This is a genomic window from Amycolatopsis sp. CA-128772 (assembly GCF_002904295.1).
Taxonomy (GTDB): domain Bacteria; phylum Actinomycetota; class Actinomycetes; order Mycobacteriales; family Pseudonocardiaceae; genus Amycolatopsis.
Genome location: NZ_PPHG01000094.1, coordinates 1 through 56,570 on the forward strand (window position 1 = coordinate 1; position 56,570 = coordinate 56,570).

55 protein-coding genes and 1 tRNA gene (1 of these 56 running past the window's edge) are annotated in these 56,570 nt (G+C 71.2%); 36 read left to right on the plus strand and 20 right to left on the minus strand.

The annotated features are described in order from the left end of the window. Positions 1 to 271: 271 nt before the first annotated feature. Positions 272 to 703 (minus strand): TIGR03618 family F420-dependent PPOX class oxidoreductase, encoded by a 432-nt coding sequence (locus C2L59_RS42010; RefSeq protein WP_103355165.1) that lies wholly within the window; start codon positions 701 to 703, stop codon positions 272 to 274. Positions 704 to 713: 10 nt separating this feature from the next. Beyond that, positions 714 to 1,568 (minus strand): N-acetylmuramoyl-L-alanine amidase, encoded by an 855-nt coding sequence (locus tag C2L59_RS42015; RefSeq protein WP_199199643.1) that lies wholly within the window; start codon positions 1,566 to 1,568, stop codon positions 714 to 716. A gap of 78 nt (positions 1,569 to 1,646) precedes the next feature. Here C2L59_RS42015 and C2L59_RS42020 point away from each other — a divergent pair, with 78 nt between their 5' ends. Genes C2L59_RS42020 through C2L59_RS42030 form a run of 3 tightly spaced genes read left to right on the plus strand, consistent with a single transcriptional unit; the run spans position 1,647 to position 3,071 of the window. Further along, positions 1,647 to 2,006: a YbaB/EbfC family nucleoid-associated protein gene (locus tag C2L59_RS42020; protein ID WP_013230627.1), complete on the plus strand. Its 360-nt coding sequence runs from the start codon at positions 1,647 to 1,649 to the stop codon at positions 2,004 to 2,006. A 5-nt stretch (positions 2,007 to 2,011) separates the two neighbouring features. Next, positions 2,012 to 2,608, plus strand: a complete 597-nt coding sequence (recR, locus tag C2L59_RS42025; RefSeq protein WP_103355166.1) for a recombination mediator RecR — start codon at positions 2,012 to 2,014, stop codon at positions 2,606 to 2,608. Further along, the gene (locus C2L59_RS42030; RefSeq protein ID WP_103355167.1) at positions 2,598 to 3,071 is read left to right on the plus strand and encodes a hypothetical protein; all 474 of its coding nucleotides are present in this window, start codon (positions 2,598 to 2,600) and stop codon (positions 3,069 to 3,071) included. The genes recR and C2L59_RS42030 overlap by 11 nt, the downstream gene beginning before the upstream one ends. On the opposite strand, the gene C2L59_RS42035 is transcribed toward C2L59_RS42030, so the two are convergent. After that, on the minus strand, positions 3,028 to 3,585 hold the full coding sequence (locus C2L59_RS42035) for a glucosaminidase domain-containing protein (protein ID WP_103355168.1): 558 nt from the start codon (positions 3,583 to 3,585) through the stop codon (positions 3,028 to 3,030). The genes C2L59_RS42030 and C2L59_RS42035 overlap by 44 nt on opposite strands. Before the next feature lie 58 nt (positions 3,586 to 3,643). Then, positions 3,644 to 4,741, minus strand: a complete 1,098-nt coding sequence (locus tag C2L59_RS42040; protein WP_103355169.1) for a UDP-N-acetylglucosamine 2-epimerase — start codon at positions 4,739 to 4,741, stop codon at positions 3,644 to 3,646. Between the two features lie 84 nt (positions 4,742 to 4,825). On the opposite strand from C2L59_RS42040, the gene C2L59_RS42045 reads away from it, so the two are divergent. The 11 genes from C2L59_RS42045 (at position 4,826) to C2L59_RS42100 (ending at position 17,093) form a co-directional block, all read left to right on the plus strand. Next, on the plus strand, positions 4,826 to 5,857 hold the full coding sequence (locus tag C2L59_RS42045; protein ID WP_103355170.1) for a glycosyltransferase family 2 protein: 1,032 nt from the start codon (positions 4,826 to 4,828) through the stop codon (positions 5,855 to 5,857). 8 nt (positions 5,858 to 5,865) lie between these two features. Continuing rightward, positions 5,866 to 7,161 carry a lipopolysaccharide biosynthesis protein gene (locus C2L59_RS42050; RefSeq protein ID WP_103355171.1) on the plus strand — a complete coding sequence of 432 codons (1,296 nt, stop codon included), beginning with the start codon at positions 5,866 to 5,868 and terminating at the stop codon, positions 7,159 to 7,161. A gap of 61 nt (positions 7,162 to 7,222) precedes the next feature. Beyond that, on the plus strand, positions 7,223 to 9,202 hold the full coding sequence (locus C2L59_RS42055; RefSeq protein WP_103355172.1) for a DUF6541 family protein: 1,980 nt from the start codon (positions 7,223 to 7,225) through the stop codon (positions 9,200 to 9,202). Positions 9,203 to 9,225: 23 nt separating this feature from the next. Beyond that, entirely contained in the window at positions 9,226 to 9,972 is a 747-nt protein-coding gene (locus C2L59_RS42060; RefSeq protein ID WP_255410358.1) for a glycosyltransferase family 2 protein, read from the plus strand. Between the two features lie 13 nt (positions 9,973 to 9,985). Then, the gene (locus C2L59_RS42065; protein WP_103355173.1) at positions 9,986 to 10,420 is read left to right on the plus strand and encodes a DUF2304 domain-containing protein; all 435 of its coding nucleotides are present in this window, start codon (positions 9,986 to 9,988) and stop codon (positions 10,418 to 10,420) included. 52 nt (positions 10,421 to 10,472) lie between these two features. Further along, on the plus strand, positions 10,473 to 10,961 hold the full coding sequence (locus tag C2L59_RS42070) for a uridine kinase (RefSeq protein WP_233223995.1): 489 nt from the start codon (positions 10,473 to 10,475) through the stop codon (positions 10,959 to 10,961). Positions 10,962 to 11,288: 327 nt separating this feature from the next. After that, a complete protein-coding gene (locus C2L59_RS42080) occupies positions 11,289 to 12,968 on the plus strand; it encodes an ABC transporter substrate-binding protein (RefSeq protein ID WP_233223996.1) in 1,680 nt (559 codons plus the stop codon). A gap of 86 nt (positions 12,969 to 13,054) precedes the next feature. Further along, a complete protein-coding gene (locus C2L59_RS42085; protein ID WP_103355176.1) occupies positions 13,055 to 14,056 on the plus strand; it encodes an ABC transporter permease in 1,002 nt (333 codons plus the stop codon). Continuing rightward, entirely contained in the window at positions 14,053 to 14,982 is a 930-nt protein-coding gene (locus C2L59_RS42090; protein WP_103355177.1) for an ABC transporter permease, read from the plus strand. The genes C2L59_RS42085 and C2L59_RS42090 overlap by 4 nt, the downstream gene beginning before the upstream one ends. 6 nt (positions 14,983 to 14,988) lie before the next feature. Then, complete coding sequence (locus tag C2L59_RS42095) at positions 14,989 to 15,984, plus strand: ABC transporter ATP-binding protein (RefSeq protein WP_103355178.1); 996 nt, start codon at positions 14,989 to 14,991, stop codon at positions 15,982 to 15,984. Continuing rightward, complete coding sequence (locus tag C2L59_RS42100; protein WP_103355179.1) at positions 15,981 to 17,093, plus strand: ABC transporter ATP-binding protein; 1,113 nt, start codon at positions 15,981 to 15,983, stop codon at positions 17,091 to 17,093. The genes C2L59_RS42095 and C2L59_RS42100 overlap by 4 nt, the downstream gene beginning before the upstream one ends. A gap of 66 nt (positions 17,094 to 17,159) precedes the next feature. On the opposite strand, the gene C2L59_RS42105 is transcribed toward C2L59_RS42100, so the two are convergent. Next, on the minus strand, positions 17,160 to 18,359 hold the full coding sequence (locus C2L59_RS42105) for an RNA polymerase sigma factor (RefSeq protein WP_103355180.1): 1,200 nt from the start codon (positions 18,357 to 18,359) through the stop codon (positions 17,160 to 17,162). Then, positions 18,356 to 18,709, minus strand: a complete 354-nt coding sequence (locus C2L59_RS42110) for a YciI family protein (RefSeq protein WP_103355181.1) — start codon at positions 18,707 to 18,709, stop codon at positions 18,356 to 18,358. Before C2L59_RS42110 ends, C2L59_RS42105 begins: the two co-directional genes overlap by 4 nt. A 72-nt stretch (positions 18,710 to 18,781) precedes the next feature. Between C2L59_RS42110 and C2L59_RS42115 the strand changes: the two genes are divergently transcribed. Together C2L59_RS42115 and C2L59_RS42120 are read left to right on the plus strand one after the other, a co-directional pair. After that, positions 18,782 to 19,213, plus strand: coding sequence for an SgcJ/EcaC family oxidoreductase (locus C2L59_RS42115; protein ID WP_103355182.1), 432 nt, complete (start codon positions 18,782 to 18,784; stop codon positions 19,211 to 19,213). 191 nt (positions 19,214 to 19,404) lie between these two features. Beyond that, positions 19,405 to 20,052 (plus strand): DedA family protein, encoded by a 648-nt coding sequence (locus C2L59_RS42120; protein ID WP_103355183.1) that lies wholly within the window; start codon positions 19,405 to 19,407, stop codon positions 20,050 to 20,052. Here C2L59_RS42120 and C2L59_RS42125 read toward each other — a convergent pair. Then, positions 20,049 to 20,939: an EamA family transporter gene (locus C2L59_RS42125; protein ID WP_103355184.1), complete on the minus strand. Its 891-nt coding sequence runs from the start codon at positions 20,937 to 20,939 to the stop codon at positions 20,049 to 20,051. The genes C2L59_RS42120 and C2L59_RS42125 overlap by 4 nt on opposite strands. Positions 20,940 to 21,025: 86 nt before the next feature. On the opposite strand from C2L59_RS42125, the gene C2L59_RS42130 reads away from it, so the two are divergent. Further along, a complete protein-coding gene (locus tag C2L59_RS42130; RefSeq protein WP_103355185.1) occupies positions 21,026 to 21,931 on the plus strand; it encodes a LysR family transcriptional regulator in 906 nt (301 codons plus the stop codon). Here C2L59_RS42130 and C2L59_RS42135 read toward each other — a convergent pair. Further along, positions 21,921 to 22,523: a TetR/AcrR family transcriptional regulator gene (locus C2L59_RS42135; protein ID WP_103355186.1), complete on the minus strand. Its 603-nt coding sequence runs from the start codon at positions 22,521 to 22,523 to the stop codon at positions 21,921 to 21,923. The genes C2L59_RS42130 and C2L59_RS42135 overlap by 11 nt on opposite strands. A gap of 59 nt (positions 22,524 to 22,582) precedes the next feature. Between C2L59_RS42135 and C2L59_RS42140 the strand changes: the two genes are divergently transcribed. Both C2L59_RS42140 and C2L59_RS42145 read left to right on the plus strand, forming a co-directional pair. Then, positions 22,583 to 23,185 carry a peroxiredoxin-like family protein gene (locus tag C2L59_RS42140; RefSeq protein ID WP_103355187.1) on the plus strand — a complete coding sequence of 201 codons (603 nt, stop codon included), beginning with the start codon at positions 22,583 to 22,585 and terminating at the stop codon, positions 23,183 to 23,185. A gap of 181 nt (positions 23,186 to 23,366) precedes the next feature. Further along, positions 23,367 to 24,269, plus strand: coding sequence for an SDR family oxidoreductase (locus C2L59_RS42145; RefSeq protein ID WP_103355188.1), 903 nt, complete (start codon positions 23,367 to 23,369; stop codon positions 24,267 to 24,269). Here the strand turns inward: C2L59_RS42145 and C2L59_RS42150 are convergent. Together C2L59_RS42150 and leuA are read right to left on the minus strand one after the other, a co-directional pair. Next, on the minus strand, positions 24,260 to 25,237 hold the full coding sequence (locus C2L59_RS42150) for a YafY family protein (protein ID WP_103355189.1): 978 nt from the start codon (positions 25,235 to 25,237) through the stop codon (positions 24,260 to 24,262). The genes C2L59_RS42145 and C2L59_RS42150 overlap by 10 nt on opposite strands. 3 nt (positions 25,238 to 25,240) lie before the next feature. Beyond that, positions 25,241 to 27,001, minus strand: coding sequence for a 2-isopropylmalate synthase (gene leuA, locus C2L59_RS42155; protein WP_199199645.1), 1,761 nt, complete (start codon positions 26,999 to 27,001; stop codon positions 25,241 to 25,243). A 239-nt stretch (positions 27,002 to 27,240) separates the two neighbouring features. Between leuA and C2L59_RS42160 the strand changes: the two genes are divergently transcribed. Next, entirely contained in the window at positions 27,241 to 27,609 is a 369-nt protein-coding gene (locus tag C2L59_RS42160) for a hypothetical protein (protein WP_103355191.1), read from the plus strand. Here the strand turns inward: C2L59_RS42160 and C2L59_RS42165 are convergent. Further along, the gene (locus tag C2L59_RS42165; protein WP_233223998.1) at positions 27,604 to 28,194 is read right to left on the minus strand and encodes a nitroreductase family protein; all 591 of its coding nucleotides are present in this window, start codon (positions 28,192 to 28,194) and stop codon (positions 27,604 to 27,606) included. The genes C2L59_RS42160 and C2L59_RS42165 overlap by 6 nt on opposite strands. 228 nt (positions 28,195 to 28,422) lie before the next feature. On the opposite strand from C2L59_RS42165, the gene C2L59_RS42170 reads away from it, so the two are divergent. Continuing rightward, entirely contained in the window at positions 28,423 to 29,688 is a 1,266-nt protein-coding gene (locus tag C2L59_RS42170) for an aspartate kinase (protein WP_103355193.1), read from the plus strand. Then, on the plus strand, positions 29,688 to 30,722 hold the full coding sequence (locus C2L59_RS42175; RefSeq protein ID WP_103355194.1) for an aspartate-semialdehyde dehydrogenase: 1,035 nt from the start codon (positions 29,688 to 29,690) through the stop codon (positions 30,720 to 30,722). The genes C2L59_RS42170 and C2L59_RS42175 overlap by 1 nt, the downstream gene beginning before the upstream one ends. A gap of 51 nt (positions 30,723 to 30,773) precedes the next feature. Here C2L59_RS42175 and C2L59_RS42180 read toward each other — a convergent pair whose 3' ends face one another. Next, positions 30,774 to 31,874, minus strand: a complete 1,101-nt coding sequence (locus C2L59_RS42180; protein WP_103355195.1) for a DUF4034 domain-containing protein — start codon at positions 31,872 to 31,874, stop codon at positions 30,774 to 30,776. Between the two features lie 9 nt (positions 31,875 to 31,883). Further along, a complete protein-coding gene (locus tag C2L59_RS42185) occupies positions 31,884 to 33,368 on the minus strand; it encodes a M48 family metallopeptidase (protein WP_103355196.1) in 1,485 nt (494 codons plus the stop codon). Positions 33,369 to 33,530: 162 nt separating this feature from the next. Between C2L59_RS42185 and C2L59_RS42190 the strand changes: the two genes are divergently transcribed. Further along, on the plus strand, positions 33,531 to 34,721 hold the full coding sequence (locus C2L59_RS42190) for an RtcB family protein (protein WP_103355197.1): 1,191 nt from the start codon (positions 33,531 to 33,533) through the stop codon (positions 34,719 to 34,721). A gap of 16 nt (positions 34,722 to 34,737) precedes the next feature. Next, complete coding sequence (locus C2L59_RS42195) at positions 34,738 to 35,130, plus strand: hypothetical protein (protein WP_103355198.1); 393 nt, start codon at positions 34,738 to 34,740, stop codon at positions 35,128 to 35,130. Between the two features lie 233 nt (positions 35,131 to 35,363). On the opposite strand, the gene C2L59_RS42205 is transcribed toward C2L59_RS42195, so the two are convergent. Further along, on the minus strand, positions 35,364 to 36,506 hold the full coding sequence (locus tag C2L59_RS42205) for an MFS transporter (protein ID WP_103355264.1): 1,143 nt from the start codon (positions 36,504 to 36,506) through the stop codon (positions 35,364 to 35,366). Between the two features lie 182 nt (positions 36,507 to 36,688). Between C2L59_RS42205 and C2L59_RS42210 the strand changes: the two genes are divergently transcribed. Together C2L59_RS42210 and C2L59_RS42215 are read left to right on the plus strand one after the other, a co-directional pair. Next, positions 36,689 to 38,215, plus strand: a complete 1,527-nt coding sequence (locus tag C2L59_RS42210; RefSeq protein ID WP_233223999.1) for a DHA2 family efflux MFS transporter permease subunit — start codon at positions 36,689 to 36,691, stop codon at positions 38,213 to 38,215. A gap of 61 nt (positions 38,216 to 38,276) precedes the next feature. Continuing rightward, positions 38,277 to 38,795 (plus strand): TetR family transcriptional regulator, encoded by a 519-nt coding sequence (locus C2L59_RS42215; protein WP_103355265.1) that lies wholly within the window; start codon positions 38,277 to 38,279, stop codon positions 38,793 to 38,795. Between the two features lie 204 nt (positions 38,796 to 38,999). Here C2L59_RS42215 and C2L59_RS42220 read toward each other — a convergent pair whose 3' ends face one another. Further along, positions 39,000 to 40,106: an alpha/beta hydrolase gene (locus C2L59_RS42220; RefSeq protein ID WP_103355201.1), complete on the minus strand. Its 1,107-nt coding sequence runs from the start codon at positions 40,104 to 40,106 to the stop codon at positions 39,000 to 39,002. A 151-nt stretch (positions 40,107 to 40,257) separates the two neighbouring features. Here C2L59_RS42220 and C2L59_RS42225 point away from each other — a divergent pair, with 151 nt between their 5' ends. The 6 genes from C2L59_RS42225 (at position 40,258) to C2L59_RS42250 (ending at position 44,204) form a co-directional block, all read left to right on the plus strand. Then, positions 40,258 to 40,806 carry an NADPH-dependent FMN reductase gene (locus tag C2L59_RS42225; RefSeq protein WP_103355202.1) on the plus strand — a complete coding sequence of 183 codons (549 nt, stop codon included), beginning with the start codon at positions 40,258 to 40,260 and terminating at the stop codon, positions 40,804 to 40,806. Between the two features lie 182 nt (positions 40,807 to 40,988). Then, positions 40,989 to 41,351 (plus strand): organic hydroperoxide resistance protein, encoded by a 363-nt coding sequence (locus C2L59_RS42230; protein ID WP_370444829.1) that lies wholly within the window; start codon positions 40,989 to 40,991, stop codon positions 41,349 to 41,351. 40 nt (positions 41,352 to 41,391) lie between these two features. Then, a complete protein-coding gene (locus tag C2L59_RS42235) occupies positions 41,392 to 41,868 on the plus strand; it encodes a Dps family protein (RefSeq protein WP_103355203.1) in 477 nt (158 codons plus the stop codon). 77 nt (positions 41,869 to 41,945) lie between these two features. Next, the gene (locus C2L59_RS42240; RefSeq protein ID WP_103355266.1) at positions 41,946 to 43,334 is read left to right on the plus strand and encodes a glutamate decarboxylase; all 1,389 of its coding nucleotides are present in this window, start codon (positions 41,946 to 41,948) and stop codon (positions 43,332 to 43,334) included. A gap of 47 nt (positions 43,335 to 43,381) precedes the next feature. Continuing rightward, the gene (locus C2L59_RS42245; protein WP_103355204.1) at positions 43,382 to 44,008 is read left to right on the plus strand and encodes a TIGR03085 family metal-binding protein; all 627 of its coding nucleotides are present in this window, start codon (positions 43,382 to 43,384) and stop codon (positions 44,006 to 44,008) included. A 10-nt stretch (positions 44,009 to 44,018) separates the two neighbouring features. Next, positions 44,019 to 44,204: a tautomerase family protein gene (locus C2L59_RS42250; protein ID WP_103355205.1), complete on the plus strand. Its 186-nt coding sequence runs from the start codon at positions 44,019 to 44,021 to the stop codon at positions 44,202 to 44,204. Positions 44,205 to 44,269: 65 nt separating this feature from the next. Here C2L59_RS42250 and C2L59_RS42255 read toward each other — a convergent pair whose 3' ends face one another. Then, complete coding sequence (locus tag C2L59_RS42255) at positions 44,270 to 46,120, minus strand: prolyl oligopeptidase family serine peptidase (protein ID WP_103355206.1); 1,851 nt, start codon at positions 46,118 to 46,120, stop codon at positions 44,270 to 44,272. Between the two features lie 39 nt (positions 46,121 to 46,159). Between C2L59_RS42255 and C2L59_RS42260 the strand changes: the two genes are divergently transcribed. Then, a complete protein-coding gene (locus tag C2L59_RS42260) occupies positions 46,160 to 46,933 on the plus strand; it encodes a methyltransferase domain-containing protein (RefSeq protein ID WP_103355207.1) in 774 nt (257 codons plus the stop codon). A 140-nt stretch (positions 46,934 to 47,073) separates the two neighbouring features. Here C2L59_RS42260 and C2L59_RS42265 read toward each other — a convergent pair. Then, positions 47,074 to 47,147: transfer RNA gene (locus C2L59_RS42265), tRNA-Pro, on the minus strand. 29 nt (positions 47,148 to 47,176) lie between these two features. After that, positions 47,177 to 48,157 carry a metallophosphoesterase gene (locus tag C2L59_RS42270; protein ID WP_199199649.1) on the minus strand — a complete coding sequence of 327 codons (981 nt, stop codon included), beginning with the start codon at positions 48,155 to 48,157 and terminating at the stop codon, positions 47,177 to 47,179. 119 nt (positions 48,158 to 48,276) lie between these two features. Here C2L59_RS42270 and C2L59_RS42275 point away from each other — a divergent pair, with 119 nt between their 5' ends. From C2L59_RS42275 to C2L59_RS42285, 3 genes are all read left to right on the plus strand, one after another. Next, positions 48,277 to 50,052, plus strand: a complete 1,776-nt coding sequence (locus tag C2L59_RS42275; RefSeq protein WP_103355208.1) for a serine/threonine-protein kinase — start codon at positions 48,277 to 48,279, stop codon at positions 50,050 to 50,052. 204 nt (positions 50,053 to 50,256) lie between these two features. After that, the gene (locus C2L59_RS42280) at positions 50,257 to 54,189 is read left to right on the plus strand and encodes a hypothetical protein (protein ID WP_103355209.1); all 3,933 of its coding nucleotides are present in this window, start codon (positions 50,257 to 50,259) and stop codon (positions 54,187 to 54,189) included. Positions 54,190 to 54,196: 7 nt separating this feature from the next. Then, entirely contained in the window at positions 54,197 to 54,607 is a 411-nt protein-coding gene (locus C2L59_RS42285; protein WP_103355210.1) for a hypothetical protein, read from the plus strand. A 3-nt stretch (positions 54,608 to 54,610) separates the two neighbouring features. On the opposite strand, the gene C2L59_RS42290 is transcribed toward C2L59_RS42285, so the two are convergent. Both C2L59_RS42290 and C2L59_RS42295 read right to left on the minus strand, forming a co-directional pair. After that, a complete protein-coding gene (locus tag C2L59_RS42290; RefSeq protein WP_103355211.1) occupies positions 54,611 to 55,060 on the minus strand; it encodes a hypothetical protein in 450 nt (149 codons plus the stop codon). A gap of 9 nt (positions 55,061 to 55,069) precedes the next feature. Beyond that, on the minus strand, positions 55,070 to 56,570 hold the 3' end of the coding sequence (locus C2L59_RS42295; protein ID WP_103355212.1) for a hypothetical protein. 2,381 nt of this gene lie beyond the right edge of the window; 1,501 of the gene's 3,882 nt are visible here — the last part of the coding sequence; its start codon lies off the right edge, out of view; its stop codon occupies positions 55,070 to 55,072.

Sequence of the window (56,570 nt, forward strand, 5' to 3'; positions counted from 1 at the left end):
CTCCGAGCACCTCGGCGCCCGCCCCCTCGACTGACCCAGACGGCCGGCTCGCGTACCCAGCCGGTCGGTCGGCGTACCCAGACAGTCGGCTCGCGTACCCAGCCGGTCGGCTCGCTGAGCCGCTCCCCGGCAGGCGACCCGACCCTTCCGGTGCGCGAGCCGGCCGTCCAGGTGCGCGAGCCGGCCGTCCAGGTGCGCGAGCCGGCCGTCCAGGTGCGCGAGCCGACCCGCTAGGTACCCGAGTCGACCGTCGGGGTGTGCGAGGCGACGGTCAGGAGACCCAGGGGCCGTTGCCGGTCACCCGGTCGGCTGTCACCCGGACAATCACCGCCGTCGGTGAGCCCTGGTTGCCCAGCTCGTACCTTTCCGCCTCCAGGTAGCGCCGCGCCTGGCGGTCCATCAACGCCGTGAACTCCTGCGCGATGTCCGGCCCCTCCACCCGGGCGGTGCCGCGGACCAGCAGGTACTGCGGCAGGCCGCGGGCGTCGTGGCCGTCGTGGTCCTCGATCAGGACCGTCACGCGCGGGTCGTTGCGGATGTTGCGGACCTTGGGGCGGTGGCCCTCCATGCCCATCACGATCTCGTCGCCCTCGCGGCTGGCCCAGACCATCGACGTCTGCGGCGAGCCGTCCGGGTTGACCGTCGTCAGTACCGCGTTGAACGGGCGCTCGAACAGGCGGTGGCAGCTCTCGGGAAGTTCCATGGTTCCGAGGTTAGAGGGCCAGGTACGCCTCGATCGCGGCGACGATCGCCGCCGCGTAGCGCTGGCGGCCGTCCGCGCTCGTCATGCGGGCCGCCTCGGTCGCGTTGCGCATGTTGCCGCACTCCACCAGGGCTGCCGGGCGCGTCGACAGGTTCAGCCCCGCCAGGTCCGCGCGGGCCGACAGCCCCTCGGTGCCGATGTAGTTCGCCGTCGTGAAGCCGCTCGTGCGCAGCGTGTCGCGCAACGTCCGCGCCAGCTGCGTCGAGGGCGCTCCCTGCGCCGCGTTCAAGGCCGGCGACGAGTACGCGACGTGGAAGCCGGTCGCCCCCGCCGCTTCCGAACCGTCGGCGTGGACGGAGACGACCGCGTCGGCGTCCGCCTCGTTGCCGATCGCCGCCCGGCGGTCGACGCAGGGGCCGACGCCGGTGTCGTTCTGTCGCGTGTAGACAACGCGGATCCCCTTGTCCGCCAACGCTTTCCCGACCCGCTGGGCGACGTCGAACGTGAAGGCGTGCTCGGGGTAGCCGGCGTTGGTCGCGGTGCCCGTCGTGTTGCACGGCTTGGTCTGCCCGCGCCCGGCGGGCACCGGCCGGTTGATCTCCGCCGGGTGGGCCGCGTTCCCGCCGTTGTGCCCGGGGTCCAGGACGACGACCTTGCCCGAAGTCGCGGGCGCCGACGACGAAGGCGGAACCGAGGACGGCGAAGACGGCGAAGGCGAAGGCGAAGGCAAGGACGACGTCACGGCCGCCGACGTGGGCGGGAGCGTGGTCGCGGGGACCGCCGCCGGGGCGTCGTCGGAGCAGCCGGTGAGCAGCAGGGCACCGGCCAGCAGCAGGGGGACAATCGCGCGTCGCACGGCGACCACGGTGCCACAGCCCGGCACTTCGCGTGGCGCGACTACCCTGGTGGGGACACAGGCGTGCAGAGAGGACCGAGTGCGATCATGGCCCAACCCGGCGGCGGCTTCGACCTTTCCCAGCTGATGCAGCAGGCGCAGCAGATGCAGCAGAAGCTCGTCGAGGCCCAGGAAGAACTGGCCAACACCGAGGTCACCGGCACGGCCGGCGGCGGACTGGTCACCGCGACCGTCTCCGGTGACAGCCAGCTGAAGAGCCTGCAGATCGACCCGAAGGTGGTCGACCCGGACGACGTCGAGACGCTGTCCGACCTGATCGTCGCGGCGGTCCGCGACGCCTCGGCGAGCGCGCAGAAGCTCACCGAGCAGAAGCTCGGCCCGCTGGCCGGCGGGCTCGGCGGCGGTGGCGGCATGCCGGACCTCGGCAGCCTCGGCTTCGGCGGCTGACGAACTTGTACGAAGGTGTCGTCCAGGACCTGATCGACGAGCTCGGGCGCCTGCCCGGGGTCGGGCCGAAGAGCGCCCAGCGGATCGCGTTCCACCTGCTGGCCGCGGACCCGGCCGACATCTCGCGGCTGCAGGACGTCCTCGGCAAGGTCAAGGAAGGCGTGCAGTTCTGCGAGATCTGCGGCAACGTCTCCGAGCACCCGAAGTGCCGCATCTGCCGCGACGAGCGCCGCGACCTCACGGTGATCTGCGTGGTCGAGGAGCCGAAGGACGTCCTGGCGGTCGAGCGCACGCGCGAGTTCAAGGGCCGCTACCACGTCCTGGGCGGCGCGCTCGACCCGCTCTCGGGCATCGGCCCGGAGCAGCTGCGGATGCGCGAGCTGCTCAAGCGCATCGGCGAGGCGGACATCACGGAGATCATCATCGCCACCGACCCCAACACCGAGGGCGAAGCGACGGCGACGTACCTGGTCCGCATGCTGCGGGACTTCCCGGGGTTGAGCGTGACGCGCCTGGCGTCGGGCCTGCCGATGGGCGGCGACCTGGAGTTCGCGGACGAGCTCACGCTGGGCCGCGCGCTCTCCGGACGCCGTGTCCTTTGACGGCCTGCCGGTCGAGCCGGTCCGGACGTTCCTGTCCTTCGAGCGGCGACGGGAAGCGGAGTTCGCCGACATCCGGGAGTGCGCCGAGCTGCCCCCGGTCCGGCGTGGGGGCGACCTGCTCGGCGCGATCGAGCTGACCATCGGGCCGGTCACGTTGCTCGGGCCGGACTGGGTGTCGGACATCGAGCTGCTGTGGGGAGCGGTGGCCGACCTCGTGGCCGGCTACCGGGAAACCGGGCACGCCAAGGTGCGGTTCCCCGACCAGTCCGCGCACATCACGCTCGAGCCGGTCCCGCCGGGGCTGATCAGGATCACCGTGGCCGGCGAGCCGTACCGCGAGACCGCGGTCACCGGCGAGGAGAAGCTGCTCTCCGCGCTCGAGGTGGGTGCGGCGGAGTTCTTCGCGAAGCTGTTCGAGCTCACCGGTCGAAGCGTCGCAGGTCGTACAGGTTCATCAACCTGATCACCTTGTTCGCGTACTCCGGGTCGGTGGCGTACTTCTTCGCCACCGCCCGGATGAACGCGTCGGGGTCCGTGCGCACCGGCAGTGCCGCCGCGTAGTTCGGCGACGTCGTCAGCAGCCGGCCGTAGTCGCGGAACGAGTCGTCGATCGAGGCGTACGAGCGGAAATACGCGTCCGCCGGGTGGCACGGGGCCGGAATACACTCCGTTGTCGGGTACTGCGCGCACTTCAGCGCGATGGGCCCCGGGCTCGTCGGCGTCACGCACTTGAAGCCGAAGTAGTTGCGCTCGGCCGTGGACAGTTTGCTGCGGCCCCAGTTCGACTCCAGGATCGACTGCGCCACCGTCACCGACGCCGGGACGGCGTACTCCGCGTGGATCGTGCGCGCGATCGGGCCGGCCGTGCCGACGTACGCCTCCTGAAAGCCGGAGCCGAGCGCCGCCTGCCGGACCGAACCCTGGTCGATGGGCGGCGGGACCACCACCAGCAACGCCGCCAGTCCGATGTGGATCATGGCGACACTTTGCCCGGCTGACCCGCGGAGAAACCGCAGGTCACCCGGACGAAGGACGTCAGCAGTAGCCGAGCTGCGCCAGCGTGTCGACGACGATCTCGGACGGGTGGTACTTGTCCATCCAGGACTCGCCGCGCCGGTTCTGGTACGTGTCGAGGAAGTTCTGCAGCTTGTCGCCGCGCATCTCGGTCAGCACCACCGTCTCGCCGAGGTGCTGCGGGGTCTCCGTGCGCTCGCGGTGCACCGCGCAGGGCAGGCCGAGGTAGTAGCACTCCGCCGAAAGACCACCCGAATCGGTGACGACGTACTCGGCGCGCGCCACCAGCGGCAGGAACTTCAGGTACCGCATCTTCGGCTGGACGATGAACTGGTCGTCGAAGATGTTGCCGATGCCCAGCGAGCGGATCTTCTCGCGCTCCGGCGCCCCGGCCATGTACAGGATCGGCATCTGCCGGCTCTGCTCGCGCAGGATCTCCAGCGCCTCGCGGTACTTGTCCGGGCGCGAAACCAGCTCGAAGCGGTGCAGCGTGGCCAGGCCGAACTTCTCCGGCAGGTTCGGCACGTCCAGCGGTTGGTTGATGGCCAGCCGCATCGCGTCGATCGCCGTGTTCGCCTCGGTGTCGACGACCACGCCGCGGGCGTGCCGCAGGTTGTTCACCTCGCGGATGCTCGGCGCGAAGTGGATGTCGACGATCTTCGCCGCGATCTTGCGGTTCAGCTCCTCCGGCAGCGGCGACAGGATGCTGCCCGACCGCGCGCCCGCCTCGACGTGCCCGACCCGGGCCTTGAGGATCCGCTTCCCGATCAGCGAGCCGTACGGCGTGGTGAACGTGTCGCCGTGCACCAGCACCAGCGGCGGCCGGCCGTCCTCGGTCAGCGCGGCGCGCAGCTCGTGGCGGCGGCCCCACGCGGTGCGCAGCACCTGCGCGGCCCAGCCCGGCACCTGCGCCGGCGACTCGAGGTTGTGCGCCTTGTCCTCCGGCACCAGCCAGACGTCCGGCGCCGGCATGTCGAGGTCCGCGAGGACGTCCGCGACCTCGTCGACGTGCTGGGCGGTGAACCAGATCTTCGGCCGCATCCCGCGCTCGCGGATCCCGTGGTAGACCGGCGCGATCTTGATCAGTTCCGCCGTGGTGCCGAGAATGAAGGAAATCACCAGAGAAGCCCATTCCTGGTCGGGAGCGGTGGCGTAAGGATACTGGCCGACCCGCTACGGGGGCCGCCGGGTAGCCTCGGCCCGGTGAGTGCGAACCCGCTCCTCCCCTCGCTCAGCGTCGTGATCCCGGTCTACAACGAGCAGGACTGGATCGAACGCAGTGTCGGCGCGCTGCTCGCCTCGGCCTCGGCCGCGAGCTGGCCGATCGAGGTGGTGGTGGTCGACGACGGCAGCACCGACGAGACCCCGTCGCGGCTCGACGACCTGCGCGAACGCCGCGGCATCACGGTCGTCAGCCAGGCCAACTCGGGCCGGTTCGAGGCCCGGCGGGCGGGTATCGCCAAGGCCGCCGGCGAGCAGATCCTGCTGCTGGACAGCCGCGTGGTCGTGGACACCGGGTCGCTGGCGTTCCTGCGCGACCAGCTGGCCGGGCACCCGGAACGGACGGTCTGGAACGGCCACGTCAACGTCGCTTCGGAGCACAACCCGTACGCCGGTTTCATGGCCGGCCTGGTGAAGATCCCGTGGCGCCGGTACTGCGCGAACCCGCGCCTGATGTCCTTCGGCATCGAGGAGTTCGACCTGTTCCCGAAGGGCACCGGATTCTTTTCCGCGCCGCGCGCCGTGCTCGAAGCGGCTTCCGACGCTTTCGTTTCGCTGTTCGACGACGTCCGCTTCGCCAGCGACGACACCGGCGTCCTGCGCTGGATCGCCGAACGGCACCGCATCCACCTGGCCCCGGAGTTCTCCGCGACCTACCACGGGCGCGACAGCTTCAGGAAGTTCGTCGCCCAGTCGTACTTCCGCGGGACGACCTTCGTGGACTCCTACCTCGGCTCGCCCGGCCCGGCCCGCAACGGCCTGTTCGCCGCGTTCGGCGTCGGCGTGCTCGGCCTCGCCGTGGCGGCCAAGCGGCCGAAGACGGCGGTGGCGCTCGCCGCCGCCGGATCCGCCGCGGCCGGCGTGGCCGTGACCCGCTTCGGCGCGACGACCGCGGAGGCCAAGGCCGTCGCCAAGCTGGCCCCGGTGTTCGGCGCCGGCTTCGGCGCAGGGGCCGTCCGTGGCCTGGTGATGGCGCTGCGTGCCCGCCGGCGGCGGGGCGAGCGGGGCCGATGAGCTCGCCGATGACCGAGGAAGCGGACGGGCGCAGCCTGGCGAAGGAGACCGGGCGCTCGGCCGGGAAGATCGGCATCTCGCTGCTGGTCGCCATCGCCCTCGGGTACGTGCTGACGCTGGTCGCCACCCGCTGGCTCGGGCCGGAGAACAGCAAGGTCTACCTCTCGTTCTGGGGCATCCTGATGGGCCTCGGCAGCGCGCTGTCCCCGCTCGAGCAGGAGTTGTCCCGCCAGTCCGCGGTGGCCGCGCTCGACGGCGGCAAGGCGGGCAAGCCCGCGCTGCGGTCGCTCACCGTCGGCGCGGTGACCGTCGCCGTGATCGCCGCGCTGACGCTGGTCGTGCCGGTGCTGTCCGACCGGCTCTACGCCGGGCACACCGCCCTCGGCGTCATCGTGCTCTGCGGCGCGGTCTCGTTCGCCTGCCAGTTCGCCGCCCGCGGCCTGCTCGTCGGGCAGCAGCGGATCAAGCCGTACTCGGGGCTGGTCGTCGCCGAGGCGGCGGTCCGCGTGCTCGTGCTGTCCGGCATCGCCGCCGCCGGCCTCACCGGCCTGACGTCGTTCGCGATCGCCGCCGCGACCGGCTCGTTCGCCTGGCTGCTGTTCGTCCGCCCGGCCGCCGGCCTGGTCGACCCGCACGCCGATGGCGAGGGCTGGGGCCCGGTGACCGGCCGGATCCTGGTGCTGATGGCCGGTGCGGGCCTCACCGCCAGCGTCATCACCGGCTACCCGGCCATGGTGAGCCTGCTCGCGCCCGGCGGGTCCGAAGCGGGCGTCGGTGTCCTCTTCGCGACGCTCACCGTGTCCCGCGTGCCGCTGCTGCTGCTGTCGCCGCTCCAGGCGCTGGCCGTGCCGACGGTCGTCCGGCTTTCGGGCACCGAGGACGGCCGGCACCGGCTGCGGAAGCTGCTCGCGGCCGGCGCGCTCGGCACGGTCGTGCTCGGCGTGGTCGGTGCGCTGGTCGGCTGGCTGATCGGGCCCTGGCTGGTGTCGCTGCTGTATGGCAAGGATTTCGTCGCCCAGGGCTGGTGGGTGGCGTGGATGGTGTGGGGCGCGGTGCTGCTCACGGCGCTGCAGCTGATGACGGCCGTGCTGGTGGCCCGCAAAGAGGCGAACAAGGTGCTCGTGACGTGGGGGGTGGTCGCGGTCTCGACCGCGGTGACCCTGCTGCTGGTGCCGGGCGACCCGATCCTCAAGGCCGTCGCCGGCCTGGCCGGGGGACCGACGCTGGGCCTGGTGGTCGTGTTGGCGTTCGTGTTGCGACGGCCGGGCAACGTGCGGCCCGCTTCGGACGTCCCAGTAGGGTGACCCCGGCCGTGCCCCGGACAGGTCGGCGTGAAACGCCGGTGAGGTTGGTTAGCGGAAAACCATGAACGTACTTCTGGTCGTGCTCGCCTTCTGGCTGCCTGGCCTCGCCTTCGGAGCGGCGATCCGGCTCCGCGGCTGGTTGCTCGCCGCGGCCGCGCCGCTCCTGACGTTCGGCGTCGTGAGCCTCGGCGTGCCGGTGCTCGGCGGGCTGGGGATCCGCTGGAACATCCTCGACGTCGCACTGTGGACACTGCTGCTCTCGGCCGCCGGCTTCGGGCTGTCGTTCCTCGTGCTGCGGTTCACCGCGCGGCGGCACCCGGACTGGGCCGAGGCGGACGCCGCCGCGGCGGCGTCCGCCCGCTCGCTGCGGGAACACCTGCTGATCGGGGCCGGCGTCCTGGCCGGCAGCCTGATCGGGATCGTCACGTTCCTGCGCGGCGCCCGCGGCCTCAACCAGGTCCAGCAGGGCTGGGACGCGCCGTTCCACGCCAACCTGGTGCGCTGGATCGCCGAGCACGGCGACGCCCGGCCCTCGACCGTCGGCACGATCGCGAACCTGCCGGGGCAGACGAACTACTTCTACCCGGACACCTACCACGCCTTGCTCGCGCTGGTCTTCGACAAGGCCGGCCTGGCGATGATGCCGACGCTGAACACGGCGGCGCTCACCGTCATCCTGTGCGTGCCCATCGGTGTCGCCGCGATGTGCCACGTGTGGCGGATGCCGGCCCTCGCGGTCGCCGCGGCCGCCGCGGTTTCGGTGTCGTTCACCAACTTCCCGTACGACTCGCTGTGGCGCGGTCCGCTGTGGCCGTACGTCGCCGGGGTCGCGCTCATCCCGGCCGCACTCGCGCTGGCCCGCCTGCTGCTGCGGCCGCGGGGCCTCGCCGGGCCGGTGGCGATCGGGATCGCCGTGGCCGGGCTGATCGGCCTGCACACCAGCGTCGCCTTCGTCGTCGTCGTGTACTTCCTGCTCATCCTCTTCGCGGTGCTGTTCAAGTTCGAGCGCATCGACTGGCGCCGCTCCGCGCCCTCGCTCGCGGCGACCGTGGTGCTCGCCGTGGTCTGCGGGCTGCCGCTGGCCCTGCCTTCGCTCTACAACGCGGGCGGCGTGACGAGCGCGTTCTGGGCCTCGGACGCGACGGTCAGCGGCGGCCTCGGCGAGACGATCACCTTCTCGCCGATGGCGGCGTTCCCGCAGTGGTGGATCGGCGTGCCCGCCATCATCGGCATCTTCCTGCTGGTCAAGCACCGGCGGATGGTGTGGATGGTCGCGGCCTACGCCGTGTTCGGCGGCCTGTTCGCGTTCACCGTGTCGCTGGAGACGCCGCTCATCCACACCCTGACCGGCATCTTCTACAACGACCACTGGCGGATCGGCGCGCTGGTCCCGCTGGCCGGCGCGGTCGCGTTCGGCGAGTTCACCGACACCGCCGCCCGCTGGTTCGCCGGCAAGGCGGGCGTCCGGCTGCCGAACGTCCGGCCGGTGACGCTCGTCGCGATCGGTGTCGTGCTGCTCGCCGTGGTCGTGGGCGGCCTGAGCCGCGGCGGCTACATCGGCCGCAACGCCGCCCGGTTGCAGCTCAACTACAGCGGCGGCCCGACGGTCAGCAACGACGAGCGCCAGGCGTTCACGTGGCTCGCGGCGCACGTCGCGCCGGGCGAGCGGGTGATGAACGGAAAGGCCGACGGCTCGGTCTGGATGTACGCGCTCAACGGCGTCCAGCCGGTCGAATGGACCTTCTACGGCGCCGAACCGAACACCCCGGCCGGGTACCTCAGCGTGTTCCTCAACGACATCAACAAGTACCCGAAGGTGCGCCAGGAACTGACCGACCTCAAGGTCCGGTACGTCTTCGTCGGCAGCGGTCACGTCACGGCGACGACGAAGAACGGCGTCGGCCTCGACCACCTCGAATCCGACCCCGGCTTCAAGCTCGTGTTCCGCAACGCGGGTGCGTCCGTGTACGAGATCGAAGGCCAGCAGGGTGTCGTGACGGCGGGGGCGGCCCCAGGGTCCGCGGCCGGTCACGGGAAGTGAAGGGCTAGAGTGATCGCGTGTCAGTGTCTTCGGCGACCTCCGTGACCAGCCGCCGGGTGCTCATCGTGATGCCCGCCCTCAACGAGTCGGCGAGCGTCGCGTCGGTCATCGAGCAGGTGAAACGCGCCCTGCCGGACGGCGATCTGCTCGTCGTCGACGACGGCTCGGCCGACGACACCGCCAAGCTCGCCCGCGCGGCCGGGGCCGAAGTGGCCCGGCTCGCCGTGAACCTCGGCGTCGGCGGGGCCATGCGCACCGGGTTCCGGTACGCCGCCGCCCGCGGCTACGACGTCGTGGTGCAGGTGGACGCGGACGGCCAGCACGACCCGGACGAGCTCGACGCCCTGCTGCGCGGCCTGGACGACGCCGACATCGTGATCGGCTCGCGGTTCGCCGGCAAGGGCTCGTACAAGGCGAGCGGGCCGCGCAAGTACGCCATGGTCGCGCTCTCGCTCGTGTTCTCGCGGCTGGCGAAGACCAAGCTCACCGACGTCACGTCGGGCTTCAAGGCGATGGGGCCGCGCGCGATCCGGCTCTTCGCCGGCTACTACCCCGCGGAGTACCTCGGTGACACCGTGGAGTCGCTGGTCATGGCCATCCGGGCCAAGCTGACCATCAAGGAGATCCCGGTCGTCATGCGGGAGCGCGCGGGCGGCACGCCCAGCCACTCGCCCGTGAAGTCGGCCGTCTACCTGAGCCGGGCCGGGCTGGCGCTGCTGCTGGCGCTGGTGCGCCGCCGCCCGGCGGTCGACTCGTCCGACTCGGCGTAAGGGGAAGCAGAACATGGACGGTTGGCGCATCCTCAGCATCGTCGTCGCCGGCGTCGTGCTCTTCGTCGTCATCGAGATGATGCGGCGGCGGAAGCTGCGCGAGAAGTACGCGGGCGTGTGGCTCGTCGTCGCCGTCGGCGTGGTCGTCCTCGCGGTGCTGCCGCAGGCGGCCGAGTTCCTCGCCAAGCACACCGGCGTGCAGACGCCGTCGAACTTCGTCTTCCTCCTCGCCGGCGTTGTGCTGGCGCTCGTGTCGCTGCACCTGTCCACCGAGGTCGGGCACCTGGAGGAAGAGGTGCGCACGTCGATCGAGGAGATCGCGCTGCTGCGCTGCGAGCTCGAAGACACCCGCCGCGAGCTGACCGGCCGGATCACCGAGCTGGAGGCGAAGACGGCGGCTCCCGACGACGTCAAAGGGCTTCCCGAGGTCGAGCGCGTCAGCAAGTGACGCGCTGATCGAAGATCTGCTCGCCGCCCCCGCGCGGCTGGGCGGGGTGCGGGTGCTGGCCATCGACGGGCCGTCGGGCGCGGGGAAGTCCACGCTGGCCGCCCGGGTCGTCGCCGGGCTCCGGGCCCGCGGGTGCCGTACCGAACTCGTGAGCACCGACGCCTTCGCGACGTGGGACGACCCGGTCGCGTGGTGGCCGCGGCTCGCCGACGGCGTCCTGCGTCCCCTGGCGGCCGGCCGGCCCGGCGCGTACCGGCGGATGGACTGGACCACCGGGGTGCCCCGGCCGGGTGAGCTCGTCCGGGTGACCGTGGCGGACGTCCTCGTGCTGGAGGGCGTCTCCAGCGGCCGCACTTCGGCAAGATCCCTGCTTTCGCACCTCTGCTGGGTCGAGGGCGGCTCCGCGGCCGGGCGGCTGGCCAGGGCCATCGCGCGGGACGGCGTGGCCGCAGAGGCCGAACTGGGCCGCTGGCAACGGTTCGAGCGCGGCTGGTTCGCCGTCGACGGCACCGCCGCGGCCGCCGGAACCCGACTTTCGTAGGGCACCGGTCGGTCACGCTGCGTGCGCGACCCGCTCGGGATCGATCAAGCCAATGGGTGTTGCCAACACGACTGGGCTAAGGTCGGTACCGCCATCTGAGTTAGTGATCCGGCACCGCGTGCAGCCAGAGCACTCAATCGGTCACATTGTGTGGCGATTGACGGACACATTGCGGTCAAATCGGCGCGCACGTAGCGCGATCGTGACCTCACGTACTTAAGCCCGGGCCGACTTCCCGCTAGTGTCGCTGGGCACACCGATCGTCCGTCGAGTTCCTGACCGACCGGACGGTGACTTTGAACCCGAACATCTCCCAAGGGGTGCCAGATGCAGCAATTGCGGCTGACCCGAACACGCCGCGTGGCCCTGATCGGGCTCGCCGGCGCGCTCGCGGTTTCGCTGTCCGCTTGTGCGGAATCCAAGCGTGAAGAGGGCGCAGGGGGTGGTTCCGGGGGCACCATGATCTTCGGCGCGGCCGGTAACCCGAAGTTGTTCGACCCGATCTTCAACGACGAGGGCGAAACCTTCCGGATCACGCGCCAGATCTTCGACACGCTGATTCAGAACAAGCCGGGCACCGCCGACCTCGAGCCCTCGCTGGCCGAGAAGTGGGAGCCCAGCAACGACGGCAAGACCTGGACCTTCTCCCTCAAGCAGGGCGTGAAGTACTCCGACGGCACCGCCTTCGACGCGGCCTCGGTCTGCTTCAACTTCGACCGCTGGTTCAACATGAAGGGCGCCGCCGCCCAGAGCCAGATGATCTACTACGCCGACGTCTTCGGCGGCTTCGCCAAGAACGAGAGCGACGAGTACGGCGACCCGGTCTACAAGAGCTGCGAAGCCAAGGACCCGGCGACCGCGGTCGTGAACCTGAACAAGGCGAAGGGCGCGTTCCCGGCGGCCTTCACCCTGCCGTCGTTCGCGATGCAGAGCCCGACCGCGCTCAAGCAGTACAAGGCCGACGAGGTCACCCAGTCCGGTGACTCGTTCACCTACAGCGAGTACGCGAACAAGCACCCGGTCGGCACCGGCCCGTTCAAGTTCGACAGCTGGGACCAGGGCAAGGGTGAGATCACCCTGTCCAAGAACGACGCTGCCCCGACGCAGACGGCCAAGCTCGACAAGCTGATCTTCAAGGTCATCCCGGACGAGAACGCCCGCAAGCAGGCGCTCAAGGCCGGCGACATCCAGGGCTACGACTACCCGGCGCCCGCGGACTACGGCCTGCTGCGCAACGAGGGCGAGCAGGTGCTGGTGCGCCCGCCGTTCAACGTGCTGTACCTGGGCATCAACCAGTCCGGCCCGGCCGGCGAGAAGCTGAAGGACGTCCGCGTCCGCCAGGCGCTGGCCTACGGCATCAACCGCGAGCAGTTCGTCAAGAGCAAGCTGCCCGAGGGTGCCGAGGTGGCCACCGAGTTCGTGCCCAAGACGATCTCCGGCTACACCGACGAGGTCACGAAGTACGCGTACAACCAGGAGAAGGCCAAGCAGCTGCTCCAGGAAGCCGGCGCGACGAACCTGACGCTGAAGTTCTACTACCCGACCGAGGTCACCCGGCCGTACATGCCGAACCCGGCGGACGTCTTCACCTCGATCTCCGAGGACCTGAAGGCCATCGGCGTCAAGATCGAGGCCGTCGCCAAGCCGTGGAACGGTGGCTACAAGGACGACGTGCAGAAGTTCGGCAAGCAGGACCTGCACCTGCTCGGCTGGACCGGTGACTACAACGACGCCGGGAACTTCGTCGGCACCTTCTTCGGCCGCAAGAAGCCGGAGTTCGGCTTCGACAACCCGCAGCTGTTCCAGGCGCTGGCCGCCGCGGACGCTTCGCCCGCCGGCGACGCGCACGCCAAGGCGTACCAGGAAGTCAACAAGCAGATCATGGACTACCTGCCCGCCATCCCGATTTCCTACGGCCCGCCCGCCATCGTGGTCGGCCCGAAGGTCAAGGGTCTGGTCGCCAGCCCGCTGACCGACGAGCGGTTCAACACCGTCACCGTCAACTGACGGCTCAACGCCGCGAGGCATGGGGTGGGTGCTACCGCGCCCACCCCATGTTCCGTACTCAGCGGGCTGCCACCTAAGGACTGCAAGTGCTCCGTTTTCTCGTGCGTCGGCTGCTACAAGCGATCCCGACGCTGCTCATCCTGTCCATCCTGGTCTTCGCCTGGCTCCGGTCGCTGCCCGGAGGGCCCGCGGCCGCCCTCCTCGGCGACAAGGCCACGCCGGAGAAGATCGCCAACCTCAACCACGTGCTGGGGCTCGACCAGCCGGTCATCATCCAGTACTTCAAGTTCCTCGGCCGCGCGGTCACCGGCAACTTCGGCGCCTCGCTGGTCTCGACCCAGCCGGTGATGTCGGAGATCGGCACGTTCCTGCCGGCCACCATCGAGCTGGGGATCTCCGCGATGATCGTCGCGGTGCTCATCGGCATCCCGGCGGGCTACCTCTCGGCGCGCTACCGCGGCGGCGTCGCCGACAACGTGATCATCGTGCTGACGCTCATCGGCGTCGCGGTGCCGGTCTTCTTCCTCGGCTACATGATGCAGGACCTGCTCGCCGGGCCGCTGGGCCTGCCGTCGCAGGGCCGGCAGACGGCCGGCCTGGACGCCACCGCCATCACCAACTTCGCCATCCTCGACGGCATCATGACGAGCGAGTGGGACGCCGTCTGGGACGCGATCAAGCACCTGATCCTCCCGGCGTTCGCGCTCGCGACCATCCCGCTCGCGGTGGTCACCCGGATCACCCGCGCGTCGGTGCTCGAAGTGCTCAACGAGGACTTCATCCGCACGGCCAACTCGAAGGGCCTCACGCAGCCGGTCGTCCGGCGGCGGCACGTGCTGCGCAACGGCCTGCTGCCGGTGGTCACCACCATCGGCCTGCAGACCGGCGCGCTGCTCGGCGGCGCGGTGCTGACCGAGCGCGTGTTCAACTTCCGCGGCCTCGGCTTCCTGCTGGCCGAAGGCATCGAACGGCGTGACTACCCCCGGCTCCAGGCGCTGCTGCTCTTCGGCGCGCTGGTCTACGTGCTGGTGAACATGCTGGTCGACGTCTCGTACGGGATCATCGACCCGAGGGTGCGTGTGCGATGAACACTCTGCTGAACAAGAAGAAAGAGCCGATCGACAAGCTGGCCGCGGCGAGCGGGCACAGCCTCGGCGGCGAAGCCCTGCGGCGGATGCTGCGCAGCCCGGTCGCCATCACCGGTGCCGCGATCACCGGCCTGTTCGTGCTGCTGGCCGTGTTCGCGCCGCTGATCGCGCCCAAGGACCCGTTCGAGCGCTACCTGCAGGACAAGGTCGCGCTCGGCCAGGGGATCATCCCCGGCGCCCAGCCGGGTTTCCCGCTCGGCGTGGACGACTTCGGCCGCGACGAGCTGTCGCGGCTGATCGTGGGTGCGCAGAACACCCTGCTCGTCGGCGTGCTGGCCACGGTGATCGGCGTGCTCCTCGGCGTCATCATCGGCGGGCTCGCCGGGGCCTTCGGCGGCTGGGTCGACACCGTCCTCATGCGACTGGTCGACGTCATGCTGTCGGTGCCGTCGCTGCTGCTGGCCATCTCGGTCGCGGCGCTGTTCGCCAAGCCCAGCCAGTGGACGGTGATCCTCGCCGTCTCGCTGATCGGGGTGCCGATCTTCGCGCGGTTGCTGCGCGGCTCGATGCTGGTGCAGCGGGGCAGCGACCACGTCCTCGCGGCGACGTCGCTGGGTGTGAAGCGCGGCGCGATCGTGTTCCGGCACATGCTGCCGAACTCGCTCGGCCCGGTCATCGTGCAGGCCACGCTGACCCTGGCGACCGCCATCCTGGAGGCCGCGGCGCTGTCGTTCCTCGGGCTGGGCGACCCGGACCCGAACCGGGCGGAGTGGGGCATCATGCTGAGCAAGGGTGCCCGGCAGTTCCTCGACGTCCGGCCCGAGCTCGCGTACTACCCGGCGATCGCGATCATCATCGTCGCGCTCGGGTTCACGTTGCTCGGTGAGTCCCTCCGCGAAGCCCTCGACCCGAAGAACAGGCGGTGAACCCCCATGGCACTCCTGGAAGTTCGTGATCTCAAAGTCGACTTCGTCCGCCGTGGCGAGCAGTCGTTCACCGCGGTGGACAACATCAGCTTCGACGTCGAACCGGGCCAGACGGTCGGCCTGGTCGGCGAGTCCGGCTGCGGCAAGTCCGTGACGTCGCTGGCGATCATGCGGCTGCTGGCCAAGCGCGGCAACAAGGTGAGCGGCTCAGTGCGCTTCGAAGGCACGGACCTGCTTCGCCTGTCCGACCGGGAAATGCGCGACCGCCGCGGCCGCGACCTCGGCATGGTCTTCCAGGACCCGCTGTCCTCGCTGAACCCGGTCATCCCGATCGGGCTGCAGATCACCGAGGTGCTGGAGCGCCACCGCGGGATGTCGCGCAAGACGGCGTCCGTCGAAGCGGTGGACCTGCTCGACAAGGTCGGCATCCCCGACCCGTCGCGGCGGCTTTCGGAGTACCCGCACCAGCTTTCCGGCGGGATGCGGCAGCGCGCGCTGATCGCGATCGCGCTGGCGTGCCGGCCGCGGCTGCTCATCGCCGACGAGCCGACCACCGCGCTCGACGTCACCATCCAGGCGCAGATCCTCGCGCTGCTGCGGGAACTGGTGCAGGACACCGGTACCGCGCTGATCATGATCACGCACGACCTCGGCGTCGTCGCCGGGCTGTGCGACGAGGTCAACGTCCTCTACGGCGGCAAGATCGTCGAGCGGGCGCAGCGGCACCAGCTGTTCGCCGAGCCGCGGCACCCGTACACGCACGGTCTGCTCGCGTCGATCCCGCGCCTGGACGCGGGCCGCGGCGAAAAGCTGATCCCCATCCGGGGTTCGGTGGCCGACAACATCCCGTGGGAGCACGCGTGCGCGTTCGCGCCGCGCTGCCCCAACGCGCTGCCGGTCTGCCGCGAGGTCCAGCCGCAGCTGGCGCCCGACCAGGGCGGGCTGCTGCGCTGTCACAACCCCGTGCGGCCCGCGGTCGCCGCGGGAGGAGGAACCCGATGACCCGTCCTGCTGGTGACGTGCTGCTCGAGGTCACCGACCTCAAGGTGCACTTCCCGATCAAGCGCGGCGTCGTGATCGACCGGACGGTCGGGCACGTGTACGCGGTCGACGGCGTCGACCTGGCCATCCGCCGCGGCGAAACCTACGGCCTGGTGGGCGAATCCGGCTGCGGCAAGTCCACTTTGGGCCGCGCGATCCTGCGCCTCAACGAGCCGACCGCCGGTCACGTCGTCTTCGACGGCACCGACGTCGCCGCGCTCAAGGGAGAGGAGCTGCGGAAGGCCCGGCGCCGGATGCAGATGATCTTCCAGGACCCGATGTCCAGTTTGGACCCTCGCCAGTCGGTCGAGTCCATTCTGCTCGAAGGCATGCGCGCACACGGCCTCGACAAGGACAAGGACGCCACCCAGCGGCGGCTGCGGCAGCTGCTGTCGGCCGTCGGCCTGCCGGAGTCGTCGCTGCGCAAGTACCCGCACGAGTTCTCGGGCGGGCAGCGCCAGCGCATCGGCATCGCGCGGGCGCTGGCCGTGGAGCCGGACCTGATCGTCGCCGACGAGCCGGTGTCCGCATTGGACGTTTCGGTGCAGGCCCAGGTGGTGAACCTGCTGGAGGACCTGCAGGACCAGCTCGGGCTCACCTACGTGGTGATCGCGCACGACCTCGCGGTGGTGCGGCACATCTCCGACCGCATCGGCGTGATGTACCTGGGCGCGCTGGTCGAGGAGACCGACGCGGACTCGCTTTACCGGGACCCGCTGCACCCGTACACGCGGGCGCTGCTGTCGGCCATCCCGGTGCCGGACCCGCAGGTCGAGGACACCCGCGAGCAGATCCTGCTCGCCGGTGACCTGCCCTCGCCGGCGAACCCGCCGTCGGGCTGCCGGTTCCACACGCGCTGCCCGTGGCGGCAGGCGAGCCTGTGCGACACCGACCGCCCGCAGCTGCGCGAAATCGGCAGCGGGCACCGGGTGGCGTGCCACTACGCGGAGGACATCCGCGACGGGCGCATCCAGCCGCACGAGGTCGAGCCGGAACTGGTGGAGCTCACCGGGGCGCTCAACCCCGATCTGGGCCCGCCGGACGTCGGCACCGCCGCCGAAATCCTCTGAGCGGCGCTTTCACGTGAAAGTGATCCGGAGCTGATCCCTCCAGGTCACTTTCACGTGAAAGTGACGTCAGGGGCGGGCGAGAGCGGCGGCCCGGGAGTGGAGGTATGCCTGCTCCGGCAGGCTCAACGTCCGCCCGGCGGCGGCCAGGTAGGCCGCCCGGGCGCCGGCCGCGTCCCCGGCTAGTTCGAGCAGGTGCGCGCGGATGGCGTCGACGCGGTGGTGTTTCGCCAGTGCGGTGTCCTTTGCCGCCTCTTCCAGCTCCGCCAGCCCGGCCCGCGGGCCGTGGATCTGCGCGAACGCGACCACCCGGTTCAGCGTCACCATCGGGCCCGGCGCGACGACCCGCAGCAGGTCGTAGAGCGTGAGGATCTCGGCCCAGCCGGTCTCGCCGGCGGTGGCGGCCTCGTCGTGGACGGCGGCGATGGCCGCCTGCAGCTGGTACGGGCCCACCGGCGCGGTGGCGAGGGCGTTCGTGATCAGCGCGACGCCTTCGTCGATGAACGCCCGGTTCCACCGGCTCCGGTCCTGTTCGGCCAGCGGCACGAGCGCCCCGGAAGCGTCGACCCGCGCGGGCCGGCGGGCGTCGGTCAGGAGCATCAGCGCGAGCAGCCCGGTGACCTCGCCGTCGGCCGGCAGTTCCGCGCGCAGCTGCCGGACCAGCCGGATCGCCTCGGTCGTCAGGTCGACGCGGCTGACGGCGTCACCCGAGCTGGCGGTGTGCCCCTCGGTGAAGATCAGGTAGAGCACCTGCAGCACCGCGGCCAGCCGTTCGGGACGGTGGTCGTTCGTGAGCCGTTCCCCGCGCAGCTTCTGCTTCGCGCGGCTGATCCGCTGGCCGATCGTGGCCTCGGGGACCAGGAAGGCGCGGGCGATCTCACCCGTCGTCAGCCCGCCGACGGCCCGCAGCGTCAGGGCGACCTGCGACGGCTGCGTCAACGAGGGGTGGCAGCAGAGCAGCAGCAGGGTGAGCGTGTCGTCGACCCCGCTGACCGGCTCGGGGTCGGGCGGCTCGGCGAGGGCGACGGTCTCCTCACGCCGTTGCCTCGCGGCCTCGCTGCGCCACAGCTCGATCCGCCGCCGCGACGCGGTCGTGATCAGCCACCCCTTCGGGTGATCCGGAACCCCCTCGGCCGGCCACTGCCGCGACGCGGCCAGCAGCGCCTCCTGAACGGCGTCCTCGCAGGTGTCGAAGCCGCCGTACCGCCGCACGAGCGCGGCGAGCACCTGCGGCGCGAGCTCCCGGAGCAGCGGCTCGACGTCGGTCACAGCTCCGGCCCGTGCAACCCCATCACCGGCCGCACCTCCACGGCGCCGAAGGAGGCTTCGGGAATCCGGTGCGCGATCTCGAGGGCGCGCTCTTCGCTCTCACAGTCGAGCAGGTAGAAGCCGGCGAGGAACTCCTTGGCCTCGGCGAACGGCCCGTCGGTGGTGATGCCCACCCGCTTGGTCAGTTCCGGGAAGGCGAGCCGCTCGGAGACGATCCGCTCGCCGGAGGCATCGAGATCGTCGTTGAGCTGCTGGTAGAGGGCGAGCCCGGCGGCCCGCTGTTCGTCGCTCATGCCCTCCCACGCGGCGCGCGACTCGGGGTTGCCATAGATCAGGACCACGTATTTCACTGGGTCTCCTGTCGAAATCCGTCCGGCGGCGCCTACGTCTCCTGTGCAAGCACCGACCTTGAGGAGAATGGCATGAGTGAGCAGCAGATCCGCGAGTTGATGGCGGCGCGTGAGGTCGCGATGTCGGCCCGCGACGCATCGACCCTGGGTTCCCACTACGCGCCGGACGTCGTGGCGTTCACGCTGGCCCCACCGCTGGTGCACCGCGGCGCGGAGGTCATCGACGTCGCGGCGCGGAAGGCGTGGTTCGAGACGTTCGAGGGGCCGATCGAGTACGAGATCCGGGACCTGGAGATCACGATCGGGGGAGACATCGCGTACAGCCACGCCCTGAACCGGATGTCGACGACGCCGAAGGGAGCACCGGCGGGCTTCGAGCTGTGGTTCCGGTCGACGGTGTGCTTCCGGCGGGAGGACGGCGAGTGGCGGATCACGCACGTGCACGACTCGGTGCCGTTCTACATGGACGCGACCCTGCGGGCGGCGGTCGACCTGAAGCCGTGAGGGACTGCCGGGGTTGTCCACATGGGGGTGAACCCTGTGGACAACTCCGGCGGGGCGCCGGGCCGGGCCACGGTGACCCCGACCAAAGTCGTACCCCGGGCAATACCTCAGGATGCCGCCCCGGGTGGACCGGCCCCGGTACCCTGCGGAAAGCGAACAATTCCGGACGTGAGTACCAGGGGGTACGGGCTGTGCACATCGACCAATGGCTGGCGTCGATTCCGGCGATCGCGGTGTACCTGATCGTCGGCGGGGTCATCATGATCGAAAGCCTCGGTATTCCCCTGCCCGGTGAGGTTGTGCTGGTCAGCGCCGCCCTGCTCACCCTGAGCCACCCGAGCCTGAGCCCGTTGTGGGTCGGGGTCGTGGCCAGTGCCGGGGCCATCATCGGCGACAGCATCGGTTACCTGATCGGGAAAACCGGTGGGCAGCGGCTGTTCGCCTGGGCGGGCCGGAAATTCCCGAAGCACTTCGGGCCGACGCACATCGCCAACGCCGAACGGATCTTCAACAAACGGGGCATGTGGGCCGTGTTCTTCGGTCGGTTCATCGCGTTCCTGCGGATCCTCGCCGGGCCGCTCGCCGGGTCGCTGCGGATGCACTACCCGAAGTTCCTCATCGCCAACGCGCTCGGCGGCATCGCCTGGGCCGGCGGTACCACCGCGCTCATCTACTACGTCGGCGAGGCCGCCGAGAAGTGGCTCGGCGACTTCTCCAAGTACGGCCTGGTCGCCGCCATCGTGATCGGCGCCGTGGTCTTCGTCGTCATGAAGAAGCGCCTCGGCCGCGAGCACAAGAGCGACGCGGAAGCCCCGAAGCAGGAAGAGACCGCCGCCTAGACCGCGACCAGCTCCCGCTTGGGCGCCCGCCGCAGCGAGCCCAGCAGGACGCCGCCGATCACCACCGCCGCGGCGGCCACCTCCAGCCAGGTCGGCCGCTCGCCCAGCAGCAGGAACGACGCCGTCAGGCCGACCACCGGCACCAGCAGGGAAAACGGCGACACCACGCCCGCCGGGTTGCGGCGCATCAGCGTCGTCCACAGGCCCGAGCCGACCACCGTGCCGATCAGGACCACGTAGGTCAGCCCGGCCAGTGCTGTCAGGCCGGTCGGCGTGCCGAGCGTCGTCAGCGAGCGCCACTGCGCGGCCGGGCCCTCCATGATCAGCGACAACGCGAACATCGGCAGCGGGGGCACCACCGACATCCACAGCGTGAAGTGCAGCGGGTTGTCCGGCTCGGCCTTGCGCGTGCTCAGGTTGCCGAACGCCCAGCTCAGCGCGGCCAGCAGGGTGAGAACCATCGGCAGCAGCGCCGCGTGCCCGGACTGCTGCCACGCGATCGCCGCCATCCCGGCCACCGCCAGCGCGATGCCGGCCAGCTGGTTCGGGGTGACGCGTTCGCGCAGGAAGACCGCGCCGAGCAGCACCGTGAACGGTGCCGACGCCTGCAGCACCAGCGACGCCAGGCCGGTCGGCATCCCGGTGTCCATCGCGATGAACAGGAACGCGAACTGCCCGGTGCCGAAGCCCAGGCCGTAGCCGAGCAGGTGGCGCACCTTCACCTTCGGCCACGGCACGAACAGGATCGTCGGCACGGCGATCACGGCGAACCGCAGCGCCCCCGCGAACACCGGCGGGAACTGGCCGAGCGTGGCGTGGATGGCGAGGAAGTTCAGGCCCCAGAGGACGGCGACGAGCACGGCGAGCAGGCGATCACGGGCGGGCATGCCTCCACTCTGACAAGGCCGATCGTGAAGGACCAGCGAGAATATCTGCAGGAACCTTGTAGCTGTGCTTCAAGTACAGTGGCCGCGTGGATCTGGGCCGGCTGCGCACCCTGCGCGAGTTCGCCGACCGCGGCAGCGTGACGGCGGCCGCGCGGGCGCTGCACTGCACGCCGTCGGCGGTTTCGCAGCAGCTGCGTGCGCTGCAGGGTGAGGTCGGGCTGCCGCTCACCGAGCCGGCCGGGCGGGGGCTGCGGCTGACCGACGCGGGCCGCGCGCTGGTCGCCCGCGCCGACGAGGTGCTCGCCGCGCTCGAGCGGGCCGAGTCCGAACTGGACACCTACCGCAGCGCGCCGCGCGGGCGGGTGCGGATCGCGATCTTCCAGTCGGCCGGGCTGATGCTGCTGCCGGGGCTGCTGACCCGCGTCGCCGGGTACGACGGCCTGGAGGTCGACGTCCGGGACGTCGACATGACGCCACCCGAGGTGCCGGGCCTGGTCGCGGACTACGACGTCGTCGTGGCGCACCGCGACGAGCACGCGCCGGAGTTCGCTTCCGGCCGGCTCGACGTGGTGCCGCTGCTGCGCGAGCCGCTCGACGTCGCGCTGCCGGTCGGGCACCGGCTGGCGAACCGGCGCCGCGTCGAGCTGTCGGAGCTGGCGGACGAGCGCTGGATCAGCGTCGACTTCGGCTTCCCGGTCGACGACGTGCTGCGCTCCCTGACCATCCGCACCGGCGTGCGGCCGGTGGTCGTCCAGCGCATCAACGACTTCCGGATCACTGAACGGCTGGTCGCCGCGGGGCACGGGATCGCGCTGCTGCCGCGCCACACGATGGACACCCGCCGCGGCAGCGGCCTGGTCGGGCGGCCGCTGTCGGGCATCCGCGCGGCCCGGCTGGTGGAGGCCGTCTGCCGGACCGGTGCCCGTCAGCGCCCGGCCGTGGCCCAGGTGATCGAGGAGTTGCGCGCGGAGGTCGGTCAGCTCACCGCTTGAAGCCGCGCAGGTAGGCCAGCGCGATCCCGAGCGCGTCCTCCAGTGCGGTGAGGTCGTGCCGGATGTGCGCCAGCAACAGTCCACCTTGGACGGACGTCATCGCCGCCTGGGCCAGCCGGGCCGGGTCGGCGTCCGCGGCCAGCTCGCCGTTGTCCTGCAGCGTTTTCAGCCCGCGCGCCAGGTGGGACTCCCAGGTCCGGTACGCCTGGTCGACCAGCGGGGCGAGCTTCGGGTTGTCGCCGACCTCCCCGGCGAGGTTGCCCAGCGGGCAGGCGATCGGGCCACTCGCGCGGCGGTGGATGTCCAGCAGCTGCCCGGTCCACGTCTCGAGGTCGGCCCAGGAGGCCAGCGTGAAGATCGCCGGCTGGTTGCCGAGGATCTGCTCGAGGTACCGGTCGATCACCGCCCCGACCAGCTGTTCCTTGTTCTTGAAGTAGTGGTACATCTGCGATTTCCCGGCCCCGCTCGCGGCCAGCACCTTGTCCACGCTCGTGCCCGCGACGCCGTCGACGTACATCAGCGCGGCCGCCGCGTCGACGATCGCTTCGCGGGTCCGCTTGCCACGAGGGGTCGAAGCCGCTTGCGTCTCCATGTACCGGATAGTACAGTTCGCTTCACTGTACCGATCAGTACAACCAACCAGGGGGAGCCATGACGCTCGAAACCGCCCTGACCGGGCTGAACCGCCGGCTCAGTGCCGCCCTGCCGCCGGGGATCGCCGAGATCCTCGACGCGGACCGGCGCCGCGCCGCGACGGGCTTCGCCGAGGTGGGCGACCGAATCGAGGACTTCACGCTGCCGGCAGCCGACGGTGTGCCGACCGGCTTGGACGAGCTCGTGGCCGACGGGCCGGCGGTACTCGTGTTCTACCGCGGCCAGTGGTGCCCGTACTGCAACCTGACGCTGCGCACCTACCAGCAGGAACTGCTGCCCGAGCTGGCGGAACGTGGCGCGACCCTGGCGGCGATCAGCCCGCAGAAGCCGGACGGACCGGCGCCGGACCTGGCGTTCCCCGTGCTCTCGGACGTGGGCAGCACGGTGGGGCGGAGCCTCGGGTTGAGCTATCCGGTTTCCGACGACGTACGCGAGGCGATGAAGACGCTGGGCACGGACCTCGAGGAGGTCAACGGCAGCTGGGAGCTGGTCCACCCGGCGGTGGTCGTGGTCGGCCGCGACCGGGTGCTCCGCTTCGTCGACGTCCACCCGGACTTCGTCACGCGGACGGAGCCGGCGGACATCCTCAAAGCGCTCTAGCCGACCGCCTCACGCCGTAGGTGATCACCGAACCCAGGACGGCGATGCCGACGGCCGAGGCGGTGAAGAACTCTGCCATCGGCCACCGGAGTGATCCGGCGAGGAGGGCGTCCAGGGTGCTCGTCCACCGGCTCGGCGAACCATGCCAGGGGTTGTCATGGTTTGCCGTGAGGCTGACGGCATGGACACACTTTCCGGAAAGACCGCCCTGGTCGCGGGCGGCACCCGCGGTGCCAGCCGCGCGATCGCCGTTGAACTGGGCCGGGCTGGCGCCTTCGTGTACGTGACCGGGCGGAGCACGCGCGCCGGACGGTCCGAAGTGGACCGTCCGGAGACGATCGAGGAGACGGCCGAGCTGGTCGAGCGGGCCGGTGGCCGGGCGAAAGCGATCCGCGTGGACCACCTGGTCCCGGCCGAGGTCGAGGCGCTGGCCAAGGAGACCGGCCCGCTCGACATCCTGGTCGACGGCCTCTGGGGCGGCGACCAGCACCTCGGCTGGGGCAAGCCGGTGTGGGAGCACGACCTGGACGCGGGCCTGCGGATGATCCGCCTCGGCATCGACGCGCACCTGATCACCAGCCACTTCCTGCTGCCGCTGCTGATCGGCAAGCCGGGCGGGCTGGTCGTCGAGCTCACCGACGGGACGGCCGAGTACAACGCGAAGTACCGCGAAGGCACTTCGCTGCCGTTCTACCTGGCGAAGGCGTCGGCGCACCTGCTGGCGATCGGCGAGGCGGCCGAGCTGGCTTCCTTCGGTGCGACCGCGGTCGCGTTCACCCCGGGGTACCTGCGGTCGGAGGCGATGCTGGAGCACTACGGGGTGACGGAGGAGAACTGGCGCGACGCCTGCCCGCGGGTGCCGCTCTTCGAGATCTCGGAGACGCCGACGTTCTGCGGGCGGGCCGTGGCGGCGCTGGCGGCGGATCCGGCGCGGGACCGGTGGACCGGCCGGACGGTGAGCAGCGGCCAGCTGGCGAAGGAGTACGAGGTGGACGACGTCGACGGCAGCCGGCCGGACGCCTGGCGGTACATCACGGAGGTGGTGGAGGCGGGCCAGCCCGCGGACACCACCGGCTACCGCTGAGCGTTGCGGGCGGCCAGTTCCGCGCCGATCGCGGCGAGCGCCGCCCGCAGCTCCGGCGGCTCCAGCACCTCCACGCCCGGGCTCAACGCCACCAGCTGGCCGAGGCCGATCTCGTCGCCTTCCAGGGCGAGCTCGGCCTCGGCCCAGCCGTCGGCACCCGGCGCGCCCAGCGACACCACGGTGTCCGCCAGGTGCTCGCCGCCGAACACCCGGCGCAGCTCCCGGACCGCCGTCCGGTCCAGCCGGGCGCGCACCCGCACCGGCCGGGCCACCTGCTCGAACGCCGCCGACGACGACCGCCACCAGCCGGCCAGGTCGAACTCCGCCGGCCGGGAAAACGGCACGTCCGACAAAACGGCGTCGGCGATCCGCGAAACGCGGTAGGTCCGCAAGGCGTCGTCCGGGACCACCCGCGCGACCAGGTACCAGACGCCGGCCTTCAGGACGAGGCCGAACGGCTCCAGCTCCCGGGAAGCCACCTGGTCGCGGCGCCGGTAGGACACCGCGAGCCGTCGTTGCGTCCACACCGCCCGCACCACCGTGGCCAGCGCCGTCGGCTCGTCCGCCGAGCCGAACCAGCCCGGTGCGTCCAGGTGGAACCGCCCCGCGACCAGGGCCGCGTGGTCCCGCAGCTCGGCGGGCATGCCCGCGGACACCTTCGCCCGCGCCGCGCTGCCCGCCGTGTCCAGGCCGAGCCCGGCCAGCGCCTCCGGCACCCCGAGCGCGAACAGCGCGACGGCTTCCCGTGCGGTGAGGCCGTCGAGCCCGGACCGCCAGCCGTCGACCAGGCGGAAGCCGCCGTGCCGGCCCGGCTCCGTCCACAGAGGAACGCCCGCGTCGCGCAGGGCCGCGAGGTCGCGGTGCATCGTGCGCTCCGAGACGCCCAGTTCGGACGCGAGCTCGGCGGCGGTCGCGCTGCGTCGCCGTTGCAGCGTGAACAACAGCGCGACCAGCCGCTCGGCTTTCACCGGCTAGCGGTTGGCGCGGTTCACCGCCGAGACGACCGCGCGCAGCGACGCCGTGACGATCGACGGATCGATGCCGATGCCCCAGAACACCCGGTCCGAGATCGCGCACTCGATGTACGACGCCGCGCGCGAGTCGTCGCCCGGGGAAAGCGTGTGCTCGCTGTAGTCCAGCAGGCGCAGGTCGAAGCCGACCGTCGACAGCGCGTCGAAGAACGCCGCGATCGGGCCGTTGCCGCGGCCGGTGACCTCGTGCTCGTCACCCTCCACGCGGACTGTCGCGGTGATGTCGTACTCGCCGTCGCCGTTGTCGCGGACGTGCTGGCGGACCAGCTCCAGCGGCGTCTTCAGCTCCAGGTACTCGGCCGAGAACGCGTTGTACATCGTGGCCGGGTCGACCTCGCCGCCCTCGGAGTCGGTGTAGCGCTGGATGACCTTCGAGAACTCGATCTGCAGCCGCCGCGGCAGGTCGAGCTGGTGCTCGGCCTTCATGATGTAGGCGACGCCGCCCTTGCCGGACTGCGAGTTCACCCGGATCACGGCCTCGTACGTGCGGCCGACGTCCTTCGGGTCGATCGGCAGGTACGGGACCTCCCACGGGTGCTCGTCCACGGGTACGCCGGCCTTGCCGGCGGCGTCCTTCAGCGCGTCGAGGCCCTTGTTGATCGCGTCCTGGTGGCTGCCCGAGAACGCGGTGAACACCAGGTCGCCGCCCCACGGCGAGCGTTCGGGCACCGGCAGCTGGTTGCAGTACTCGACGGTCCGCTTGATCTCGTCCATGTCGGAGAAGTCGATCTGCGGGTCGATGCCCTGGCTGTAGAGGTTCATGCCCAGCGCGACCAGGTCGACGTTGCCGGTGCGCTCGCCGTTGCCGAACAGGCAGCCTTCGATCCGGTCGGCGCCGGCCTGGTAGCCCAGCTCGGCGGCGGCGATGCCGGTGCCGCGGTCGTTGTGCGGGTGCAGCGAGAGGATCACCGAGTCGCGGCGGGCCAGGTTCCGGCTCATCCACTCGATCGAGTCGGCGTAGACGTTCGGCGTGGCCATCTCGACGGTGGCCGGCAGGTTCAGGATCACCGGCCGCTCCGGCGTCGGCTGCCAGATTTCGGTGACGGCGTTGCAGACCTCGAGCGCGTAGGACAGCTCGGTGCCGGTGTAGGACTCCGGCGAGTACTGGTACCGGAAGTCCGTGTCCGGCTGCTTGGCGGCCAGCTCGACGACCAGTTCCGCGGCCTGCGTGGCGATCTTCTTGATGCCCTCGCGCTCCTCGCGGAAGACCACGCGGCGCTGCAGGATTGACGTCGAGTTGTAGATGTGGACGATCGCCCGCGGCGCGCCTTCGAGGGCCTGGAAGGTGCGCTCGATCAGCTCGTGGCGGCACTGGGTCAGCACCTGGATGCTGACGTCCTCCGGGATGGCGCCTTCGTCGATGATCTCGCGGACGAAGTCGAAGTCGGTCTGCGACGCGGCCGGGAAGCCGACCTCGATCTCCTTGTAGCCCATGCGGACCAGCAGGTCGAAGAACTTGCGCTTGCGCGCGGGCGACATCGGGTCGATCAGGGCCTGGTTACCGTCCCGCAGGTCGACGGCGCACCACAGCGGCGCGCGGTCGATGCGCTGTTCGGGCCAGGTGCGGTCGGGCAGGTCGATGTTCTCGACCAGGTCGTACCAGGGGCGGTAGCGGTGCACCGGCATGGACGTGCCGCGCTGGGTGTTCCAAGCGGGCTGGCCGGCGGGCGCGGGACGAGAGGGCTTGCGGATCTTGCTCATGGGATTTGGGGTGTCTCCAGCTCGACGGGTGCGACCGGCACCACGAAGCCCCGCGACGGGGAGCCGGTCCGGTCAGGCCCCGTCGCGGCAGCGAAGCAGGAGAGCACGCGCCACGGCCCCACCATAACCAGGCGAAGCCGTCCGAGGGAAGCCGGGCCGCGACGGAACTGTTACGTCCAGTCCGCCGATCGTGTTACCAGCGGGTAGCAATCGGCCCCTTCCCGTGCGAAACTGCGGGCATGGGTGAGCACGCAGAGTCGTCATCGGAGGACACGCGCGTTTCGCGCCGCGCCGCCGTCGACTGGCGCCAGACCGGCGGCCGGGTGGCCGCGCTGGTGGCCTCGATCGTCCGCTGGGTGGGGCTGATCTTCGCGGCGATCCTGGTGATCCACGTGATCTTCACGGTGGGCTCGGCGAACCCGGCGAACGGCATCGTCTCGTTCGTGAAGTCCTGGGCGGACAGCCTGGCGCTGGGGTTCAGCGACCTGTTCACACCGAGTGACGAGAAGCTGCGCGTGCTGGTGAACTACGGGATCGCGGCGATCTTCTGGCTCGTAGTGTCCGGGATCCTGGCGAAGGTGATCCGCCGGGTGGGCGGCGCGTCATAGCGCCGGCTTGCCCCACTCGTCGGTGAACGCGAACTCATCGAGCGGCAGCCGCACCCGGTCGGCCTTCTCGCGCTCGATCCGCCAGTCCTCCTCCAGCACCTCCGGTGACGCCGCCGACCCCACCGCGATCGCCACCTTCGGCACCGCGTCCTCCGGCAGGCTGAAGGAAGAACGAACCGCTTCGGGTGAGAACCCCGCCATCTGGTGCGCGATCAACCCCAGCTCCACCGCCTGCAGCACCAGGTTCTCCGACGCCAGCCCCAGCCCGTACTCGGCGTACGGGACGTCCCCCTTCGAGTTGGTCGTCACCAGCACGCCGACCAGCAGCAGGCTCGCCCGGTGCGCCCACGCCCGGTTGCCCGAATTCAGCGTCGAAAGGATCGCGTCGAACGATGGTGTGCCCCGCACGCCCACCAGGTAGCGGGCCGGCTGCGTGTTGCCGAACGACGGCGCCCAGCGGGCCGCCTCCAGCAGCGCCCGCACCTGCTCGTCGGTGACCGTCGCGGAAGCGTCGTAGGCCCGCGGGCTCCACCGTTCCGCCATCAGGGTTGCGATCGGGACGCTCGTCACAGCTGGTTTCCGCACGATCAAGACGGTACCTCCGAGTGCTGTGCATCACTCGGGAGGAAGGGCTCCGCGCATTCCGTTGGCATCGCGGAAGATTTACTTCCTGGGCACCCGCCGGACGGGTGCGCCCCACGTCAAGAGGGTGGCGGGGCGCCCGGGCCCCGGTAGGCTCCTGGTCAAATCATGGGACGCGGGGGCTCTCCGGTGCCCACCAGGGAGCCGCCCGGCCCGCGAGGAGGTTCGGGCGTGGCCCTCGTGGTCCAGAAGTACGGCGGATCGTCGCTGGAAAGTGCCGACCGGATCAAGCGCGTGGCGGAACGGATCGTCGCGACCAAGAAGGCGGGCAACGACGTCGTCGTCGTCTGCTCGGCCATGGGTGACACCACGGACGAGCTGCTCGACCTGGCGCAGCAGGTCAACCCGGCGCCGCCGGAGCGGGAAATGGACATGCTGCTCACCGCCGGTGAGCGCATCTCGAACTCGCTGGTCGCGATGGCCATCGCGGCCCAGGGCGCCGAGGCGTGGTCGTTCACCGGCTCGCAGGCCGGCGTCGTGACCACGTCCGTGCACGGCAACGCGCGCATCATCGACGTCACCCCGAGCCGGGTCACCGAGGCCCTCGAGCAGGGGTACATCGCGCTCGTGGCGGGCTTCCAGGGCGTCGCGCAGGACACCAAGGACATCACCACGCTGGGCCGCGGCGGCTCGGACACCACCGCCGTCGCGCTCGCCGCCGCGCTGAACGCCGACGTCTGCGAGATCTACTCCGATGTGGACGGTGTGTACACGTCGGACCCGCGGGTGGTGCCGGACGCGCGCAAGCTCGACACCGTCACGTACGAGGAAATGCTCGAGCTCGCCGCGAGCGGGTCGAAGATCCTGCACCTGCGTTCGGTCGAGTACGCGCGCCGCTACGGCGTCCCGATCCGAGTCCGTTCTTCCTACAGCGACAAGCCGGGCACCACGGTGACCGGTTCTATCGAGGAGATCCCCGTGGAACAAGCCCTGATCACCGGTGTGGCGCACGACCGCTCCGAAGCCAAGATCACGGTGACCGGGGTGCCGGACCACACCGGTGCCGCGGCCCGGATCTTCCGCGTGATCGCCGACGCCGAGATCGACATCGACATGGTGCTGCAGAACGTGTCCAGCACCGTCTCCGGCCGCACGGACATCACGTTCACGCTGTCGAAGGCCAACGGCGCCAAGGCCGTCAAGGAGCTGGAGAAGGTCAAGGCGGAGATCGGCTTCGAGTCGGTCCTCTACGACGACCACGTCGGCAAGGTGTCGCTGGTGGGCGCCGGGATGCGCTCGCACCCGGGTGTCACGGCGACGTTCTGTGAGGCGCTCGCCCAGGCCGGCGTCAACATCGAAATCATCAACACCTCGGAGATCCGCATCTCGGTGCTGATCCGGGACGCGCAGCTCGACGAGGCCGTGCGCGCGATCCACGAGGCGTTCGAACTCGGCGGCGACGAAGAAGCCGTCGTCTACGCGGGGAGTGGTCGCTGATGGCGGACGGGCTGCGGGTCGGGGTGGTCGGCGCGACCGGCCAGGTCGGCGCGGTGATGCGCAAGCTGCTGGCGGAACGGGAGTTCCCGATCGCCGAGCTCCGGTACTTCGCTTCGGCGCGCTCGGCGGGGTCGAAGCTTCCCTGGCGGGACACCGAAATCACGGTCGAGGACGCTTCGACGGCGGATCTGTCCGGTTTGGACATCGCGCTGTTCTCCGCGGGCGGCTCGACGTCGAAGGCGCAGGCCCCGCGGTTCGCGGCGGCCGGTGCCACGGTGATCGACAACTCCTCGGCGTTCCGGATGGACCCGGACGTGCCGCTGGTCGTCAGCGAGGTCAACCCCGAGGCAATCAAACTCAGTGGCAGGGGGATCATCGCGAACCCCAACTGCACCACGATGGCCGCGATGCCGGTGCTGAAGCCGCTGCACGACGAGGCCGGGCTGGTCCGGCTGGTCGCCTCGACCTACCAGGCGGTGTCCGGCAGCGGGCTGGCCGGCGTCGACGAGCTGGCCGGCCAGGTGAAGGCGGCCGCGGACCACGCGTCGCTGCTGACGCACGACGGCGCGGCGATCGACTTCCCGAAGCCGGAGAAGTACGTCCGGCCGATCGCGTTCAACGTCCTGCCGATGGCGGGGTCCATTGTGGACGACGGCGAGCTGGAGACGGACGAAGAGAAGAAGTTCCGCAACGAGAGCCGCAAGATCCTGAGCATCCCGGGGCTGGCGGTGTCGTGCACCTGCGTGCGCGTGCCGGTCTTCTCCGGGCACTCGATCTCGGTGAACGCCCAGTTCGAGCGGTCCCTGACCGTCGAGCGCGCAACGGAACTGCTGACCCACGCGCCGGGCGTCGAGCTCTCCGAGGTGCCGACCCCGCTGCAGGCGGCGGGCAACGACCCGAGCTACGTCGGCCGCATCCGCGTCGACCAGAGCACCGAGAACGGGCTGGCGCTGTTCATCTCCAACGACAACCTGCGCAAGGGCGCGGCACTCAACGCCGTGCAGATCGCCGAGCTGGTGGCCCAGCAGCTCTGACGACCCACGCCGAAGGCCCCGCACCGCAAGCGGCGCGGGGCCTTCGCGCGGTCACGGCCGGGTGGTCGAGCCGTGGCAGGCGAGGTAGCGCGTCTTGACGAACTCGTGGACCGGCTTGCCGCCGTAGGCCCAGACCAGCGCGTCCGCGTGCGTGCCGAGCACCTTGAACTGCTCGACGGCTTCGTCGCACCGGCCGTTCACCACGAGCGCCTTGGCCGCGTAGGCGCGGTCACGCAGGTTCGCGGGGTGGTCCCGGCCCTCGCCGGCCAGCCAAGGCACGACGACGTCGAGCGCGCGCTGAGTCCGTTCGCTCTGCCACGCCTCGACGCCCTTGTCTTCCGCTTCGTGCGCGGCGACGAGGGCCAGGCCCGCGAGCTTCGGGGCCTTCGCCGCGGCCTCGTCGGCGAAGGCGAACATCTGCTCGTGCGAGCCGAACCACTTGGCGCACCAGTACTGCAGTGCCTGTTCGTGAGCGGCGCGGTGGAGCGGGTCCCGGGCCACGAGCTCCGCCCATACCGCGCGGAAGCCGTCGTTGTCGTACTGCCGTCCGCGCGCGACCATGAGCATCGTGCACCACGGGGTGGGGTCCTCCGGCACGGCGTCGACCGCGGCGCGCGTTGCCGCTTCGGCGTCCTCGAGCACCCGGAAGAACCCCGCCCACTGCTCCTCGGAGACGTGCTCGGGGGTGGCCCTCGTGCGGATCTGCCAGGCCAGCGCGACCAGACCCTGGGCGTTGACGACGGCCGCGTCCGCGCTCCCGGACGCCAGCCACTCCTTCAGCGGAGCGTCGTCGTCCGCGGCGGCGTCCCCGAGCTGCTGCACGGCGAAGGCGCGGCGGTCCCAGTCGGTGCCCAGGTCGGTCAGCAGCGCGGCGGCCGGCCGCCAGTCACCGGCGCGGTAGGCCGTGACGGCGTCGGCGACGCGGGCGTCGGCGATGAACGGCGCCGCCGACACCTCCTGGCCCGCCGGCAGCCCCCACCGGGTGACGTCCAGCAGCTCGGACTTCGGCTTGTCGTCCTGGGGGACGAACTGCGCGAGCTCGTCACGGGAGAGCGTCTTCGCGTACTCCTCGACGGTCATCCCGCGGGCCCGGGCCGCCTTGACCAGCGCGACGGCGGCCTTGCGCCGCTTGGAGTTGAACAACGACAACACGGTTCCTCCTCAGGAACGAACGGGCAGCACGCCGGTGGCGGCCAGCAGGCGGCGCAGCGGCGCCGTGTCGTGGTCGGCCGCCGCCGCGGCGTCGAGGGCCGCGGTCAGCTCGCGGTCGTGCGGTGCGGCGACGACGAATTCGGGTGGTCCGGACCAGGACAGCTTCCAGTGCGCCACCTCGGCTTCCGCGAGGTACGCCTGGACCACAGTGGACAGCCGCTCGCGGACCGAAGGGGCGGCGAACTCGCGCTGGGCCCGGGGACCGGCCGACGCCGGCGGCTTGCGTTCCGGATCGGCCAGGTCGGCCCCACGGCCGGCGTCGATGCGGTCGAGGGCCTGCGCGATCGTCCCGCCCGGGCCCAGGATCCGGGCCGCCTCGCGGGTGACGGTGTGCCGGACGCCGAGGTCGACCAGCCGGTCCCAGTTCGTGCGCCGCTTGGCCTTCGCCTTGTCCGACAGGTCGGAGGCTATCGCCGCCTCCAGCGTCGTGGCCGGGTCGCGGAGGATCTCGCTCGCCGGGTGGCCGCCGCCGGGCCGTCCCGGCACCGCCGGCAGCGCATCGAGCGCCGCGATCCGGTCCGGCGTCGGCGGGTGCGTGGCGTACCGGGAGTCCTCTTTGGCCGGTGGGTCCCACCGGACGCGGTCGAACTCACCGGCGCGGGTTTCGTCGGCGAGCAGCGCCGTGAACCCGCCGGCCAGCCGGTCCGGCAGGTAGCCGGCGTCCCAGCCGATGGCGACATAGCGGTCGAAGTAGAAGTCCCAGGCGACGTCGAGGACTTCGACCTCGCGCAGCACGCCGGTCATCGCCGCGGTGCCGGCGACGCGGGCCGCGGCGGCGTCGGCGGCGAGCTCCTGACGGCGGCAGACCGCGGCGGACACCGCGAAGTAGAGCTTCGCGTAGAGGACGAACAGCCTGCGGACCAGGCCCTTGAACCAGCCGTCGCCACCCAGGCCGGCCAGCGCCCGCTCGATCGACCGGCGGCCGCGGTAGGTCAGCCCGGCCAGCCGCGTGTCGTGGTTGCTGTAGTGCCCGAGTTCGTGCCCGAGCAGTGCGCACAGCTGGTCGTGGCGCAGCCCGGCGAGCAGCTGCGCGCCGATGAACATCTCGCGCCGGCGGACCCGCAGGCCGAGCCAGCCGGTGCGCTCGCGGACGCCGGCGTTGACCTCGCTGACCAGCGTGATCGTGTCCGGGGGCCGGGTGCCGACCGCGGCGGCCAGCTCCTCGACCAGCGCCCACAGCGCGGGCTCCTCCGCCCGCGTCGCCGCGACGCCGGGCACGGCGTCCCCGCGCGTCCGTTCGATCACGAACAGGGCCTTGAGCAGGGCGTACGACATCGGCACCGCGACGACGGCGAGCTTGATCGCCAAGATGCCGGAGTGGTGCCGGAAGAAGTAGTACTCGGTCACGGCCAGGCCGCCGACGACCAGGAACACCAGCGCCGGGAACCCGGCGAGCAGGGCGACCGCGACGAGCGCGCGCCACGACGTCTTCACAATGGATCGATCCTCCCCGTGCCGTCCCTCCCCGGACGGTCGGCTCATTCTGCCCGAGTGATCGCCGCCGCGGATTTCTTTTTGCTCACGAAGAAATCGCGTTGGTGTTTTGGTTGCGGCTGGGGGAACCTGTGCACCGCAAGCGAGTCAAGGGGAGGAACCATGTACACCGCTGTCGACGGCGCCCGCGTCCCGATCCGGATGTGGGCGGACCCCGCGTCCGTCGAAGACCAGGCCATGCGGCAGCTGCACAACGTCGCGAACCTGCCGTGGGTGCACGGCGTCGCCGTGATGCCCGACGTCCACTACGGCAAGGGCGCGACCGTCGGCAGCGTCATCGCGATGCGCGACGCCGTCTCGCCAGCTGCGGTCGGCGTGGACATCGGCTGCGGGATGAGCGCCGTCCGGACGTCCCTCACCGCGAAGGACCTGCCGGACGACCTCGGCAAGCTGCGCCGGCGCATCGAGAGCGCCGTGCCGGTCGGCTTCGGGCTGCACAAGACGCCGGTGAACCCGGCCAAGGTGCACGGCGTGGGTGGCTGGGACGCGTTCTGGAAGCAGTTCGCCGAGCTGCACGCCGGCGTCCAGGAGCTGCACGACCGCGCCGCGCGGCAGATCGGCAGCCTCGGCGGCGGCAACCACTTCATCGAGGTCTGCCTCGAGCAGGGCGGCGCCGACGAGGGCCGGGTCTGGCTGATGCTGCACTCGGGTTCGCGCAACATCGGCAAGGAGCTGGCCGAGCGGCACATGGCGGTCGCCCGGAAGCTGCCGCACAACGCCGACCTGCCCGATCCCGACCTCGCGGTGTTCGTCGCCGGCACGCCGGAGATGCAGGCGTACCGGCGCGACCTGTTCTGGGCGCAGGACTACGCGGCGCGCAACCGCGCGACGATGGTCGCGCTCGTGAAGCTGGCGCTGGCGGAGGTCGTGCCGGGCACGACGTTCGACGACGCGATCTCGTGCCACCACAACTACGTCGCCGAGGAGACCTACGACGGCGTCGAGCTGCTCGTCACCCGGAAGGGCGCGATCCGCGCCGGATCGGGTGATCTCGGGATCATCCCGGGCAGCATGGGAACGGGGTCGTACATCGTCCGCGGGCTGGGCAACGACTCGTCGTTCCGGTCGGCGTCGCACGGCGCGGGCCGCCGGATGTCGCGGAACAAGGCGAAGAAGCTGTTCACCGCCGACGACCTCGCGGCCCAGACGGCGGGTGTGGAGTGCCGCAAGGACTCCGGCGTGGTCGACGAGATCCCGGCGGCGTACAAGGACATCGATTCGGTGATCCGCGCGCAGACGGACCTGGTCGAGGTGGTGGCGCACCTCAAGCAGGTGGTCTGCGTCAAGGGCTGAGCGGTACCTTGGCGCCATGACGAGGGGTGGAATCACGGCTGCGCTGCTGACCTCGGCGGCACTGGCCTCGGCGGTACTGCTGAGCGGGTGCGCCGAGGTCGGCAACGCGGTCGACCAGGGGAGCCGGACGGCGGACAAGGTGAGCGCGTGCACCGAGGCCCTCGGCCTCGCGGACCTGAACCCCCTGGTCGACCCGGCCAAGCTCAAGGCCCGAGCCGCCGACAAGGAACGGCGGCTGCGCGAGCTGGCCGGGAACGTCCAGGACCAGGACGTGAAGAACGCGCTGCTCGGCATGGCGGGCTCGTACGTCGAGGTGCAGAAGGAACGCATCGAGGACGCCGGCGTGGTGGCCGGGTGGGTACAGCGCAACGTCACGAAGCTCGACGCCCTGCGCGCCGCCTGCAGCTGAGCCGCGGCCCCGGAAGCACCCCAATGTGGCGTTCGGTGCGTTGGATGCACCGAACGCCACATTGGGTGCGTCGGACGCACCGAACGCCACATTGGGTGCGTGGGACGCACCGAACGCCACATTGGGTGCGTGGGACGCAACCAACGCCACATTGGTTGCGTCGGACGCAACCAACGCCACATTGGGGCGCTCGGGCCGGGCCGGGGAAGGGAGCCGGTCGTGCTTACCCGGCGCTAGCTGCGGCTTTCGGCCAGCGCCGGTTCCGGGGCCGGCGCGGGTGAGCGGCGCCGCAGCAAGCCCGCCGAGGCGATCACCAGGCCGCCGAGGCCCGCCGCCGCGAAGCCCCAGGCCGGGGTCGAGTGGTCGATCGCGAAGCCGACCACCGGGCCGCCCAGGGCCAGGCCCATGCGGGTGAACGCGTCCTGCAGGCCCATGGCCTCGCCGCGGACCTGGGGTGGGGCGATCCGGCTGACCGTCTCGGTCGTCGCGGCCAGGGTCGGGGCGCACGGCAGGTTCGTCGGGATCAGGACCAGCATCAGCAGCCACCACGGCTGGTCCGCCAGGCCCACCGGGATCACCAGCAGCGCGAGCAGCAGCATCAGCACGCCCTGCGGCAGCGACCGCTTCACCGCGCCGTGCACGATGCCGCCGAGGATCGAGGCCGCGCACATCACCGCGATGACCAGTCCCGTCACGCCGAGGTCGCCGTGCGCGCGCAGCACCGCCAGCGTCGCCAGCTCGGTGCCCACCAGCACGAACAACGTGCCGGCCGCGATCAGCAGGGTCGCCACGAGCCGGCCGGTCAGCCAGCTGCGCAGCGGCGGCCGGGTGCCCGGCGCGTCCGGCTCGTCGAGGACCGCTTCGCGGATCGGCGGGTCGACCAGCCAGATCAGGAACGCCGTACCGCCGAACAGCAGGCCGAGCGCGGTGAGCGTCCACATCGGGGAGAACGCCGTGATGGCCGCGATGCCCGCCGCGGGGCCGATCATGAACGTCGCTTCGATCGAGATGGTGTCGAGCGAATAGGCCGCGCGGCGCTCCGAAAGCGGCACGAGCGTGGCCAGGACCTGCCGGGCCAGCGAGCCCGCCGGCACCGAAAGCATCCCGGCCGGCAGCGCGACGACGGCGAGGGCCGCGAACGGCAGGTGCGGCGCGGCGACCCAGAACACCGTCGTGCCGATCCCGCACACCGCGACGACCGGGCGCAGCCCGTACCGGTCGAAGCAGCGGCCCAGCAGCGGCGCGCCGAGCGCCATCCCGAGGGTGACGCCGCCGCCGACCAGGCCGGCGGCCCCGTAGCCGCGGCCGAGCCCGGTGACGATGTACAGCGTCATGAGCACGCCGTTCATGGTCATCGGGAGGCGCGCCAGGAACATCAGGGCCATCGTCGAGGGGACGCGGGGGACGGAGAGCACCCGGCGGTAGGGCTGCAGTGGCACGCCTTCGATGAGAACCCAAGGTGGTACGCGCGTGCAACATATTTCCGCGGCCGTGCCCTGGCGCCCAGAAATTCTGAGAGCTACTCTCTCTTGGTAGTCACTACCAATTGGGGGTCGCTATGACGCAAACCTATCCGCGCAGGTGGTGGGCGCTCGGTGCGCTCGCGGTGAGCCTGCTGACCATCGGGCTCGACCTGACCGTGCTCAACGTGGCCATGCCGACCCTGGCCGTCGACCTCGGCGCCACGACCACGCAGCTGCAGTGGTTCGGTAACGCCTACACGCTCTCGCTGGCCGCGTTGCTGCTGCCGGCCGGCCTGTCCGGCGACCGCTTCGGCCCGAAGAAACTGCTGCTCGGCGCCCTCGTCGTGTTCGGGCTGGCCTCGCTGTGGTGCGCCTACGCCGGGTCGCCGGGCGAGCTGATCGCGGCCCGGGCCGGGCTCGGTGTCGGCGCTGCGTTCCTCATCCCGCTCTCGCTCTCGCTGCTGAACATCCTGTTCCCGCCGGAGGAGCGGGCGAAGGCGCTGACGACGTGGGTGATGGCCATGTTCGCCGGCATCCCGCTCGGGCCGCTGCTCGGCGGCTGGCTGCTCGACCACTTCGCGTGGGGCTCGGTGTTCCTGATCAACGTCCCGCTGACCGCGGCCGGCGTGGTCGCGGTGCTGTTCCTCCTGCCGCTGACGCGCGGTGCCGGGCGCGGCGCGATCGACTTCACCGGCATCGCGCTCTCGACGGCCGGCCTGGTCGCGCTCACCTACGGGTTCGTCCACGCCGGCGAACACGGCTGGGCCGACCCGGTGACCTACGGCCTGGTCGCGCTCGGCGCCGTCCTGCTGGCGGTGTTCTGCTGGACGCAGACGCGGGTGGCCGCGCCCCTCACTGACCTGGCGTTGTTCCGCGAACCGCGGTTCGCCTGGGGTGCGGTGCTGGCCACGGTGGCGTCCTTCGCGCTGATGGGCCTGTTGTTCGTGCTCCCGCAGCTGTTCCAGGCGGTGCAGGGCGCCGACGCCCTGCCGACCGGCGTGCGGCTGCTGCCGCTGATCGGCGGGATGCTCGTCGCGGCGAAGCTCGCCGAGCGGCTGGTCGCCGTCCTCGGCGTGCGCGTGGTCGTCACGGCCGGGTTCGTCCTGCTCGCGGCCGGGCTGGCGTGGGGCTCGACGACGTCGCCCTCCGACGGCTACGGCGCCACCGTGGGCTGGGAGATCGTCATCGGGCTCGGCACCGGTTCGACGCTGCCGCCGCTGATGACGATGGCGATGGGCGCGCTCACCGAGGGCCGCTCGGGCGCCGGATCGGCGCTGATCCAGGCGTTGCGCCAGGTCGGCGGCACGATCGGCGTCGCGGTGCTGGGCACGGTGCTGAACAGCGGTTACCGCGACGGCGTCGACGTGCGGGGGCTGCCCGCGCCGGTCGCCGACGCGGTCCGCGGCAGCGCGTCGGCCGCCGTCGCCGTGGCGGGGCAGCTCCACCGGCCCGCGCTGGCCGCCTCCGCGCGGGCCGCGTTCACCGATGGGATGGCCGGGACGCTGTGGGTGTGCGCCGGTCTGGGCGTCGTGGGCGCGCTGCTCGCGCTGCTGTTCCTGCCCGGCCGGGCAGGCGCGGGGGCGCTGCCGCGAGAATCGGAGCATGACGTCGTCGCCATCTGAGCCCACGGGGCTGCGGGAACGGAAGAAGGCCCGGACGCGCGCCGCGATCCAGCGGCACGCGTTGCGGCTGTTCCACGAGCAGGGCTACAGCGCGACGACGGTGGACCAGATCGCGGCCGCGGCGGAGATCTCGCCCAGCACCTTCTTCCGGTACTTCCCGACGAAGGAAGCCACGGTGCTCTACGACCCGTTCGACCCGGTGCTCATCGAAGCGGCACTGGCGCAGGCCCCCGAGCTGAGCCCGATCGGCGCGCTGCGGGCGACGATGGGCTTCATCCGCGAGCAGATCCCCGCCGACGCGTGGGAGGACGAGCGGCAGCGCCAGTTGCTGGTGTTCCGGGAGCCGGAGCTGCGGACCGCGGTGATGGACAAGTTCGCCGAGGGCATCGACCTGCTGGCGAGCCTCGCCGCGCGCCGCACCGGCCGGTCCGCGGACGACTTCGAGGCGCGAAACTGGGCCGGCGCGGTGGTCGGCGTGGTGATGGCGGCGTTCGTCGGGGCCGCGGGGGACCCCGACGCCGACCCGCTGGTGGTGGTCGACCGGGCGGTCGCCCACCTGGAGGCCGGCCTGCCGTTGTGAGGGTGCGCGCCGCGCGTACGGCCCGCCGGGCCGCGAACCGCTCACCGACCCGCCCGGCGGGGGCCGCCCCGCGCATGGCCCGGCCGCCGCGACCGTCCGCTGCGAGCGCCCGGCCGCCGCGACCGCCCGCTGCGGCCGCCCTGTCCCGCCGACCACGGCCGCCGCACATCGCCGGAGCACCGCGGAACCCGCCCACCGGCGCCGTCAGTGCACTTTGGACAGTCCCTGCCGCAGCGCGCCCGCCATCTCCGACACCGCCTCGCGGAACCGCGTCCCCACCCCGGTGAAGTTGATGAACCCGTGGATCAGGTCCTCCTGCCGCCGCAGCGCGACATCCACCCCCGCTTCGGCGAGCTTCTCCGCGTACGCCTCACCTTCGTCGCGCAACGGGTCGAAGCCCGCCGTGACGACCAGCGCCGGCGGCAGGCCGCTCAGGTCCTCCGCGTGCAGCGGGGAAAGGCGCGGATCCGTCAGGTCCGTGCCCTCCGGCACGTAATGCCGCTCGAACCACTTCATGTGCACGTCGGTCAGGAACAGGTCCTCGGCGAACAGGTCCTGCGAGCGGTAGCGCCGCGCGAAGTCCGTCGCCGGGTAGATCAGCAGCTGGAACGCCGGTACCGGGCCGCCGCGGCGCAGTGCCTGCTGGGCCGTCACCGCGGCGAGGTTGCCGCCTGCGCTGTCGCCGCCGACCGCGATGCGGGCCGGGTCCGCGCCCAGGTCACCCGCCTTCGCCACCGCGTATTCGAACGCCGCCAGCGCGTCCTCCGTCGCCGCCGGGAACGGGAACTCCGGGGCCAGGCGGTACTCGATCGACAGCACCCGCACCCCGGCGTGCTTGGCCAGGAACCGCACCGCGTTGTCGTGGCTCGAGCGGGTGCCGATCACCCAGCCGCCGCCGTGGAAGAACACCAGCAGCGGCGACTTCTCCGGCAGCCCGACCGGCGTGTAGAGCGTCGCCGGCAGTCCATCCATGCCCCCGCCGCCACCCTCAACGGAGAAGCTCCGCTTCGCTGATCCATCCGTGTCGGGGGCCGGGATGGCGAGCTCGCGCACCGAAACCGGCTCGATCGGCCGGCCGCTGACCAGGTGCCGGCCCTGGTCGAGCAGGGCGCGGGACCGCTCGACCGAGCCGCGCACCAGCTCCGCGCGGGCGATCTTCTGCAGCCGGAGCAGCAGCTGGGCGTCGAGCGCGAGGTCCTGGCCGTCGATGCGGACCGGGCGGCCCGCGACCGCCCGCCGCACCGGCGTGGGCAGCCAGAACGCGAGCTGCGACGCGGCCGCCTGGGCGCGGACCGGGAGCGGGATCGCCATGGTTCCTCCAACAGCGTCGGGACTGCTCCGGAGGTTACTTGCCGGTAGGTAACAGGTCCAGCTGTGACCGGCGCCTCGGTCCCAGAGTCTGGTCCTCCAGTTAAGTAGAGGGGTTAGCCTGGAAAACGTGACTTCAGCCAGGACGATCAACGTGCTCGGGATCGGCGGCTCTCTGCGTGAGGGCTCCCAGTCCGAACGCGCGCTGCAGATCGCGCTCGACGGCGCCGCGGAGGTGGGCGTCCGGACCCGGCTGATCCCCGGCCCGGAACTCGTCCTGCCCTTCTACGACGCCGGCGTCCCCGAGCGCGACGAGCGCGCCACCCGGCTCATCGAGGCCATCCGGGCGGCCGACGGGCTCATCGTCGTCTCGCCCGGGTACCACGGCGCCCTGTCCGGCCTGGTCAAGAACGCCTTGGACTACGTCGAGGACCTGCGCGAAGACCGCCGTCCGTACCTCGACGGCCGCGCGGTCGGCCTGGCCGCCGTCGCGTACGGCTGGCAGGCTGCGGTGACCACGCTCGAACAGCTCCGCACGATCACGCACGCCCTGCGCGGCTGGGCCACCCCGCTGGGTGGCTCGATCAACTCGGCCGAGACCAAGTTCGACGAAGGCGGCGGCGCGTCGGACGAGAAGAGCGTCCGCACCCTTCGCCTGATCGGGCGGCAGGTCGCCGAATTCGCCGTGACACGCGCCGCATGACGTTTCGCCCGGCGGCGCCCGGGTAAGTCAGTCCACGTGACGCCTGCCATGTGGGGGCACTGTTCCGCGGCTGCGGGATGTTGTGCCCAGTGAGACGCTCGCTGTGGAGCGTCCGCGACGGAAGGCAGGCTGAGCATGGGTCAGGCGATCTACACGGCGGTGGCGACGGGCGGAACGGCGAAGTGACGTCGTCCGACGGCGTGATCGACGAGTCGCTGGCCATCCCCAAGGAGATGGGCGGCCCCGGCGGGGACAAGACCAACCCCGAGCAGCTGTTCGCCGCGGGCTACTCGGCCTGCTTCCACAGCGCCCTGCAGCTGGTCGCGCGCCAGGCGAAGGTGCCGCTGAACGGCTCGACCGTCACCGCGGAGGTCAGCGTGCTCAAGCAGGAGGTCGGGTTCGGCCTCGGCGTCGCGCTGAACGTCTCGCTGCCGGGCCTCGACCAGGCCCAGGCCGACCAGCTCGTCGAGCAGGCGCACCAGGTGTGCCCCTACTCCAACGCGACCCGCGGCAACATCGAGGTCGCGCTCTCCGCCACTGTCTGACCCCCCAGCCCGCACGAGTCCGAGGAAAGGATCACCAGAGATGAGCAAGTCTCCGATCAAGAGCCCGCTTTCCGAGGCCGACAAGGAGATCACCGGCAACGCCCTGCAGGCGACCCTGGTCGACCTGGTCGACCTGTCCCTGATCGCGAAGCAGGCGCACTGGAACGTCGTCGGCTCGAACTTCCGCAGCGCCCACCTGCAGCTCGACGAGCTCGTGACCACCGCGCGCCAGTACGTCGACGAGGTGGCCGAGCGCGCCAACGCCATCGGCATCTCGCCGAACGGCAAGGCGAAGACCGTCGTCGAGAGCTCGGGCGTGCCGGAGTACCCCGACAACTGGCAGTCCGTGGAGTCCACGGTCGCCGCGATCGTCGACATCCTCGCGGCCCTCATCGAGCGGCTGCGCCAGCGCATCGACGAGACCGACAAGAGCGACCTCGTCACGCAGGACCTGCTGATCGAGATCACCCGCGCGCTGGAAGAGGCGCACTGGATGTGGCAGGCCCAGCAGGCCTGACCTTTTTTCGCCACGAAAGGGCCGTTCTCCGGCGGAGCGGCCCTTTTTCGTCGGTGCGTATGAGTACGTTCGGTGGCATGGTCTTGCATCAGGGGAAAGCCGATCGCCCGGACCGCACGGCCGGGACGAACCCGCTCTACGCCGGCGCGAACCCGGCGCTCGCGGCGGGTTTCGTCATGCCGCACGAGAAGCTGCGCGACGACTCGCTGCCGCCGGACACCGCCCTGCAGCTGGTGCGCGACGAGCTGATGCTCGACGGCAACGCGCGGCTCAACCTCGCCACGTTCGTCACGACGTGGATGGAGCCGCAGGCGCGCGAGCTGATGGCCGAGTGCGTCGACAAGAACATGATCGACAAGGACGAGTACCCGCAGACGGCCGAGCTCGAGCGCCGCTGCGTGAACATCCTCGCCGACCTGTGGCACGCGCCCGACCCCGCGGACATCATGGGCTGCTCGACGACGGGGTCGTCGGAGGCGTGCATGCTCGCCGGGATGGCGTTGAAGCGGCGCTGGGCCGCGCTCGGGCGCACCGGCAAGCCGAACCTGGTGATGGGCGCGAACGTCCAGGTGTGCTGGGAGAAGTTCTGCGAGTACTGGGAGGTCGAGCCCCGCCTGGTCCCGATGGAGGGCGACCGCTACCACCTCACGGCGGACGAAGCGGTGGCCCGCTGCGACGAGAACACGATCGGCGTGGTGGCGATCCTGGGCTCGACGTTCGACGGCAGCTACGAGCCGGTCGCGGAGATCACGGCGGCCCTGGACGCGCTGCAGGGACGGACCGGCTGGGACATCCCGGTGCACGTCGACGGCGCGTCGGGCGCCATGATCGCCCCGTTCCTCGACCCGGACCTGAAGTGGGACTTCCGCCTGCCGCGCGTGGCGTCGATCAACACGTCGGGCCACAAGTACGGCCTGGTGTACCCGGGCGTGGGCTGGGTGATCTGGCGCAACAAGGCGGCCCTGCCGGCCGAGCTGGTGTTCAACGTGAACTACCTGGGCGGCGACATGCCGACGTTCGCGCTGAACTTCTCCCGCCCGGGAGCAGAGGTCGCGGCCCAGTACTACACGTTCGTCCGCCTGGGGCGATCGGGTTTCCGGGCGGTGCAGCAAGCTTCCCGTGACGTCGCGCTGCACCTGTCATCGGGAATCGCGGAGCTCGGCCCGTTCTCCCTGCTGACCCGCGGCGACCAGCTGCCGGTGTTCGCGTTCACCACCCGCGAGGACGCGGGCTTCGACGTCTTCGACGTGTCACGAAGGCTGCGCGAGCGGGGCTGGCTGGTGCCGGCGTACACGTTCCCGGAGAACCGGACGGACCTGGCGGTGTTGCGAATCGTGGTCCGCAACGGCTTCACGCACGACCTGGCGGACCTCCTGCTGGCCGACCTGCGGCGGGTGCTGCCGGAGCTGGAGGAACTGGGTGGCCGCCCGAAGGACCCCGCAAAGGCGACGGCGTTCCACCACTAGCTCACATCCCGTCGCCACCGCCGCTACCGGCGGGTAGCGTCGATGCCATGGGTGTCGCTGCTGACGAACGCCGGGCGCTTGGTGCGCTCTTCGATGACCTCGGGCCCGATGCGCCGACCTTGTGCGAGGGCTGGACCACGCGGGATCTCGCCGCGCACCTCGTCGTGCGGGAGCACCGGGCCGATGCCGCTCCCGGGATCCTCGTGCCCGCGCTCGCCGGGTACACGCGGAAAGTCCAGGATCGCTACGCCGCGAAACCGTGGGCGAGCTTGGTCGAGCAGGTACGGCGGGGGCCGGCGAAGTTCTGGCCCACCGCCATCGGCCCGCTCGACGAGCTCACCAACACCGCCGAATTCCTCGTCCACCACGAGGACGTCCGGCGCGCGCAGAACGGCTGGGAGCCGCGGCCCGCCGACCCCACCCGGGACGCCGCCGCCTGGCGGTCGGCCACGCAGGCCGCGAAGCTGAACCTTCGCAAGTCGCCCGTCGGCGTGACGCTCAAGACGCCGGACGGCCGCGAAGCCGCCGTCAAGACCGGGCCCGATCCGGTGACCGTCATCGGGGCGCCGGTCGATCTCCTGCTGTTCGTCTTCGGGCGGGACGCGGTCCGCATCGAGTTCGAGGGCGACGCCGCCGCCGTCACCAAGCTTCAGACGGTGAACCGGGGGCTCTAGGCTGCGTCCCATGCCGATGATCAGCGTTTCCATGTTCCCCGGCCGCACCCCGGCCCAGAAGAGCGCCCTGGTCCGGGAGCTGACCGACGCCTTCGTCCGCACCTGCGGCGGCAAGCCCGAGGGCGTCCAGGTCACGCTGGTCGAGATCGGCGCCGACCACTGGGCCAGCGGCGGCGTCCTGTACTCCGAACGCTGAGCGGCACTTTCACGTGAAAGTGCCGCCTCCGGGAGGGAGCTTTCACGTGAAAGTGCCGCTTCGGGTCAGCGCAGGCCGAGGGCCCGCAGCGCGAAGTGGACCTCGATCGCCGTCTGCTTGATCGTCTCGGCGATTACCAGCGAGCCGTGGCCCGCGTCGTAGCGGTAGAACTCGTGGTGCAGGTCGCGGTGGCCGAGCCGGCCGAGGTAGTTCTCGATCTGGCGGATCGGGCAGCGCGGGTCGTTGTCGCCGGCCAGCACGAGCACCGGCGCCGTCACGGCGTCGACGTACGTGATCGGCGAACACTCCCGGTACACCGCGGGCACGTCCTCCGGCGAGCCGCCGAAGAGCGCGCGGTCGAACGAGCGCAGCTGCTCCATCTCGTCCTCGTACGCCGCGACGTAGTCCGCCACCGGCACCCCGGCGACGCCCGCCGCCCACCGCGACGGCTGCGTGCCGAGGGCGAGCAGCGACAGGTAGCCGCCCCACGAAGCGCCGTTGACCACGCACTTGCCCGGGTCGGTCAGTCCACTCTGGACGGCCCAGTCGTGGACCGCGGCGACGTCCTCCAGCTCGGTCAGGCCGGGCCGGCCCTCGATGGCGTCGCGCCAGGCCGAGCCGTAGCCGGTCGAGCCGCGGTAGTTGACCTCGACCACGGCGAACCCGGCGTCGAGCCAGGTCGCCCGATAAGCCGAGAAGCGGTCCTCGTCCGCCGCGTGCGGGCCGCCGTGCAGGGAGAACACCGTCGGCAGCGGGCCGTCCGGCGCGTTCGAAGGCCGCGAGACGAGCGCGTGGATCCGGCCGCCGACGCCTTCGACGAACGCGTCGGTCACCGGCTCCGAACCCGGCGCGCGCTCGCCCGGCGGTTCGAGCAGCACCGAATCCGTGCCGTCGGACGTCCGCGCCCGGACCGCCGTCGGCTCGGCGGCGCTGGACCACGAGTACTCGACCGTGCCGTCCGGCCGGACGCCCGCCCCGCCGATCCGGCCCGCCGGGGTGTCCACAGAGGACAATTCCGCCGTGTCGAGGTTGTAGCGGTACAAGGAACTGCGGCCCTCGTGGAAGTGGACGACGAGCAGGGCGCGCGCGTCCGGGTACCAGCCCGCGACCACCTCGCCGGGCAGGCCGAGCTCGATCTCGGTCTCGGTGCCGGCGCGGACGTCCCAGACGAGCAGCTCTTCGCGGCCCCGGCGTTCGTGCAGCACCAGCAGGCGCTGGTCGCCGGCCAGCGGCGAGAACTCCAGCGCGGACAGGCCCTTGCCCTCGCCGTCCCACAGCTCGGCGACGGTCCCGAACCCGTCGGTCGCGAGCACCCGCAGCGCCGGGTGGCGCGAGTCACCGTGCTCGGAGTGCGAGATCGCGATCAGGCTCTCGTCGCGGGAGAGGGACGCGATGCCGGCGTCGTCCGGGTGGCTGTAGAAGCGGCGCGTCTCGCCGCCGATCCGGGCGAACAGCTCGCTGCCGTCGTCGGTCGAGACGCCGACCGCGACCAGCCGGGTGCCGATCTCGAGGCCGGCCGGGTAGCCGTCGTGGACGTCCGGGACGGCCTTCTCCGGCTTGCTGCCCTCGGTCGCGGCGAACGGCTCGCGCACCCAGGAGCCGAACTCGTCGCCGTCGGTGTCGTCGAACCACCAGATCCACTCGCCGTCCGGGGACGGTGTCGCGTGCATGGTGCCGTTGGGCCGGTCGGTGACGCGGCGGTGCTCGTCGGTCGCGCGGTTCCAGGCGTAGACCTCCCAGACGCCGCTGGCGTTGGAGACGTAGACGCATGCGTCGGGGGCGTCGCGGGCCCACTCCGGCACGGAGATGCGCGGGGCGTGGAAGCGGGCGCGCCAGCGGGCTTCGGCTTCGGCGTCGTCGAACAGCCGGTCCGGGACCACCGCGGGCGGATATTGGTTGGCTGACTGCGTGCTCACCCCTCGATCCTGCCACCTTCTGGCCGTACTGTGTGCGGGGTGCTGGAGGGTTACGCGCCGGGCTACGGGCGAGACGCGGTGTCGATGCTGTCCGCGCGCACGGCAGCCGAGCGGGCGACGTTCGCCCTGCCGCTGTTCCGGCCGGGCATGTGGGTGGTCGACCTGGGCTGCGGGCCGGGCTCGATCACGCTCGGCCTGGCCGCGGAGTCCCGCGTGACGGGCGTCGACCGCGACGCGGGTCAGGTGGCGATGGCCCGGGAGGCGGCCCGCCGCGCCGGACGATCCACAGTGGACTTCCTGGTGGCCTCGGCCTACGACCTGCCGTTCGCGGACGGCAGTGTGGACGTGGCGTTCTCGCACGCGTTGTTCGAGCACCTGTCCCGGCCCGCGGACGCCTTGGCCGAACTGCACCGGGTGCTCCGGCCGGGCGGCCGCCTGGCCCTGTCCACATCGGACTGGAGCAAGGCGAGGCTGCGCCCGAAGACGGCGAACGTCGACGCGGCCCTGCGCGGCCACCACCTCCTGCGCCGCCGCGCGGGCGGCAACCCGTTCGCCGGCCGGAACATCGCGGAGGAGTGCGCCCGGGCGGGCTTCACGGAGGTGGCTTCGCGGGCGAAGTACCGCGAAGACATGAGCTACCGCGACCTGGCGAGGTACGTCGAGTCGCGGCTCGGCGCGGCGATCACGGACCCGGCCTTCGCCCGCGACCGCGACCAGCTGGCGAGCGCGGCTCGGTCGGCTGTGGTGTGGACCCGCGGCGGCGACGGGGACTTCAGCCAGTGCTGGGTCGAGGTGACCGCTACGCGAGGTTGAACGAGAACGCGCGGCGGCGCAGGGGGTCCAGGGCGGCGAAGCCTCCTGGCGGGGGTCTGGGGGTTCGACCCCGGAAAATACCGAGGGGGCCGCGTAGGTTCGCGCAAGCTGCGAACACGCGGCCCCCAAGGACCTACTCGTCGGGGTGGCGGGATTCGAACCCACGACCTCCTCGACCCGAACGAGGCACGCTACCAAGCTGCGCCACACCCCGAGGTACTGCTTAACGGGTCGTGGAGAAGTCTAGCGGACGGTGTCGCGGGCTTTTCGGGGGGCCGACTTATGCGGTTCCGACGACCCCGATCCGCGCGGGACCAGCGTCAACAGGCTCGCTTCCGGCGGGCACGCGAACCGGGCCGGTGCCCACGGTGACGTCCCCAAGCCGGCCGAGACGTGCAGCCACATGTGCGCACCCCACCGGGACGCCCCGCGCGCACGGCTGCGATCCAGGTCACAGTTGGTGACCAGGGCGCCGTAACCCGGGAGCCGGAGCTGGCCGCCGTGGGTGTGGCCCGCGAGGACGAGGTCGTAACCGTCCGTGGCGAACGTGTCCAGGACCCGCGGCTCCGGCGAGTGCGTCACGCCGAGGCGGACGGCCGCGCCGCTGTCGGCCGGGCCCGCGATGTCGGCGTAGCGGTCTCGGCGCAGGTGCGGGTCGTCGACGCCGGCCGCGAAGACGCGCTGGCCGCCGACGTCGATCGTGCGGCGGACGTGCGTCAGGTCGGTCCAGCCGTGCTCGACGAACGCCGCGCGCAGGTCGCGCCACGGCAGCTGGACGCCGTGGATGCGCTTCTTCTTGCCCCGCGGCATCAGGTAGCGGGCCGGGTTCTTCGGCTTGGGCGCGTAGTAGTCGTTGCTCCCGAAGACGAACACGCCGGGCCGGTCGAGCAGCGGGCCCAGCGCACGCAGCACGGCCGGGACGGCCGTCCGGTGCGACAGGTTGTCGCCGGTGTTGACCACGAGGTCCGGGTTCAGCTCGTCGAGCGCGGCGACCCAGCGCTGCTTGCTCTGGTGGCCGGGCAGCATGTGCAGGTCCGAGACGTGCAGGATGGTGAACGGCCGGGACCCCGGCGCCAGCACCGGCAGTTCGGCGGTGCGGAGGGTCCAGCGGCGCCGTTCGATGCCGACGGCGTAACCCAGGGTCGCGGCGCCGAGCGCCAGCGTCCCCGCGGCGAGGCGCGCGGCCGTCGCCCCCGACGTGCGTGTGTTACTGAGCGTGCTCACGAAGTCCAGGATACGTGCTCAACAGTTGGATGACTTCGCCGCCGTTCCGGGGAACCTGCCGCTTAGCATTTGCGTCGGCCCGGAGAAGGGTGTTCAAGCCGGGGGGCTTGGGGAGAACGATGGAGCAGTTCGGGCCGTACCGGATCGAGGGCCTGCTCGGCCGCGGTGGCATGGGCGAGGTTCACCGCGCCTACGACACCGCGCACGACCGCGTCGTCGCGCTGAAGCTGTTGTCCGACCCCTTCGTTGCCGACGAAGCCTTCCGCGCGCGGTTCCGCCGCGAGTCGCAGATCGTCGCGCGGCTGCGGGAACCGCACGTGATCCCGATCCACGCCTACGGCGAGATCGACGGCCGCCTCTACCTCGACATGCGCCTGGTCGAAGGCCGCGACCTCAAGGAGCTCCTCGGAAGCGGCCCGCTCGAGCCCGGGCGGGCCGCCGGCATCGTGGCGCAGGTCGCCGGCGCGCTCGACGCCGCGCACGCCGACGGCCTGGTCCACCGGGACGTCAAGCCGTCGAACGTGCTCGTGACGAACGCGGACTTCGTGTACCTCGTGGACTTCGGCATCGCGCGGTCGATGACCGCCGAAGGCACGTCGATCACCGGCACCGGCAACGTGATCGGCACCCTCGACTACATGGCGCCGGAACGCTTCGGCGACGCGCCGGTCACCGGGCTCGTCGACGTCTACGCGCTCGCGTGCGTGTTCTTCGAATGCCTCACCGGCCGCCGCCCGTTCCCGGCCGAGGGCGCGGCCGCGCAGATGGGCGCGCACCTGACCGCGCCGCCGCCCGTGCTGTCCCAGGCGCGGCCGGGTCTGCCGCCGGCCCTGGACGCCGTGGTGGCGCGCGGCATGGCGAAGCGCCCGGCCGACCGGTACCCGACGGCGAGCGCCTTCGCCGACGCCGTGCGCGCGGCACTGACCGCGCCCGCGCCACCCCTCCCGACCTGGCAGAAGACTCTGCCGCACGGCACCCCGGCCCCGATGACCCCGCCGCGGCCGATGCCGATCCCGGCGGCGCCGCGTCCGGGTCCGCCGACCGGCCCGTTCACCGGCCCGCCGACCGGTCCGTTCACCGGCCCGCCGACCGGCCCGTTCACCGGCCCGCCGACCGGCTCGTTCACCGGCCCGCCGACCGGCCCGTTCACCGGACCGCCGCCGACCGCCCCGCGGCCGCCGAAGTCGCAGCGGAACCGGTGGATCGCGTTGTGCGCCGCCCTGGCCGGAGTCGTCGTGGTGGCGCTCGTGATCACCTACGTCGTGACGCGGGACCGGACGACCCAGACGGCCGGCCCCGGGCCGTCGACGCCCAATACCGACGTGCGCAGCTCCGAGCCGGTCTCGGAAACCCCCACGACGGAACCGCCACCGTCCACTTCGGAATCCAAGCCGCCGCACGACACCAAGCTGTACGACCGGCTCCCCGCGGTCTACAAAGGAGAGACCTGCCGGGACGCGGCGCCGTCCGGTGGTGCCGTGTCCGCGGTCGAGTGCACGGACTCGACGGTCGGCGACGTCCGCTCCGGCAACGTCATCCTGCAACAGCCGACCGGCGCCCGGTTCCTGCGTTTCGCCGACGCCGGTTCGATGAACGCCTACTTCCAGGACGTCGTCAAGACGCAGGGCCTGACCCGAAACGACGCCCAGGGTGCGTGCCGCCCGAAGAAGGTGCCGAAGATCTGGGGCACGTACTACCGCGCGGAGACGCCGAACCCGCTGCCCGGCGACTACCTGACGTGCTTCCTCGGCGACCCGGCCCAGCTCGTGTGGACGGACGGGCAGAGCCTGCTGGCCGGCGTCCTGCTCTCCACGAAGGTCACCGACAACGACCGGCTCGACTCCCTCTACTACTGGTGGAACGAGCAGATCCTCTCCCGGGTGGCGGCGGGCTGACCGGGCGTTTGCGCTGGTCCCCGCCGTGATCACCCGGGCAGCGGATTGATCGCCGGGTGGGGAACTGGCTGAATACGTCGGGAGAGGGGGCAAAACCGGCAGCGTCTGCCGGTCGTCATCCGCTGGGGGTTCCACACCGCGTCCGCTGCCGGCGCGGTGTTTTCCGTGCGAGCGGTTTCGCGCCCACTGCATCGAGGGGGATCAGTGAGTTCCAGTCGTCCGCGGTTCCGATGGGCGGCCGCGTTCGCGGTCGCGCTTTCGGTCAGCGCCGCCGTCTCGGGGCCGGCCTCCGCCGCGCCCAAGGTCCAAAATCCGGAAACCGACACCCGGGCCGTGGCCCCGCCGCGGGCCACCGCCCGCAGCGTCGGGGCCGGCGAACGGGCGCCCGGCTGGGAACGTTCGGCCGACCGGGCCTGGACGAGCAGCGGTGACGCGGACGGCTTCCACCTCCTGGTCGCCGACGAGGCGAAGGCGTACGAGTGGCACACCGTCGCCACGCTGTCCGAGCCCGGCTTCGACGCCGACGCGTGGATCGGCAACGTCTGCGTGACCGGCTCGGCCCACCGCGCGGTCGTCGCGTACGCCCCGCGCACCTTCACCAACAAGACCGAGCTCTTCGACCGCGGCGCGTTCACCGCCGTCGTCGACCTCGACACCGGGGCGGTGCGGAAGCTGCCGGTCCGGACCAGCCTCGCCTACTTCAACCCCTCCTGCGGCACCGGCGATTCCGCCGTGCTGACGCAGGCCGGCGACGAAGACCTCGGGAAGACCCGGCTGCTGCGCCTTGACGCGGCGTCCGGCAAGCTCGCCGCGCCCATCGACGTCGCCGGGCAGCTGACGTCGGCGGTGCCGACGGCGCACGGCCTGATCGGCGCGACCAAGGACGCGCTCGTCCGCATCACCGACCGCGGCGCTCTGCAGCGGGTCGCCCCGGCGTCCGGGGTGCCCTACGCGCTGGCCGCCGACGCCGACGGCGGCGTGGTCTACCTCGACCACGACGGGACGCAGAACGCCAAGGTCCGCCGGGCGGAGATCGCCGGCGACGGCTCGGTCGCCACCCGGACCCTCGCCACCGGCGCGCGGACCGCGCTGGGCGTGACCTCGGGCCGGGGCGGCCGGGTGGCCGTCACCGGCGTGAAGAAGGCCACCGGCGTGAAGCTGCCCGCCGCCGTCTCGCTGCTCGACGTGCCGAAGGAGGCGACGGTGTCCACCGAAGGGCGGCTCGCCGTCACCGAGGTGGTCAAGCCGGGCGCGCCCGACCCGCGGCTGGCGCCCACCGGCGCCCAGGCCGTCAACATCACCGCCACTGTCCTGCCCAACCGCAAGCAGGTCACGCTGGTCGCCGGCACGGACACCGCCCCGGCGGCCGGGCGCGTGACGAGCCCGGCGCCGGCCGGCGCCGCGGCGGGGGCGACCACCAACGGCAGCCCCACCGACCCGTCCGACTCGGCCGACCGCTACTGCAGCGTGCCTCGCAACGACCCGCGCAACCAGGCGATGCAGCCGAAACCCCGGCAGGTCGAATGGGCGGTCGACCAGGCCGTCCGCGGCGCGCTGACGGTGCAGCGCCCGGCGAACTGGAAGAACCTCGGCATGCCGGCCTACACGCCCCAGGGCCTGTTCCCCAAGGTCGACCTGGCCGGCGGCGGGTTCGTGCCCGCGCAGGTGCTGCTCGGCATCACGGCGCAGGAGTCGAACATGTGGCAGGCCGCGCGGTCCTCGGTGCCCGGCACCACCGGCAACCCGCTGATCGGCAATTACTACGGCATCAACTACTACAACGGCACGGAGGCCGACGACTGGACGATCGACTGGGCGAAGGCCGACTGCGGCTACGGCGTCACGCAGGTCACCGACCACATGCGCTTGGCGGGCAAGGAGAAAGGCCCGGGCGACGAGGCGTGGCCGCTGCCGACGCAGCGGGCCGTGGCGCTGGACTTCGCCGCGAACGTGGCCGCCGGCGCCCAGATCATCTCGAACAAGTGGAACGAGGTCCGGGGCGCGGGCCTGGTCGTCAACAACGGTGACGTGTCCCGGATCGAGAACTGGTTCTTCGCGATCTGGGCCTACAACTCCGGTTTCCACCCCGCGTCCGGGTCGGCGCCCTGGGGACTCGGCTGGGGCAACAACCCGGCGAACCCGCGGTTCCTCGACAGCCGGCTCCCGTTCCTCGAGTACTCCTACGCCGACGCGGCGCACCCGCAGTACTGGCCGTACCCGGAAAAGGTGCTCGGCTGGGCCGGGCACCCGGTCAACCTGATCGAGACGCCGGGCACCATGGTCGCCGGCTTCCGGCCGTCGTGGTGGAACACCGTGGACAACCGGCTCGCGGTCAAGCCGCCGGTGAACCAGTTCTGCGACGACAGCAACGAATGCCACCCGGGAGAGAAGAACGTGCCGGACTACGCGGGCACGGGTCCGGACGACCCGGGCAACGTCGTCGGCGAACCGGCCGGCCCGTGCGCGCACAAGACCGGCGGGAAGTTCGACCTCAAGTGCTGGTACCACCAGCCGAACACGTGGAAGCCGGACTGCGACTCCTCGTGCGGCTACGAACTGCTCCGGTTCGATCCCGGCTACGCCTACCAGGAAGACGCCAACAGTTACCCGCCGAACTGCGAAACCCAGGGCCTGCCGTCGAACGCGCTGATCGTCGACGACGCGAACGGTGCCCCGTCCGTCCGGAGCAACTGCGGGCAACCGTGGAACAACGCGGGCAGCTTCCAGCTCGGTTACGCCGACGACGGCACCGGGCACTACCCGGGGAAGGTCGACACGCACCAGCTCGGCGGCGGCTTCGGCGGCCACTTCTACTTCGGCCACACGCGCACGTCGTCGGTCGAAGGCGGCCGGCTGAAGGTGACCGGGACGTGGTCGCTGGACAACCCGCTCAACGCCTGGGCGCGGGTCATGGTGCACTTGCCGGACGTCGGCGCCCAGACGCAGCAGGCGCGCTACGACATCAGCCTGGGCAACGGCCAGCAGCGGCACCGGTACCTCAACCAGCAGATCCAGCGCAACGGCTGGGTGTCGATCGGGGTGTACCCGTTCGCCGGGCGGCCGAGCGTCTCGCTGAGCTCGCAGACCGAGGACGGCACCGGCGACGTCGACGTCGCCTGGGACGCGATCGCGTTCCAGCCGCTGCCGGGCAAACCGGCGAACATCGTGGCGGCGCTGGGCGACTCCTACTCCTCGGGCGAGGGCGCCGGCAACTACGCGACCGAGTCCGACGCCAACCACGGCAACGCCGAGTGGAACGCCTGCCGCCGCAGCGCCAACGCCTGGCCTCGCAAGATGGTGATCCCCGGCTCGGGCGGCCCGCTGGGCACGCTGTCCGACCAGTGGAACACGAACAACGAACTCGGGTTCGTCGCCTGTTCCGGGGCGTGGACGTGGAACGTGTCCGGGCGGTGGAACGGTTCGGGCTCGATCCCGACGTCCTGGATCCACCCGGAGCAGTACGAGAAGGGCGACGGCCAGTTCCACGAGATCAACCAGGTCGCCTCCGGGGTGCTGACGCCGGAAACCACGCTGGTGACCCTGTCGATCGGCGGCAACGACGAGAACGCGTTCGTCGACGCCCTGATGGACTGCGCGTCGATCACCAACTGCGCCGACGACGAGTACCTGCCGAAGTACAAGGCCATCGTCGACCGCACGAAGACGCGGATCGCCGACTCGATCCGCGCCGTCCGCGGTGAAGCGCCGAACGCGCAGATCGTCCTGGTGGCGTACCCGGAACCGTTGAGCCGCACGGTGAAGTGCGGCGGTTCCTGGTACTTCGACCTGACCGAGGTGCACGCGATCGCCGAGCTGACCAACTACGTCCGCGACAAGGAGGCCGAGGCCGTCGCGCAGCTGCGCGGCGAAGGCATCAAGGTGGACGCGGCCGACCCGATCGGCGCGTTCGTCGGCCACGGCGGCTGCGACGGCACGGAGTGGATCAACAAGATCGTCCTCGGCCCCAACGGCGAGGGTGACTTCCACAACGGGGACAACCCGTCACCGTTCTGCTTCTGGGACATCCTGGGCGGAGCGTGCCTGAGCCGCGAAATGTTCCATCCCAACGCGGCCGGGACGACGGGCTACGCTCAGGTCATGGAAGCGCGCCTGACCCAGCTCCACTACCCGAGCTGACGACCTGATGACGGAACCGGGACGGCGGGCGAAGCCCCTGCTCTTCTGGCTGCTCTTCGGCGTGTTCCTGGCCGGAGCGGCGGGAGTGGTGTGGGTCTTCACCGTCGTCCCGGCCCGCGTGCAGGACAAGGGCACGGAACCGCACGTGGTCGGCACGGAGGCCCCGGAGATCGCGGTCCGGCTGGAGAAGCTGACCCCGGCGGAGCGAGCGCAGGACGCCTCGCTCCGCCGTGCGGCATCCATCGACGGCGCGGCGGCAACGCAGATCGAGCGGAACACCGAGGCGGCGACGGTGGTCGTCCGGCTCGTGTCGCCGGACCCGGACCAGCGCGTGTGTTACGCGTTCGCGGTCCCGCCGGCGGCCGGCACAGCCGTGCGCTACGACCGGTTGCCGAGCTGCCCGGCGGTCGGCCCGTGAGCGTCAGCTGGTCTTGACGACCTCGTCGAGACCGGGACTGAAGGAGGGATCCGCCGGGCACGGCCGGTCGGCCAGGGTCACCGGACCGGTCCGGGCGTCCCGGCTGACGTAGGCGACGCAGAGCCGGACCCGGTGTTCCTGGCCCTGGTCGGACCACGGCTCGTCGAAGCGGGTGCGAACCTCGAACCCGTTGCCCTGCACCGTCCTTTCGCTGGGGTTCGGCGGGCTGAGGTACGCCGACACCCGCTGCGCCGCCTGGCCCGGGTCGGCGTTGCGGGTCGCCGGATCCGCGACGATGTCGGCCAGGTCCTTGGCCGCCTGGCCGCGGACGGTGCCGATGGCGTGTTCGCGGGCGGCGCTCCTGGCGTGGTCCGAGACGGCCTGGCAGGCCGCGGGAACAGCGAACAGGACGATTGCCGCCGTTCCCGCTCCCGCGACCAGCCGCCATTTCATTTTCCGAGATTACCAGTCGTGCAATGTCCGCTCAAGAACCTGGGCGTACAGCGTCGAGCCGTATTCGTTGGGGTGGAAGGATTGCTGGCTCGCCGGCTGCCTGGCGTCCCCCTGCGAGAACCGGGTGACGAGCCCGTGAACCGCTTCCCCGGTACCGCAGGCACCCTTGCCGTCGAACAGCGGAACGGGGTCGGCGAACCGGATGTTCATCCCGCCGTCACGCAGTTTCGTCACCTCCTGGGACTGGAGGTCGTGGAGGCGGCCGGCGATGCCGCGGAACCACGTGATCGAACTGCCGCCGAACAGCGTGGTGCAGGGCATGGCGTTCTCGATGGGTTGCGGGTAACCCATGAAAAGCAGGGCCGCGTTCGGGGCCCGGTCGGTCACGTTCTGGATGGTCTTTTCCATGGCCGGGATGACGTCACTGGTCAGCAGCGCGGGAATCGTCTGGGAAACCGGTTTTCCGTCGTTGTCGAGTGACATGTTTTCGCACGAGCCGCCCACGTGCGCGGGAATGTACGTCACGCAGTTGTGGAGGATGTCCGTGAACCGCGCGTCGTTTCCGCCGATCGACAACGTGACCAGGTTGGTGTACTGGTCGAGATAGCCCTGGTCGACCTGGGCCGGTTCACCGTATTCGCCCGGGTCACCCGGCCAGACGTTGTGGCCGCGCGCGCCTTGGCAGGCCGTCAGGTGGTAGTCGAGCGAGGGGTCGAAGGTGTCCGACCGGCTGCCGATGCTCTGCCCGGGGTTGTCGCTCAGCTTGCCCAGGCGCGACCACGCGTCGCTGGACCGGTGGCACGCGTTGCGCAGGGCGTTGTTGGTCCCGTCGTGGTCGGTCTCCCGGTAGTAGGCCCAGGAATCGTCGGGGGTGGCCCCTTCGCCGGACGAGTACGAGTCGCCCATCGCGACGACCTGGTTCGCGGGCTTGCCGGGCAGCGGCTGGAAGGCGACGGCGTCCCAGGAGACGTCGTCGACGCCGTCGGGCAGGTCGCCGATGTAGTTCTTGTGCGTCACGTTGTCCAGGGACACGCTGGGTACGCCGGAGAACTTGAACGCGCCGAGCGAACGCCAGCTGCCGGCCTGCGGGTGCCGGTTTTCGTCGAGGTAGCCCCCTTCCGAGACCGAGCGCAGCGGCGAGGTGCTGTCCGAGCCGTTGACCCGGTACCACGCCTGCGGGGTGGCCGCGCCGTGGTCCGGGACGTAGACCAGCACCCGGGCCCAGCCGTTGATCGCCTGGTCGAGCGTCCAGGTCCCGGTGACCTTGTGCTTGGCGTTGACCAGGGTGTCCTTCCAGGTGTGGGCGAACCAGAAGTGCCCGCGGTAGCCGGTGTCGAGCTGGTGGAAGTCGATCTTCGACGGGTAGTTGCCCGCGTTGTCGGGGGCGAAGCTGAACGACAGCGAGCCGTGGCTGGTCGCGCCCGCGCCGCAGCCGTTCCTGGTCCGGGTGCCCGGCGCGACGTCGTCGACGATCAGGAAGCCGCTCGAACCCGCCGGGGCCGAGCAGTCC

Coding starts and splice junctions, on each gene's coding strand:
- C2L59_RS42010 (WP_103355165.1), bottom strand. CDS start 703: ATGGAACTTCCCGAGAGCTGCCACCGCCTGTTCGAGCGCCCGTTCAAC.
- C2L59_RS42020 (WP_013230627.1), top strand. CDS start 1,647: ATGGCCCAACCCGGCGGCGGCTTCGACCTTTCCCAGCTGATGCAGCAG.
- C2L59_RS42035 (WP_103355168.1), bottom strand. CDS start 3,585: ATGATCCACATCGGACTGGCGGCGTTGCTGGTGGTGGTCCCGCCGCCC.
- C2L59_RS42050 (WP_103355171.1), top strand. CDS start 5,866: ATGACCGAGGAAGCGGACGGGCGCAGCCTGGCGAAGGAGACCGGGCGC.
- C2L59_RS42055 (WP_103355172.1), top strand. CDS start 7,223: ATGAACGTACTTCTGGTCGTGCTCGCCTTCTGGCTGCCTGGCCTCGCC.
- C2L59_RS42065 (WP_103355173.1), top strand. CDS start 9,986: ATGGACGGTTGGCGCATCCTCAGCATCGTCGTCGCCGGCGTCGTGCTC.
- C2L59_RS42080 (WP_233223996.1), top strand. CDS start 11,289: ATGCAGCAATTGCGGCTGACCCGAACACGCCGCGTGGCCCTGATCGGG.
- C2L59_RS42090 (WP_103355177.1), top strand. CDS start 14,053: ATGAACACTCTGCTGAACAAGAAGAAAGAGCCGATCGACAAGCTGGCC.
- C2L59_RS42095 (WP_103355178.1), top strand. CDS start 14,989: ATGGCACTCCTGGAAGTTCGTGATCTCAAAGTCGACTTCGTCCGCCGT.
- C2L59_RS42100 (WP_103355179.1), top strand. CDS start 15,981: ATGACCCGTCCTGCTGGTGACGTGCTGCTCGAGGTCACCGACCTCAAG.
- C2L59_RS42115 (WP_103355182.1), top strand. CDS start 18,782: ATGAGTGAGCAGCAGATCCGCGAGTTGATGGCGGCGCGTGAGGTCGCG.
- C2L59_RS42125 (WP_103355184.1), bottom strand. CDS start 20,939: ATGCCCGCCCGTGATCGCCTGCTCGCCGTGCTCGTCGCCGTCCTCTGG.
- C2L59_RS42135 (WP_103355186.1), bottom strand. CDS start 22,523: ATGGAGACGCAAGCGGCTTCGACCCCTCGTGGCAAGCGGACCCGCGAA.
- C2L59_RS42140 (WP_103355187.1), top strand. CDS start 22,583: ATGACGCTCGAAACCGCCCTGACCGGGCTGAACCGCCGGCTCAGTGCC.
- C2L59_RS42145 (WP_103355188.1), top strand. CDS start 23,367: ATGGACACACTTTCCGGAAAGACCGCCCTGGTCGCGGGCGGCACCCGC.
- leuA (WP_199199645.1), bottom strand. CDS start 27,001: ATGAGCAAGATCCGCAAGCCCTCTCGTCCCGCGCCCGCCGGCCAGCCC.
- C2L59_RS42160 (WP_103355191.1), top strand. CDS start 27,241: ATGGGTGAGCACGCAGAGTCGTCATCGGAGGACACGCGCGTTTCGCGC.
- C2L59_RS42175 (WP_103355194.1), top strand. CDS start 29,688: ATGGCGGACGGGCTGCGGGTCGGGGTGGTCGGCGCGACCGGCCAGGTC.
- C2L59_RS42190 (WP_103355197.1), top strand. CDS start 33,531: ATGTACACCGCTGTCGACGGCGCCCGCGTCCCGATCCGGATGTGGGCG.
- C2L59_RS42195 (WP_103355198.1), top strand. CDS start 34,738: ATGACGAGGGGTGGAATCACGGCTGCGCTGCTGACCTCGGCGGCACTG.
- C2L59_RS42205 (WP_103355264.1), bottom strand. CDS start 36,506: ATGTTCCTGGCGCGCCTCCCGATGACCATGAACGGCGTGCTCATGACG.
- C2L59_RS42210 (WP_233223999.1), top strand. CDS start 36,689: ATGACGCAAACCTATCCGCGCAGGTGGTGGGCGCTCGGTGCGCTCGCG.
- C2L59_RS42220 (WP_103355201.1), bottom strand. CDS start 40,106: ATGGCGATCCCGCTCCCGGTCCGCGCCCAGGCGGCCGCGTCGCAGCTC.
- C2L59_RS42235 (WP_103355203.1), top strand. CDS start 41,392: ATGAGCAAGTCTCCGATCAAGAGCCCGCTTTCCGAGGCCGACAAGGAG.
- C2L59_RS42240 (WP_103355266.1), top strand. CDS start 41,946: ATGGTCTTGCATCAGGGGAAAGCCGATCGCCCGGACCGCACGGCCGGG.
- C2L59_RS42245 (WP_103355204.1), top strand. CDS start 43,382: ATGGGTGTCGCTGCTGACGAACGCCGGGCGCTTGGTGCGCTCTTCGAT.
- C2L59_RS42250 (WP_103355205.1), top strand. CDS start 44,019: ATGCCGATGATCAGCGTTTCCATGTTCCCCGGCCGCACCCCGGCCCAG.
- C2L59_RS42275 (WP_103355208.1), top strand. CDS start 48,277: ATGGAGCAGTTCGGGCCGTACCGGATCGAGGGCCTGCTCGGCCGCGGT.
- C2L59_RS42285 (WP_103355210.1), top strand. CDS start 54,197: ATGACGGAACCGGGACGGCGGGCGAAGCCCCTGCTCTTCTGGCTGCTC.
- C2L59_RS42290 (WP_103355211.1), bottom strand. CDS start 55,060: ATGAAATGGCGGCTGGTCGCGGGAGCGGGAACGGCGGCAATCGTCCTG.